The organism is Coprococcus eutactus (genome assembly GCF_001404675.1).
GTDB classification, from domain to species: Bacteria; Bacillota; Clostridia; order Lachnospirales; family Lachnospiraceae; genus Coprococcus; species Coprococcus aceti.
Genome location: NZ_CYXU01000009.1, coordinates 1 through 54,909 on the forward strand (window position 1 = coordinate 1; position 54,909 = coordinate 54,909).

Genomic DNA, 54,909 nt, shown 5'->3' on the forward strand with positions numbered 1-54,909 from the left:
AATGGATGCCACCTGTACAATACAGGATAGCATCCATGTGTTCAGCCTAGTTCATAAATATGTGTCCAGGATTCTGGGTACATATCACACTTCGTAAGTATTTGAATGACGTGTTTTTTAAAGAAGTATTTTCCAAGCAGGAACGTGAAAAGATAGACAGTGTAAAGCTGGATAACGAAAATAGAGGAAACAGGTTAGACATAGATGGAGCTGGTGAGAGCGATAAAGTATTTTGTCTGAGTGTAGAAGAAGCTGAAAAGTATTTTCAAAATGATTCAGAGAGAAAAGCAAAGGCAACAGAGTATGCAAAATCGAAAGTTGGAGAAGATGATTTGACATATTTTATCGATAAAGAAACAGGAGCTGCACGGTGGTGGTTTCGCTCTCAGGGAACTGACAGTGGAACGGCAGCAACTATAGGTGGTGCAGGGTGGATAAATTACGAGGGCATTTATGTTAACTATCTCTCAGTTGGTGTCCGACCTGCCTTGTGTATGAAGTGCTAATATGCTAATTAGAAAAAAACATATAATCGAGGGAAAAACAAATGATGAAGTATCCGACAATTTCAAGGTTAAGTATAGAAGATAGAAAACAATATAAAGATAGTCAGAAGAAGCAGTCATTATCAAGCTTTGATGATGTTATGCTGTACGTATTGCAGGAATATTATCTGAAAGACAGGCGCTATAGGAATAAATCCAGTCTACAGTCGATGGCATATAATCTGGCACCGCAGTTTGTCAATGAAATAAGTGTCTTTGGTGTAATGTATGATGCTGGATTAGGAAAATTACTTGAAAGTGAAAGAAAACCTGAATATGGGGATATAGAAAATTGCAAGAAGCAGCTTAAGCAGGTTTTTGCTGAACCTCAGGTGGATAATGTACTGAACATAGTCTTAAAAGCACTTGGTGAGGAAAAACTGTTAGCAGAAAATAAGGCATACAATATAAATAAAACGAATGTAAAAACAGGACAGCCAAGACCTATAGCGACAGAGCAAAAAAGCAGGGAAGTACAGCCGGAGAGAGATAGTCTAAATAATAATGGAATACATAGTATTAAGGCGGAACCAAATGATGCGCACAAAGAAGCATATACTCAAGATCAGGTTATCATACCAAAAGAAAAAAATAAAAAGAAAAGCCGGAACAGGATATTGCTAGCTGTGCTAGCTGCGCAGTTGATTATCTGTATTTTGATTGGCGTAGCGATTAGCAGCATGAAACAAAAGAATACAGTTACAGATGATAAAAAAAACGCTTCAACACAACAGGCTTCTTCTACAGAAAAAAAGAGTAAAACAGAAACCAGCAAAACGAGTAAAAAAACAGAGAGCACAACGGCGAAAGAAAAAAGTAGTGAGGCGGCAAATGCAGGAAAAGGTCCAAATGGTCTGGAAATGCCGGATAAAAATAGTGAACCGATTTACATATATTCATGGGATGCTGATCTGGGCACAAAGCTTAACTATGTTAGGGAGAAGTATCCGGAGTACTCTGATCTTATTAAATTTGTAAATCTAGGCGTTGGCGGAATATCCCAGGAGTATTATGATGGGGTGGAAAATGCAGAAAATACTCCGTCAATCATAGCAAGTGATGTTGATATAACATATTATTTTACACAGTCAGGTTCTACTGTTCCACTATCCCAGATAGGACTTACAGAAGATATGTACAAAAATGCTTTCCCGTATACGGTTGAATATGGTTCGGTAAATGGAGAACTTAAAGCTATGAGTTGGCAGAGTACGCCGGGCTGTTTTGTATACCGGACCGATATAGCAGAAAAAGTCCTTGGCACGTCAGATCCGGATGAAGTCCAAAAGTATGTTAAAGACTGGCAGACATTTATGTCCACTGCAGAAAAAATGAAGGCAGCCGGATACAAAATGGTATCGGGTGGAGATGATGTACACAGAGCAATGCTGCAAAGCGCCAGATACAGATGGGTTAATGGACATACTGTATCGTTTGATAATACGGCAACTGAATGTCTTGAATTTTCAAAAACACTTGTTGATAGTGGATATACAAATGACAGCAGTCAGTGGAGTGATGACTGGTATTCAGGAATGACAGGTGATGTATTTGGATATTTTGGAAGTCCTTGGTTTATATATGGAACGTTGAAGGATAACCCGGGATCAGATACATATGGAAAGCGAAATATCTGTCAGGGACCTGAAAGTTATTACTGGGGCGGAACATATCTGACAGTCACAGCAAGCTGTCCGAACAAGAAACTTGCTGCACTTGTATTATATACATTATGCTGTGATACAGATGTTATGTATGAGATGCAATGCGACAATGTAGATTTTGTGAACAATACTGCGGCGATAGACAAAGCAATATCTGATGGTTATGGCAATGCTGACATACTGGCTGGTGCAAATCCACTTAAAGTGTGGAAAGAAAACGCGTTAAAAATAAATGGCGGAGAATCAAATATGTATGACTATACAATATTCAGTATGTTTCAAACAGCTTCATGGGATTACAATCACGGATACACATCCTCGGCAGATGAAGCGATAGAACAGATCAAAAGCGAACTTCGGTCTTCATATAGTGAATTGAAGGTTGATTAGGGTTATTACAAGAAATTGCAATCAATCATGGAATAGGTGGAACTGCCACCGGAACAAAAGATTATATAGGTTGTTGCAAGAAATTGCGATCGATCAGGAAATAGGGATATTTAGCATGAAGGGGAGTATATGATGGATATAAGGTATCCAACACTGTCGGTTCTGAGTTGTGAGGATCAAAGACGGTATACAAACGACAAAAAAAATCACAGCACGACGAGCTTCAAAGAAGTGCTCCTATATGTACTTCGGGAATAATATTTTAAAGATAATATCTATAGAAATAAAATTAGCGTAGTGTCACTTATACAAAAGACAGCCCCACGGTTCGATAAGGAAGCAAATATATGTGGCATGATGTATGATAATGGGTTGGCGGAGTTACTTGAGTGTGATGGTTTTCCAGATGATAAAGATATAGAATCCTGCAAGAGGAAGCTTCTTGAAGTGTTCAGCGAGGTTCAGGTAAATAGCATGGTGGAAGCTGTGCTTGAATCACGGGAAAAAGATAAAGAGTCAAATATAAATGAAATAGATGAAGAACAAGATCAATCGCTTGAGCCAAATGTGAATGAGGGGAAAGAGTCGGCGGCGTCATCCGTTACATCGAAAATTGCGTTGGCAATTGTGTGTATATTAGTAGTTGTTGTAGTTAATATGGTCGTGAGATTAAATATTAAGATGGCAAATGATTTAAAGCAGAATACAGTTAGTGAGTCTGAATATGATGACAACCAAATAGTTGGTTGTATAGTGCACGCTGGCGAATATACTTATATTAATCAAAATGGTGTTGTAATTGAGACTTCGACAAATGAAATATATGATGATGTGCTGTGCATATATGGGGTTCATGTAGAAAGTGTACAAACAGGATATAAACTCAATACCGAAGATGCCACAGTTTTGAATGATATACTTACTGTGTTGCAGTTGATAAATAAGTATGATATGCAGTTTGATCGGGTAAGGTATGAGTTTGGTTTTGTTTTGTATAGGAATGGTATAAGGATAATAATGGGAAATATTGATGGCTTTGAGTTTAAATTGAGACATCTAGGGGCGATACTATCAGAATTAGAAGGCAAGAAAGGCAATTTGGATATGTCGCAGTATAATGAATCAAATTGTAATGTTATATTTAAAGTGAATAAAGAGGAATAGGTTATTGATTGGCTGAGGGGAGAAGTAATATATGGACAAACGATATCCAACGGTGTCAACTTTAAGCGTAGAAGATAGGAAACAATATAAAAAGAAAAATATTGCAACGACCGGAACAGCTTCTATTGGGAAAGAAAACAACAGACATATGCGCTTTATAATATTGGAAGTCGGACTTCTTGTTGTGATTGCCGTACTGGTTATAATAGTGTGCGTAGTGATGAAGAATGGGCGAGAGTCAGTTGACGAATCAACATCAGCAACAGAGCAGATATCAGCAGTTTCTACAACAGAACAAGTCACAACAGAACAAATTGCAACAGAAGATCCACGACAAGAAACGTATGAAATGGCATGTGAGGCTTATAATGCAGAAAATTATGAGACTGCCCAAAGTTTATACATGCAGATAGAGGATTACAAGGATTCAAATAGTTATCTCAATGAGATAGGTTCATATTATTACAATCAGCTTGATCAACTTTATAAAAATGGTGAGTATGATGAATTAGCTGGTGTAATTGAACTGTGTGATGAGAAGTCGGAGTATCCAGATGGATATAAGAAAACACAAAAGAAAAAGGATATGTACATAAGTGAAATTGCAGAGAATGTTGAGAATGAGGCCCTTAACTTGCTATATAGTGAGGGGTATGACTCTTTTGAAAAATATGTGGCTGATTCAGAAAATGGGCTGTTTAATTCGACGGCGGCAAATACAATTATAGAAGCCTATAAACCGGTATATGTGAGTAGTCTCACGCCATATGAGGAAGGTGAATGGCAGCAAGCTGAAAAAATCGCTGATTCAGGGTGGTCTAATAGAGACTTAGAGTTTGAAGATGGTGTATATGATGATGCAGGAAATGGTCATAATAATTGCCTGGTAGGTGGCGGCTGCAGTCTCGCATATCATATTGGTGGGAAATATTCTAGGCTTTCAGGTACTATGTTTGTACAGCAGGATAATCAGGCAACAAGTGACTCGCCGGTGTTTTTACTTATAAGAGATGGTGATGGAAATGACCTGTATAGGGACACTTTGGTTTCAGGATATGATCCTAAATATTTTTCGATAGACGTGACAGGAATAGAAGATATTGTAATATATTTTGATGGATTTAGAGGTGGATTTTTAGATTCTTATTATTATGGTGGTGTAGGAGAAATGTCATTATATAAATAGCAATGGTTTTTATTGCAGGATATGAGAAGAGATTGTGGAAAATAGCGATAGGAAACAACAAGAGAGATGGAAATGGGGGATAAAATTATGAATATTATTTGCTTTCATGCACCTGATGCGGAATGGGGATATATGAGTAATTGGTATTATTCGGATTTTATAGTGGATGGTATTGGATTTAGTTCAATGGAACAGTATATGATGTACAGCAAAGCAATGTGTTTTGGAGATAAGAATATAGCTGTACAGATTCTTAATACAAGGGACGTAGCTGTGATAAAAGATTTGGGACGTAAGGTTTCAGGCTACAATGATCATGTGTGGAATGGTTTGAGACAGATTATTATATATGATGGATTGATGGCGAAATTCACACAGAACATTGCGCTTAGAAAAGCCCTAAAGGCAACAGGAAACGCAATCCTTGCGGAAGCTGCAGCGAGTGATAGTGTATGGGGAATTGGTTTATCTATCAAAGATGAAAGAAGATTTGATATGAGAAATTGGCGTGGACGAAATCTTTTAGGATATGCTCTTATGCTTGTAAGATCAAAGCTGTGATCTGAATAACAGATTAAATAATGGCACGATCGTAACAACTTGGATACAGGCTTCCTATAACGGGAACAGCTTTATATTTACCATCCACATGCATATAAACTTCAGAATAAGTCATAGTCCTGAGACCTAAACGACCTGTTACTATGATATCCTTGTGTCCGTCTCCATTGATGTCATAAACATAGAATTCTGGATCATACATTATTCCTTGGGTTTTGCTTTTGTAATATGTTCCGTATTGAGTTTTGGTGATTCCGTTGAGTAACCACTTGGTATATACTTTCCTTTCAGCTTGTGTCATAGTTGCGGTAGCTGCCTTGCTTTGAGTTATGGATGCAAACAGCAATACACAAGTCATAAGTAAAATACCTAATGCTTTTTTGATTTTGTTCATCTTCATGGCTATTCTCCTTTGTATTATCTTAGTGCTTTTTATTTTAGCATTCCATCTTAGCGATGCATTTTTAATTGACTAATCTGCAGATTTTAATGCTTATAGTTACATTTGAAGACTGCCGAGCTTGAAGTCGGGAAGAAGTCACCAGAGCAGCAGATTTCAATCTTACTTTGTTAAGTAATTAAGTTCTGTGTATAATTGAATATATTAAAAAGTGGCACCTGATTCTATAAGCCACAATACAAAAGAGGAGAGGCATATAGTGCAACGATAGTGAAATTCTTGCCTTAATAAGACAAAAACTAACTACAAAAAAACGAGAAAAAGGAGAGAGCAAGTGGACAAAACCAATGAAAATTCAACAGAGACTTCAAATGAAACTTCAAGCAGAACTTCAACTGAAAAAACGAATGATACATCAGAAGAGATGTTAGATGCTGATGACAGAGTTTGCCAGTTTGATGAAAAAGCTTACAAGGAGAAGCAGCCAATAACATCCAGAAGTTACAAGATAAAAGCAGCAGCTATCATAGTACTGCTTTTGGCTGCATTTGTGGTAAAAGACTTTATTATATTCAAGAGAGTATCCAGTTTTAACGCTGAAGCAACCGGACATGTGCAGTTCCTGCCGTGGTGGATTAGGGATCAATGGCAGATGCTAGTCATCGGCATGGTATTTATTTTGATCCCGTGGGAACTCATGTATAAATTTTATCTTTATATTTGTAAAGAGAGAAATCCGAATCTTAGGCAATCAAGAGTGTTTTTAGTTACCATACTTGTGGTTGCCTCGCTGATTGCCATTTTTTGTTATATCCCTTATACGAAGATTAGTCGGGCAGGCTTGTACATATTTTGCGTGATTGCGTTGAGTCTTGCAGTATGTTATATATGCAGGCAATTCTTTGAGAGTGGTATTGTATGGTTGATCCTATCGGTAATTTATCTTGCCGTTATTACATACATATATGCAAACCGGATTTGTGCAAAAGCAGATATGTTATTTGAAACTTCATTATCTTCTGCCTGGCAGATGACTGGATATGCCATATGGGTTCTAATGGTGCTGTTCGGTGCAGCTGTGGAAGTGCTTATTATATATGCATTATATAATAGCGAGTTGATAGTAGAATGGCTGATTTATATAATCATTAGTGTGATGCTGGGGATAGCTTATGGCTATGTTGTACTTCCTGTATTGGTTAGATTCGAGAACGGATTGCGCAGAAATGTATCAGGTGATTATTCGTTTGTGGGCGAACCGTTGAATTCGTCAGTTGTTATATGGATGATTGCATTGCTGGCATTTATTATCGTTCTGCTGGCATGTGCTTCGAAGATAGTTGAACGTTATTCACATAAAAGAATGTGGATGCTGATATGGATAGATGTAAGTGTTTTGGGACTTCTGATATTTGGAATATGTGCAAAGGCAGGAATTGTGGACAACAGTTTCAGCAGTCATTCATTATTTGACATGGGTAGTATGATAGCAGTGTTTATAGCTGTCAGACTATTGATCATTCCCATTAAGCCACAGCCGGATCTGAAGTGCAGGTTCATAAATACTGATCAGGAGATAATCGATAGTGGGTATGATAGAAAAGTATTGGAGATTCAGATACTCAGCCTTCAGGAACAGCTTAATGCTTTAGTGAAAATGACAAGGCTGACAGATATAAAAGTAGACATGGCACACAAAGCACTGGTGATTCGTGACGGTAAAGATGAGGGTGAAGAGGAACTTCACGACTTTCTTGATTTTGTAGAAAAAGCTGATAAGCTTATGGATGAGAAAAAGGAAAAGGGAGAACCGGTAAACTATAGTGAACTTTATAGTAGACTTATAAAGATCAGAAATGAGGAGTATGAGCAGATCCACAAGATTATGGAGGCGAAATATAATGATGAATGTATGGATCTTGATGATTTTGATGATTTGGACCATACAGATGATGATAGTGATGAGGATGAAAACTAGGAAGACGAACATACACTTCAGGATACAGCACTTGCAGCTTTGACTCAGATAAATGAGAAAAAGTATGATACAGAACTTATGGATAAGGAGGTGTTAATCTATGATTGATAATAAAGTGAATGAGTACAAACAGTACAGCGAAAACGATATAAGAGAGAACTATAGAAAACTTACCAGGTTACTTATTTTCAAAGGACTTACCATAACTACCATGGAATCCGCCACATCAGGGCAGATAGCTTCCCTCATCACCGACACGGAAGGCTCATCGACAGTGCTGAAAGGGGCATTTGTCACCTACTGCAATGAGGCGAAGATCATGCAGGGAGTTCCGGCGGAGATCATAGACAAGTACACAGTCTACTCAAAGGAAACTGCAGGTGCCATGGCGAAGGCGTGCAGGAAGGCATATAATGCGAATATAGGGATCGGCGTGACTGGAACAATGGGCAATGTTGATCCGGCGAATCCGAACGCTTCAGTTCCGGGGCAGGTATACTTTGCCATAGACATAGATGGCGATGTGGAAGCATATTATGTGGAGCTTCCACCTCAGCCGACAAGGCTTGCGTACAAGCTGGCTGTGGCGGAGGAGATTTATGAGGAGCTTGTGAAAAGATTGGTATAATACTGAATTATTTGAAGGTATTATTTCAGAATGCCATAGTAAGTTTTGCGAATAAGGATGATGTTCTCACTTGCCTGATCCATCTTGGATATCTGGCTTATCAGAGGAAGAGTAATTCTGCATTTGTGCCAAATGAGGAGATAAGGCAGGAACTTATAAGGTCGCAGTGTATACGGTGACCTTATTTAACCTTATTAAGCCTTTTTAAACCTTTTAAAAAAGGATGATTTACAGGTAGAAAAACTGATATATGGAGGCGGAGAAAGATGAAAAAATACGATCAGAAGATTCTAAAAACGGCAATACCGGCATTTGTGATATCAGCTATATGTTATGCGGCCATGTGGGGAATAATGACGAGAACGGAGAATACATTTTTGGCTGGATACATAGGCGGCGGAGGTGCAGTCAGCCAGATAAGGAACATTCTTATATGTATTCTTGTAGGGGCGATACTTTTTGTTTTGCCGCTTGAGAAGATATGTGATAAGACATATGGCGCAGTGCGTTATTGTGGATCGCTTTTTACAGATAAAAAGAAATTTAGAGATGCGGCGGCATTGTTTGTGCTTACGCTTCTGTATGCCGCCATCTGCTGGGCAAGTGTGACGTTTTCAATACATACCGACAGTGGACTCGATGATGGAGGACATTGGGGATTATTCGGCTCGGGAAGTGACGAAATATATGCTGTGGTGATAACGATACTAGCTTTTGTGGTTATGGTAAAGGGCGTTGACCTTGTAAAGAAAAGTTGGAGTGGAGTTTTGTTCTGGTTTCTTATCGAACTTGCAAATGTTGTGAGTGTAAAACTTGTGATGGCCAAAGATGATCTCACATTTGCTATTGTATGCGCAGAAACGATTATGTTTATTCTATACATGGCTGTTCAGCACAGGTTGAATATTGTGACTTGTCTGTTATCACTGCTTTGTGGAGCTATACTTATATTTGCCGGATGTGATGATGTATTTACCAGTAAGAATAAGATTTCAGGTTCTTCGATCATGGATGAACTGGATCAGGCTGGAAGTATGCCAGACAGAATTTTTGGAGCAAGATATAATATTACGATAATTGAACATCAGGCTGGGATTGGTTTGTGTATATTGTGGTTCATATTGCTTGTTATTTTGTCAATTGCTGTCATTCTGTCTGCAGCAAAGCTTATGAAGGTATCTGCCAGACGTGGAACGTTTGTGATTGGAATATATATGATAGAAGCATTTCTGATCATATATGCTATATTGGCGGAACTGGGATTTATCAAGCCGGCAGTGACACTTTTGCTGCATATGAACGAGGTGGTTCCGGTTATGATATTGGGATTTAGAATGTTTTTCATAGAAGATGGCAGCCACAATGAAAAATCCTGCTTCAATGTGTAAATGTCAATGAAAAAGTTTACCAGTTGCATCATTGATTATTACGGAACAAGGAGTATATATGAATAAGCAGATAGTTAATTATAAAAATGATGAAGAAATGCAGAGTATAATAAAAGCAAAACAAAGAAATATCAAAATAATACAAATCCCCATGTATTTGTCGTTAGTGGGAATACTCCTTCCGTTTGTGGGGGTAATATTTGATATATATGGTCCAATTATTGATACTGTTTTTAGAGTGGTGCCTGTAGTATGCATATTTATTGGCTTCTTACTTGCTATACTGTGTAATAAAAAAATGAAAGACCTCAGGGTGTTTATAGGACAGAATATTGTGCTCGGGGTTCTCGAGGAGAGAATTCAGGTTATTGATTATTCGCCAAGTGGTTATGTGGATGAATCTTTTTTAAAAAAATGCAGTATTCTTCCAACTTATAATAGAGCAACAGGTTCAGATTATATTCATGGAATATACAGAAATGTAGAATTTACATACAGTGATCTTGAATTGAAAACAGAAAGTCAGGATTATACTGCAAATGAAAACAACCTGAAAACTACTATTACAGAGTTTTCAGGACAGTTTATGACAATGGCGTTGAGTAAAAGCGTGAATGGATTTGTACAGATAATGGGCAAGAGTAATTCTGGGAAAATGAGGCAAAATAGAAAGGCCGTATACATAGATGAAAAAAACAATATATCAAGCTACTTGAAAACGGGAGATCGCGTATTTGATGACCGGTTTGAGGTTAATGCATCGGGGGATGACCTTGCGTATTCTATTTTGACCCCTCAGTTTATTTCAGGCTTGAAGAAAATGGGAAAACGTACAAGAGTTCAACTTTCTGGAAATATGGGCGTGATTGCCTGCTACAACGAGAAAAATTCATTTGAATTAATTGGAGAAATTAAAGATAATAGCGATATCGAATTATACAGGAAAAAGTTTAGAAAAGAATTATCAGATATTTTAGCAATCCTTGATATAATGATTGATTGTTGCCAAGGGATGATTCGGAATTTAATGTATTATAGAAAACTAGTAAAAGAATCTGTTACACTTATATTTGAAAACAGTCCGAGAGAGTTGAAGGAGAAGCAATTTTTTAATACATATGTCCATATTGGGAAAACAAAATGCAATACCGGATTGGGGTTGGATATGCTTCAGTAATAGTATATCATCCCGCTTGACGTATTTGAGGAAAGTTACTATTCTAAAAGTGAAAAGGAAAAGAAGGAGAATAGACGCTTTATGGAGAGTGAATGCAATATAGAGAATAAGATCAGAATGAATTATCGGAATCTCACACAACTTCTTATCTCCCGTCACCTCACCATCACCACCATGGAATCCGCCACATCAGGGCAGATAGCTTCCCTCATCACCGATACGGAAGGTTCCTCTGCAGTGCTGAAAGGTGCATTTATCACCTACTGCAATGAGGCGAAGATCATGCAGGGGGTTCCCGCAGAGATCATAGACAAGTATACAGTCTATTCAAAGGAAACTGCAGGTTCAATGGCGCAGGCGTGTAGAAAGGCGTATAATGCGAATATAGGGATCGGCGTGACTGGAACCATGGGAAATGTGGATCCGGCAAATCCAGACGCTTCGATTCCGGGACAGGTATACTTTGCCATAGATATAGATGGTGATGTGGAAGAGTATTATGTGGAGCTCCCGCCTCAGCAGACAAGACTTGCATATAAGCTGGCGGTGGCGGAGGAGATATATGAGGAGCTTATTAAGAGGCTGGACTGATAGAACGATTGTCAAAGGATGTATAAATGTTATATCTCATATCCGACATCCACGGAGATGTCATGTCATTCAGAAAAATGTTGAAAAAGATAAGCTTTGATCCAGCCGTGGACCACATGATAGTCATGGGAGACATATTTGACTGGAACGATGAGGGAATTTCTCTTCTTGAGTTTATGTCGGACTATCTTGTGGATGGTTCGATGCAGCTCATAAAGGGTAATCATGAACTGTTTGCCCAGATGTACATAGAGGGAAGCATGTCAGAGAGACAGTGGATCATATTCGGCGGTGGTGGAACAGTCAGAGCTATCAAGAGGCTCAATGTGGATGGTCAGATGAAGCTGCATGGGTATCTTGCACATCTGCCACATTATACTGAGATCAAGTCTCCGAAGTACGGAGATTGTGTTGTTACTCATTCAGGTATTCATTGCGGCTCATACATCAGAAATGCTGACAGGACCATCAATATCACTGAGTCTATTATGAATGCAGCGAGAAGAGATGAGTACAGATTTCTCATCTCACCTGATATCCACAATGTTCCGTTTTCGGATAAGAAGGCATTTGACAGGTATGTGTTCTGCGGACATGTGACGACGAACAGGCTCAATGAAGACCATTCTTACAACGTTTACAAGACGCCTTACTATATGGATCTCGACTGTGGAAATGGTGAGAGATATAGGGGCGGAAAGCTGGCGTGCTACTGTGTGGAGGAGGACAGAGTGGTTTATATTTGATATAACGTGTTATTTATATGAATTAGGAATATAATACATACAACGAGATTATAAAGCAAAAAATACAGAATAAATTTGTATAACGTGGAATAAAACTTGAAAACTGACGTATTATATAATAATATATATTATATAATTGGGAGGTGAGAAGTCCATGTTATGCTTTTTTTCTTTTAAAAATTTTAAGTCATACAGAACTGAAACTGAGTTTGATTTTCAGGCGGCAGCTATTCCTGAGTTTGAAGAAAGTTTATTAAAAGCGGACAAGTCCGATGTGGCACTTCTTCCGGTAAGTGCTATATATGGACCAAATGGTGGAGGAAAAACCAATCTGCTTCAGGCGCTTGCCTGTCTGATATCTATGGTTGTGAGGCCTGTCGCTGAACTTGAGAAAAACAGACAGAGACTCATATTACAGTATGGAGTCTCATGCGTGCCATTTTTGTTTGATAATGACTCCAAGACTGAACCGACAGAGTTTCAGATATATTTTAGACAGAGTGAGAGGGAGTATAGATATTATATTGCAGTGCTTGATGGATCAATAATTTCAGAAAGCTTATATTGGCGTAATATAGGAGGGAAACGTACCGGTACAGTTTTCGAAAGGGAGAAAGAAAAGATAAAACTTGGAACAAGCATAAGCAAGAGCGGAATAAACAAGATGGTTAATCCAAGAATGCCGTATTTGTCATTCTTGGCAATCAACTATAATCTGGACGTTATAACTGAAGTTATGACCTGGTTTGAGTCATGTATCGTTCAAAGTTATGCGATACCAGAGGTGGACAATCGTGTATTGCTGGTGGATGAGGAAAAGACAAAGAGAAGGATAATCACAGTTTTAAACGATCTTGATATAGACATATGTGACTATAGGTATAATGCAGAGGAGCGCCAGTTATATACAGGAAGAATGGTGGATGGGGAATACTATGAATTACCATTTGCTGTCGAATCTGATGGAACAAAGAAACTTCTTGCAGCACTTCCGATTCTTTTGCTGGCGTTACAGGAAGGACGGCTTGTGGTAGTGGATGAGCTGGATGCAAAGCTTCATCCTAAACTGCTTAAATATATAATCAAATTATTCAAGAATCCTGATTATAATAAGATGGGGGCTCAGTTGATATTCACATCTCATGATTTGACGACAATGAAGAATACAGTGTTCAGACGTGATGAGATATGGTTTGCTGCGCTAGATGACAAGCATGAAAGCGAAATTTATTCATTGTATGACGTACGTGATGAAGATGACAGGCATGTGAACAGTACCGCTGCATATGATAAGCAGTATATGGAAGGTCGGTATGGTGCGGATCCATATTTACAGAATATGCTTGGGGGTGAATGGTATTGAGCTTAAAACCTCTAAAGAAGTCTGATTTGGGAAAGGACTGGGTTAGTGGCAGAAGAAGTAAAAAGGTAAAATTGCAACCAGAATATCATTTGATTGTCACGGAAGGAACAGATACTGAACCTGCATATTTTGATGAAATACGAAGAATAATAAATGAAAGTTACAGAGACCGTATTCAGCTTGATATAGAGGGAAAGGGTGACAATACGATCAGCTTATTTGAGAAAGCTAAAAGGAAGGCTTTTGAAAGTCCGAATGATTATAGACATGTATGGGTTGTGTATGACACAGACGATTTTCCTGCGGAACATATCAATAAAACCATGACACTGTGTGAACAGAATACCAATAGTGAGATATGTTTTCATGCAATTTGGTCTAATCAGTGTATAGAGCTATGGTTCCTTTTACACTTTGGATATTATCAGGCAGACATACATCGGTCTGAGTATTGGCCTAAGCTGACGGAGTGGCTTACGAATATAGGAAAAGGGGAGTACACGAAGAATAGATCAGATATGTATTCAGTGTTAAGACCTTATATTGACGTAGCAATAAATAATGCAAAAAGATTAGATAAAACAAATGCGGGAAGAACTCCAGCTGATTCATCACCTGGAACAAAGGTTTATGAACTGGTGGAGTATTTGAAACCCTATTTATAAATTTTCTAAAATTAGGGGTTGATTTTTGAAAGAATATGGAGTATTTTATATTCAACAATTAGATGATACGAAATGGACAAAGGTGTTCTCAAGAAGGAGGACACCTTTCTCTTTTTTTGAGGATACGTTAAGGATTCATTTTAATCAGGAAAAGGAGTAGTAATTATGATGAACAAAATTTCAGCCGTATTTGGCTCACACGTATTCTCAGATCAGGTCATGAGAGAGAGACTTCCAAAAGCAGTTTACAAGTCACTCAAGGCGACTATTGACAAGGGAGAGCCTCTTGATACATCAATCGCAGACTCAGTTGCAGCTGCCATGAAGGAATGGGCAATGGAGCTTGGTGCAACACATTATACACATTGGTTCCAGCCACTTACAGAGACAACAGCAGAAAAGCACGACTCATTTGTAAGCACAGTCGGTGATGGAGGTGTTATCCTTCAGTTCACAGGCAAGGAGCTCATCAAGTCAGAGCCGGATGCATCATCATTCCCTTCAGGCGGTCTTCGTGAGACATGTGCTGCGAGAGGATATACAGCATGGGATTGTACATCACCAGCATTTGTAAAGACAACAGATGAGGGAACATGCATCCTCTGCATCCCGGCAGCATTCACATCATACACAGGAGAGTCACTTGATTACAAGACACCTCTTCTCCGTTCAATGGATGCCATCAGCAAGGAGGCTCTCAAGGCTCTTGCAATGTTCGGCAACACAACAGCCAAGAAAGTTACTTCATCAGTTGGTCCTGAGCAGGAATACTTCCTGATCGACAAGAAGAAATTTGCAAAGAGAACAGATCTTAAGCTCTGCGGACGTACACTTTTCGGAGCAATGCCTCCGAAGGGACAGGAGCTTGACGATCAGTATTTCGCAGCGATCAAGGATAAGATCGCATCATACATGACAGAGCTGAACGAGGAGCTGTGGAAGTACGGCATCCTTGCAAAGACACAGCACAACGAGGTTGCTCCTGCACAGCATGAGCTTGCTCCAATCTTCTCAACAACCAACATCGCTACAGATCAGAACCATCTGGTTATGGCAACCATGAAGAAGATCGCTGCAAAGCATGACCTTGAGTGTGTACTTCATGAGAAACCATTTGCCGGTGTAAATGGTTCAGGTAAGCACAACAACTGGTCGATCTCAACAGACGAGGGTGAGAACCTTATCGATCCAGGCAAGCATCCTGAGACAAATCTCCAGTTCCAGTTCTTCCTTGCAGCAGTTCTGGCAGCCGTAGACAACAACGCTGAGCTCCTGAGACTTTCAGCATCATCAGCAGGAAACGATCACAGACTTGGCGCAAATGAGGCACCTCCAGCAATCATCTCAGCATTCCTTGGAGAGCAGCTCCAGTCGATCGTTGAGCAGATCATCGAGAAGGGTGAGGCTACAGAGTCACCAAAGGGCAAGACATATGTATCAGGTGCATCAACACTTCCTACATTTACAATGGATGCCACAGATAGAAACAGAACATCACCATTTGCATTTACAGGCAACAAGTTCGAGTTCAGAATGGTTGGTTCAACACAGTCCATCGCATTTCCAATGATGGTATTAAATACAATAGTTGCAGATCAGATTAAGAAGATGACAGATGAGCTTGAGGGCGCTGACGATTTCGAGACAGCCTGCAAAGCACTCATCAGAAGAGAACTCACAGCACATCAGAGAATCATCTTCAACGGCAACGGATACTCAGACGAGTGGGTTGAGGAGGCAGCAAAGCGTGGTCTTCCAAATATCAAGTGCATGGTTGATGCTGTTCCTTATCTTGCAGCAGATAAGAGCGTTAAGATCTTCGAGAGTCTTGGAGTTATGGATAAGGCAGAGCTTGAGGCGAGAGCTGATGTAATGCTTGAGAACTACGCAAAGAAGATCAACATCGAGGCACTCACCATGATAGAGATGTCCAATGAGGAGATCATCCCTGCAGTTATGGAATATCAGGCAGAGCTTGCAAAGGGTGCTGCTGAGATCAAGGCTCTTGGAATTGCCCCTACAGTTCAGGTATCACTTCTGAACACCATCTCAGAGAAACTCACAGAGCTCAAGAGCGCCACAGTAGCCCTTGAGGAGCTGGTTGCAAAGGCAGCAGATTACGAGGGAGATACAGAGGCTTGGGCTAAGTACTTCCACAACACAGTATTTGCAGCATTTGACACAGTGAGAAAGCCTGCTGATGAACTTGAGAAGGAACTTCCAAAGACAGCTTGGCCATTCCCAACATACGAGCAGCTGTTATTCGAGCAGTAAAACCTTTAAGTTTGTTAAATCCTTCATAATTGCATATAAATAGCTTGGAGGCATCCTGTCTGCGCATGTCGCAGGCGGGGTGCTTTTGCGCGTTAAAATCCCGTCAAGCGCGCACATGCGAGAGCTTGCTCGCGGCATGTAGCGCATTTGACGGGATGACGCGACATGAACACGAAGGCCGATAGGCCGGAGTGTGAATGCCGCGTAGAATTGCGGGAGCACGAAGTGCGAAGCAATTCGGTATTAACGCGCAATGCGTGTGGAGAAGTGCGAAGCGGAGGCGCAGGCACCTCCGTCCCCACTTGCCCCCCTCCACAAATTCTGCTATTATATACAGATGTGTTGTGATGTATTTTTGCACCGGCCACGGCATAAACAGGATCATGTGTGTGGCGGATGCTGAAAGAATAGGAGCATAATTTGAAGAATTTATATATAGCAGAGAAGCCCAGCGTGGCGAGGCAGTTTGCCGACGTGCTGGGGGTGAAGGGCAATGCGGGAAATGGTTACCTGGAGTCGGATACAGCGGTTGTCACATGGTGTGTCGGACATCTGGTCACCATGAGCTACCCGGAGGTCTACGATCCGAATCTTAAGAAGTGGAGCCTTTCAACTATTCCATTTATTCCAACTGAATACAAATATGAAGTTCTTCCTGACACAAAGAAACAGTTCAATATCGTTGCGGGATTGCTTACCCGCGATGACGTAGGCTGTATCTATGTGGCAACGGATTCAGGACGAGAGGGAGAATACATATACAGGCTTGTGGATTCCATGGCTCACGTAACCGGCAAGGAGAAACGCCGTGTGTGGATCGATTCACAGACCGAGGAGGAGATCCTCAGGGGAATCCGTGAGGCGAAGCCGCTCTCAGAGTACGACAGTCTCAGCGACTCAGCGTACCTTAGGGCCCAGGAGGACTACCTTATGGGTATCAACTTTTCAAGGGCGCTGTCGCTGAAGTTTTCAAATGTAGTCCAGAGGTATCTCGGCATGGACAGATGTGTCATAGCCGTGGGCCGTGTCATGACCTGTGTCCTCGGTATAATAGTGAAGAGAGAGCGTGAGATCAGGGAGTTTGTAAAGACTCCGTTCTACAGACTCGTTGCAAATGTGGGCGAGGAAGGACAGACATTTGATGCAGAATGGAAGGCAGTGAAGGGCACAAAGTATTTCGAGTCGCCTCTTCTGTATAAGGAGAATGGATTTAAAGAGAGACCCGCAGCGGAGCAGCTTCTGGCGGAGCTGAAGGCAGGGGAGCCCGAGGCTGTGGCCCAGGCTGTGGAGCACAAGAAAGAGAAGAAACAGCCTCCGATGCTGTACAATCTGGCAGAGCTTCAGAATGACTGTTCATCATTTTTCAAGATCAGTCCGTCCGATACCCTCAAGATAGTCCAGGAGCTCTACGAGAAGAAGCTGGTAACCTATCCGAGAACAGATGCCAGAGTGCTGTCAACGGCCGTGGCAAAGGAGATAGGACGGAACATATCGGGACTTAAGAATTTCCAGCCTGTGGCAGAATTTGCACAGGGGGCCATGGAGAGCGGCACATATAAGGGAATCGCAAAGACGAAATATGTGAACGATAAGCAGATCACCGACCACTACGCCATCATACCTACCGGACAGGGCTTTGGAGCACTTAGAAGTCTGGCACCTACAGCTCTCAAGGTATATGAGATCATATGCAGGAGATTCCTCAGCATATTTTACCCTGCTGCAGAGTACCAGAAGGTTGCAATGACACTCTCCAAGAATGGAGAGAAGTTGTTTGCCAACTTCAAATATCTGATAAACGATGGTTACCTCAAGGTGGCTGCCAACAGCTTTTCCAAGAAGAAGGATGATGTGAAGTACAGCCCTGAATTCATAGCAAGGCTTGCGAAAATAAAGAAAGGTGACAAGCTGAGCGTCCAGGGAATCGACATAAAGGAGGGCGAGACATCCCCACCTAAGAGATACAACTCAGGATCACTGATCCTGACCATGGAGAATGCAGGACAGTTCATAGAGGATGAGGCGCTCAGAGAGCAGATCAAGGGAGCTGGAATCGGAACAAGTGCCACAAGAGACGGGATCATCACCAAGCTGGAGAAGAACAAATATATATCGCTGAACAAGAAGACACAGATAGTGACCCCGACATTCCTTGGGGAGATAATATACGATATAGTATATTATTCCATCAACGGTCTGCTGAGAGCGGACCTGACGGCGAGCTGGGAAAAGGGGCTTGAGGGTGTCGCTGAAGGTCAGATATCCAAGCAGGAATACACGGATAAGATGACTACATTTGTCACCAAATACACAAACCTTGTGAAGCAGATACAGAACCAGAATGGAATAACAGGGGTATTCGACAAAACGAAGGTGTTCTACGCCAAGGGCGGAGGTGCCCAGAAGAAGGAGACAAGAGCCACAGCCAGAACAGGCGCAAAGGCGGAGAAGAATGCGGATACACAGTGATTGCACATACTGATTCAAAGGTGTATAACATAGTATGTATCAGTTATATGTGATAGAAAAGGAGACTATTATTATGGAAGATATACAGTCAGTTGTAACAATAAAGGAGCTCTACAGCCTAGATCAGACCATGGCAAAGCCTCTTCTTGAGAAGCTTATCTATCCATGGGAGGCGCTTCCACTTATCAAGGATTTCGTACTTGAGCTTGGAAAGAGCCTGGACAAGGATGAGTACAATGAGGTGGATGAGCATGTGTGGATCCACAAGAGCTGTAAGGTGTATGGAACAGCAACCATTCTTGGACCAACAATCATAGGTGCAGGCACAGAGGTTCGCCCGGGTGCGTTCATCAGAGGAAGCGTACTGGTCGGAGAGAATTGTGTGATAGGTAATTCAACAGAGCTCAAGAATGTCATCATATTCAACAACGTTCAGGTTCCTCATTACAACTATGTGGGAGATTCAGTCCTCGGCTTCAAGTCACATATGGGTGCCGGAAGCATCACGTCCAATGTGAAGTCTGACAAGACTCTGGTTCACGTTAAGGGAAATGTGGACGGACAGAGCTTTGACATTGCAACAGGACTTAAGAAGTTTGGTGCAATGCTCGGAGATAATGTTGAGGTTGGCTGCAACAGCGTCCTCAATCCTGGAACCGTAATAGGAAGATTCAGCAACATCTATCCTGTATCAAGAGTCAGGGGATATGTGCCGGGAGGCAGTATTTTCAAGGATAAGGATAACATAGTTGCAAAGCAGTAACGACTGTATAAACGGTGGGATAAATAAAGGACATATGACCGTATATAATACAAGATATATACGGTCATATGTCCTTTTGTTTTTGCAGAAAGCACCGTGACAGCTAGTTGATCACGGCATCCTTCAGGGCATTTCGTATGGAATCTATGATAAGTCTGGTAGTGTATGTGCTGTCTCCGGAAGGTGTTATATCGTCCACGGAAGATATGTAGTGAAGCTGAGTATTGATATCCTCGAGTGCCGTTTCAAGAAGTGGGTACATGGTGGTCACAGTCTCATCCACCTGTTTGAATGACACATCTGTGATGTAGTCCTCATCCACAGTGACCATGACGGACAGAGTGTTTTCTCCCAGAACAAGGGAAGATGAGTATGTCCCCGGTGTGTAATGTATCTCGTCGAGCTTAGGAGACGGATCAGTCTGGGCTGAGGTTGCGATGCTCCTGGCTGAACCACTGGTGTCATCCGAATCTTTGCCGCGGAACATGGTGATAAGTATAATGACAAATACGATCACAAGTGCCAGCAGTATGGCGGTGTATATGAGTTCTTTTGATTTTAATACGATAAGTTTAGTTGATGACATTATTTGCTCTCCCTGTTTTTTATATATTTTATTCACAAGAGAGCGATTTTATGAGAAAATTATTAGCAGATGAAAAAACAGCATAGATAACAGTATATTGAGGTGTAAGGAGAATACAGATGGCAATACAGTTTGTACTGGGACCCGCCGGTTCAGGAAAAACAGAATATGTGATAAAGAAGCTGATAGAGGAGTCGATGGCTCACGGAGACCTGAATTATTTGTACGTGGTTCCAGAGCAGTTCTCCATGGAGGCGCAGAGAGATATAGTGACCATGCATCCGAGGCATGGAACAATGAACATAGATGCCATAGGCTTCAACAGGCTTGCGTACCGGGTATTCGATGAGCTGTCAGTGAATCCGGGAAGGGTTCTGGAGGACTTTGGAAAGAGCATGCTCATCAAGAAGATACTTATAGAGTCACAGGACGAGCTCCTTGTTTATGGAAGCTATATCAACAAGATGGGTTTTATAGATGAGATGAAATCCATGATGTCTGAGCTGTTCCAGTATGCGGTTGACAGGGATTCGATCGACGCAGTCATGGACAAGCTGGATAAGGACAGTCTGGTATACAGAAAAATGCATGACATCAGGCTTATATACGAGAGATTTGAGGAGTATAACAGGGATGACAGCTATATAGTTGCGGAGCAGCTCATAGAGCTGCTAGCTGAGTGCGTGGACAGGTCGGATATGCTGGCGCACAGCCATCTGTATCTTGACGGATTCACAGGATTTACACCGGTACAGATGGATCTTATCAGGAAGCTCATGACACGCGTTGAGAGCATGACATTTGTATTTACGATAGATGCGTTCCAGATAGGCTTCACAAAGCCGAAGGAGTACGAGCTGTTCAGACTCACCAAGGAGACCGTGCAGGCGCTTGTGAGAATGGCGGGCGATGAGCAGGTGGACATACTGGATAATGTCGTTATGTGTCAGGATCGCAGACCGTACAGATTCGAGAAAAGCATGGAGCTTGCCGGACTTGAGGCCAATCTGTTCAGATACCCCCATGGCAGAGTCACGGGCGATGACGGAGACATACATGTGGTCGCTGTGGACAGGGCGGCAGACGAGGCTGAGTATATAGCGGGAAGAATACGAGAGCTTGTCAGGGACAAGGGATACCGTTATAAGGATATAGCTGTGGTTGCGGGTGATCTGCAGGATGTGGCAAGGTATTACCGTCAGGCGATGGAGGAATACGATATCCCTGTGTTCATAGATGCAAATATATCTCTTAAGGGAGATCCGTGCTCAGACACCATAAGGGCTTTCCTCGGTGTGATGACGGAGAACTTCTCATTTGACAGCGTGTTCAGACTGTTAAAGTCAGGAATGACCGGTGTGGATCAGGACGACATTGAGAGGATGGAGAACTATGTGCTTCTCAGGAATCTCAGGGGTTACAGGAGCTGGACGAAGGAGATAACCGATGACAGGAATCCTGACTATGCGGCAGACATGGAGTCTATAAGAGCCCAGATCATGGAGCTTTTCCCGGACAAATGTATCGATGTGTGGAAGCCGGCAAGCCCTGGCTCCAAGAACACAGTGAGAACATATACGGAATCTCTTTACAGCTTCCTTGCGCAGCTTGATGTGTGCGGTAAGCTTGAGGCTCATAAGAAAGTGCTGTATGAGCAGGAGAGATGGGATGAGGGAGATGCATACGGAAGGATATTTGACAAGGTTGTTGCCCTGTTTGAGAAGATGGAGGCTATAATCGGCGATGAGAAGCTTACCGTAAAAGAATATGCGGGAATCCTGGATGCAGGCATAGCGGATATGGAGATCGGTATAGTGCCTCCGACTATAGACCGCGTGGTGGTCGGCGATATGACGAGATCAAGGCTCAACCATATAAAGGTGCTGTTCATGGCGGGAGTGAACGAAGGCATAATTCCGAAACCGGCCAAGAAGGGCAGGATACTCTCCGGTGCAGACCGCCAGAGTCTTGAGGACTACGGTATAGAGCTGGCTCCATCAGATAAGACAAATGCGTATATAGAACAGTTCTATATATACACCACGCTCACCAAGGCATCGGATATGATCTATGTGCTGTGCCGAAAGATCGGAGAGGATCTCAAGTCCATGAAGCCGTCATACCTGATAGACAGGATAAAGAATATATTCCCGGATATACGGACGGAGGAGTATGATGTGGACGGTCAGATGCCGGAGACTGCGGCGGGAGCGCTCAGATACATCATCAGACATTCTGATGACGTTGAAGCCGGGGAGACGCTGGACGCTGTCAGAAAACTGCTTTCGAAGATGGGATATGGCAGACAGCTCAGATCGATTAACTTCGGGCAGAATTATGTTAACTCGTCAAAAAATCTGTCTCCAGATACTGTACGCCTTATATATGGAGAGAATCTGGTGGAGAGTGTGTCCAAGCTTGAGCGGTATGCTGAGTGCCAGTTCAAGTATTTCCTGACATACGGACTTTCGCTCAGAGAGAGGGAGACATACAGGATAGGCGCTGCAAATGTTGGTAATATACTTCACAGCACCATGGAGAAGATATTCTCATTTGTCAGGATGTTCAGGGACAACGACTGGGTACATCTGGACGAGGCGGAGCTGGAACAGAAGGCGGTGGAATTTGCAAATGAATCTGCGGAGGATGAAGCCGGGCTGTACTTTGAGGATTCTTCAAGAGCGGCATACATGAAAAAGCTTCTGGCGGATGTTGCGTCGAGGACAGCCAGGACGCTCCGCACATTTATCAGATGTGGGGAGATGGATCCGGAGAATTTTGAGCGGCGGTTCAACACATCGGAAAATGCAGACAACATAGACAGATATATATTCAATCTTCCAAATGGACTCACGATGAGCCTTAAGGGAGTTATAGACAGAATAGATGAATTTACGGATGACAGGGATGCTTATTTCAAGATCATAGATTACAAGTCATCTGATAAGAAGCTGGATATAGACAAGGTGCTCGGAGGACTCCAGATGCAGCTCGTGACATACGGCGCCATAGCCTGCGAGCTTGAAAAGCGCAGGATGGCACAGCTTGGAAGACCTGGTGGTATACATGTGGGCGGACTTCTGTATTATACCTTTGACAATCCGGCATGTGACGTGACGGCAATGGGAGATAAGATCAGATACACCGATGACGGCATGGGATTTGCGGCCGATGACGAGGTGTTCGGGGGAGTGCTTGTGGACACCTTCGAGAAGAAGATACTTGAGGAGTCCAGATATTCAGGCCTGTACAATGGAGATAACAGGGCGCTGAAGGTCATGGACAACAGCTCAGCGACACTCAAGAACGGACAGAGACTTGAGGAGACTCTTATAACAGATCTCATGGAGGCGAACCGCAGGAACATAGAGAGGCTTGCCGGCAGTATAGCTGAGGGAAGCATCGAGATAAATCCGGTCAATGAGGGCAAGGCAAATGCGTGCAAATACTGTGATTTTAAGGGCATATGTGCATTTGACAGCAAGTATTCAGGCAATTCATACTCCAGGATCTATAGGGGCGAGGCGGAAAATTACAGCCGCAAAGCTGAGGATATAAAGAATATCAAGACTGAATACAAGAAGGTCAGGGGTGATATGGAGAAGGCCGTTAAGTCATGTGACAGCGCCCGGAAAAAGTATGAGGATGCAAAGAAGAAGGTAGATGACCGCGGCGATAAGGCAACACAGAAGATGAGGGATACTCTCGAGAGCACCGGCAGGAAGCTTGCGGAGGAGAGGGTGCATCTTGAGGAGCTGAGGGAACTGTCTGAACAGATAGTGAAGAGAGCTGCTGAGTTCGATATAGAGATAAGTGAGGAATGATGACATGGGAAAAGATATGAAGACTGACAATGGAATAAAGTGGACAGACCAGCAGGCGCATGTCATCGACACAAGGCATGGCAATCTTCTTGTATCTGCAGCAGCGGGGTCAGGTAAGACGGCGGTGCTCGTGGAGCGTATCATAGAGATGGTGGCCGGAAGAAATTCGCGTGGTGACAGAATAGAGGGAAGCGAGCCGGTATCTGTGGATGAGCTTCTTGTCGTTACATTTACAAATGCGGCAGCGGCCCAGATGAAGGAGAAGATAGGACAGGCACTGCAGAAAAAGATAGATGAGATGATGGCGAAGGGCGAATATGACGAGCATCTTATAAAGCAGATGACATTGATCAACCATGCTGACATCTGCACCATAGACAGCTTTTGCCTTAGGATAGTGAAGGAATACTTTGCGAGGGTGGAGCTCGACTGTGCATTTGGCATAGCGGACGACACGGAGATGAAGATCATAAAGCACGACGTGATGGATCAGGTCATGGAGATGTGCTATGAGGATGAATCGGTCGTGCCCGGTTTCGACAGGCTGATAATGACGTTTGCGAGAAATGAGAGTGACAGTGCCGTGCCGGATATCGTTGAGAGGATAATAAAGGTTATATCCAGCTATCCGGAGCCGAAGAAATGGCTTGCGCAGGCGGCGGATGCCATGAAATTTGCCGTGGATACATCATCCACTGAGGAGGAGAAGAGAAGAGAAGTCATGGGGCTTCCGATGGTCAGAACATTTGCGGACAGGGTGTACATGATGCTCAGAACTGCGGATGATATGGTCAGGGAGTGCCAGAAATATGCAACGGAGGCGTATGGCCTTGAGGCGTACGGACTCCGTGTGGATAAGGATGTTGAGCTGATAACACACATGCTCAGAAGCTGTGGCGGGGAAGACGACCTGCATGTTGACCTGTTTGAACTCAGAGATATATACAGATCGTCATTGAGACCGGAGGGACTCAAGATGGAGAAGGATGCCCAGGGCCGGAGTATATGCTATGCATTTGACAGATTTGTGAACCCGGGCGGTGGAGCTGACCCGGAGAAGAAGGAATTTGTCAAATCAAGGCGGGATGTGTATAAGTCGATCATAGACGACATAGTTTCGGTCGTCCTGGATGTGGATGACATTCTGAGGCAGGCAGCCATGACTGAGCCAGTGATATCATCACTTTTGAAGCTCACTGAGCTTTATATGGATGAGCTGATGAAGGTCAAGATGGACAAGAATATGTTCGAGTTCCACGACATAGAGGAGTTCGCATTCAGGATACTTTGCGATGGAATAGAGGATGACAGGGCTGTCCCTTCAGAGATTGGAAAGGAAGTCTCAAGGCGGTACAGGGAGATACTTATAGATGAGTATCAGGACAGTAACTTTCTGCAGGAATACATTCTGGCAAGTGTGTCGGGACACGGTGAGGATATCCACAACACATTCATGGTCGGTGATGTTAAGCAGAGCATATACAGATTCAGAATGGCGAGACCGGATCTGTTCATAGAGAAGTATGACAGCTACCGCAGGCTGGGTGATGCTGACATAGCGGACCCGGACATAGATGGCAACAGCATACTGCTGACCAGAAACTTCCGAAGTGAGATAAATGTGTTAAAGACGGTGAACTCAATATTTGCCCAGCTCATGAGGCGAGAGATAGGAGACATAGAGTACGATGAGGGCGCAAAGCTCAATTCCAGATTTGCCATAAGTGACGGAGAAGGGATGGCGGAGCCGGATGACGTGGATCATGGCCCTGTATCAGAGTTCATACTCATAGACAACAATATGAGAGAAGCGGATGTATCTGAGGAGTATGGCAATCCTGAGGTTGAGGCGAATTATATCGCCGGTAAGATACGTGATATTGTGGACGGAAGTGAACCTCTGTATGTTGGAAGTGGTGCTGACAGGAGACCTGTCAGATATAAGGATATCGTCATACTGCTTAGAAGTGTGTCCACAGCATCCACCATATTTGACAGGGTATTTCAGGAGAAGGGCATACCTCTGTATATTGAGAGTGAGAGTGGCTACTTTGATGCTGCTGAGATACGGACACTGGTCAGCATGCTCTCCATAGTTGATAACAGCTACGTGGATTACGACCTGGCTGCTGTCTTAAGGTCGCCACTGGTAGGCCTTGATGAGGAGGAGCTTGCGGTTATAGTGGGTGAATACCGCAGCAGATACGAGAAGAACGGCACGGACTGGAACGCCAGACTTTATGACAAGGTCATAGATTATATGGACACCCATGTGGGCGAGAAAAAACACGCTGTGGACAGACTGTGGGAATTCCTCCGCATGCTTGACTATCTCAAGAAGAATAAAAATTATATGTCCATAAGCGACATAATAAGATACGTGCTGGACACCACCGGATTTTACTGGTTTGTCGGTGCCAGACCGATGGGAAGAAGACGCCAGGCGAATATCGACATGCTCATCAAGAAGGCGGATGATTTCGAGGAGAACAGCAAGGGCGTGTTCAACTTCATCCGATATGTTGATGAGCTCAAGACAAATGATCTGGATTTTGCAGAGGCTGATGTGGTCAGTGAGAATGAGGACGTCGTCCGAGTCATGACCATGCACAAGAGCAAGGGACTGGAGTTCCCTGTTGTATTTGTGTCTGGGCTCGGCAAGGAGTTTAATCTGATGGACACCAGATCAAATGTGCTTGTCCACCAGGATCATTATCTGGCGTGCGACCAGGTCGACCTCAGAACAAGAGCAAGAAGAATGACATTTTTCAAGCGGATAATGAGTAAGAATATCGTTGCGGAGACCTATGCCGAGGAGATGAGAGTCCTGTATGTGGCGTTAACCAGGGCAAAGGAAAAGTTGTACATGACCGGGTGCGTGAAGGATGCAGACAAATTCAAGGCAGCCTGTGATATGTATATAATCGGAGACAGGATGAATTATGCATCTATCATGAAAGCAAATGGCTATGCCGCCTGGATATATACCGCGCTCAGGTATGTGGGAGAGTGCGATCATGTGAAGAGCATCGAGGTGGAGGCCGACAGCTTTATGTCTCCTGAGACTGATCAGGATGAAGCAGAAAATATGACAGTGGAAGCCTCTGAAGTGAAGCTCGACAAAGAACTGTATGACCATGTGAAGAACGGACTGGAATTCAGGTATGGCTACAGACATTCGGGGCTTAAGAGCAAGATGTCCATAACCGAGATAAAAAGACTTCAGGCGCACGGTGAGGATGCCATTACACCGGATATCCTAACCAGCAGGGAGTACAGTGCCAGAAGTGAGGTCCCAATCCCAGCATTCATGAGTGAGGAGAGGATAGTCCATGGAAATGAGATAGGAAACATTTATCACAAGATCATGGAGCTTGCAGACTTCTCAGGGAAAACTGTTGCGGATGCGGAGAAGGATGTCGACAGAGTGTTTGAGCTTGGGTTATTTGATGAGCTGTACAGAGAGCGGATAAGACCAAAGAAGATATATAAGATGATACACAGTGAGATAGGACAGCGCATGGCGGCTGCGGGCAAGTCGGACAGACTGTACCGTGAGAGACAGTTCTACATGATGATGGAGCCCGGAGAAATAATGAGCTCACTTAAGGACTGCGGAGACGAGACGATAGTTGTACAGGGAATCATAGATGCCTACTTCGAGGAAGATGGCGGCATAGTTCTTCTGGATTACAAGACAGACAGCGTGAAGGATGCGTCGGAGCTGGTTAAGAGATACCATGTCCAGCTCGACAAATACGCCGATGTGCTTGAACAGCTCACCGGCATGAAGGTTAAGGAGAAGGTCATATATTCATTCTGTCTTGATACAACGGTAAACTTGTAAACCGTACGCTGAATTGATATAATAAGACCGGGTATGCAAAAACGATATAGTGATGAAAGGACATGCGCATGATAATAGCAGAGAATCTTAAGAAGGTGTATGGCGGAGACATTGTATCAGTTGATGATCTCAGTTTCCATATACACAAGGGTGAGATTGTAGGATTTGTTGGACAGAATGGTGCGGGTAAGACAACTACCATCAAGATGCTGACAGGTATACTTATGCCGACGGAGGGCAGAGTAAAGATAAATGGTTTCGACATGAGAGAAAAGCCGATGGAGGCCAAGCAGTCCATGGGTTATATAGCCGACAATCCTGATATATTTCTCAGACTTACGGGACTTGAGTATGTCAATTTCATCGCTGATATATATGGAGTATCGACCACCGAGAGAAAGCAGAGGATAGAGCAGATGGCTGAACGCTTTGGTATGGAGGACAGCCTGAACAGACAGATGGTCAGCTATTCCCACGGTATGCGCCAGAAGATGATGGTCATAGCTGCGCTTGTGCACAATCCACCTGTATGGATACTCGACGAGCCTATGACGGGACTTGATCCGAATGCGGCATATGAGCTCAAGAAGATGATGCGTGAACATGCCGACGCAGGAAACTGTGTATTCTTTTCAACACATGTTCTCGAGGTTGCAGAGAAGCTCTGCGACAAGATAATCATGATAAGAAAGGGAAAGGATATATACCAGGGAACTCTGGATGAGCTTGAGACACAGCACAGGAACAAATCTCTTGAAGAGATATTTGTGGAGATGACGCATGAAGAATTTTAGGATATTGCTCAGTATGATAAGCAGGAATAATGATATGGAGATGCCGGAGCACGGGGACAAGGCAAAGGCATATAAGGTCATGGGAATCATCGCCATGTGCTGTATCATGATCCCGTGCTGTATCGTTGTGGGATTTATAGTTTACATAATGACTGCCGCACTCATGGAGGCGGGAGGCTGTACAGAGGGACTCAACCTCGTTATCCAGCTCATGTCGGTGTTCGGCGTTATATTCAGTATAATGGTCTTATTCAATCTGCTTTATTTTTCATCTGATCTTGATCATTTACTGCCGCTGCCTGTGAAACCGGCAGAGCTTGTGGCCGCCAAGTTTACACACGCATATTTTGCCGAGAGCGTCATGGAGTTTATGGTTCTCTTCTGTGGATTTATCGGTTACTTTGTAGCCGCAGAGATAAAGCCGGTATCCGTGATAACCTCATTACTTGGAGTATTTTTACTTCCGGTTCTGCCGCTGGTGTACTGTGGTATATTTGCACTGATAGTCATGGCGTTTTTCAGCAAACTCAAACTGCTCAGAAATGTGGACTTCATGGTGGGACTTGCGGTTGTAGTGTTTGCAGGCCTTTTCATATGGTCATTTGCACAGATGGACTCTGTGAATATAAATAATTACATAGACAGCCTTAAAAATGGTGACAATATATTCATAAAGGTAATGAACAATATATTTTTCACGGTTCCGCTGTTCCTGAAGGCATTGGGCAGTAACAACATCGTGTATATGTTGCTCTTTGTGCTTGTGAACGCTGGCTGTGTGGCACTTCTGTTTTTCCTTGGAAATCTGCTGTACCTCAGGGGCGTATACCTTGTGTCATCCACCGGAAGGTCAGGACGCCGCCAGAAGGAAGTTGTCGGGCTGCAGGACTTTGCCATAAAGACACCGTTCAGATCATATATGGCAAAGGAGATAAAGACACTGGTGAGGACTCCGGCATACAGGAAGTATTGCGTTGTGGTCAACCTGATATGGCCGATACTCGTTGTGGCATTGTTCAATATACCTGCAACTGCGGATTCGATCAGGGCATTCAGAGACACATTTGGAAGAGGGCTTTTCCTGGCTGACATGGTCATGCTGGTTGCGGTCATCGCCCTGGCATTCTTTGCAACAGCGATGAACAGTATCGCATCCACGGCGTTCACCAGAGAGGGAAGCCATATATCATTTATAAAGCACATCCCGATGACATATGATCTCCAGATCCGCGCAAAGGTCTGGGTTAGCATGCTGTTCAGCGGAGTGACGATCGCGGTTACCACGGTTATCCTCTGTATATATATGGAGTGTAGTGTTATAGACAGTGTGTATTATGTTGTGCTGGGAATCCTCGGCTCGGGCATTTGCACATACACAGGTGTGCTTCTCGATTCAACACATCCGAAGCTTGACTGGGAGGATGAATACGGTGCGCTCAGAGGCAATCTGAATGCGTTCTTTAATATGGCTATTGCAATTGTTATAGCAATTGTTTTGTGTGTGGCAGGATATCTTGTTTTCAAGTTTACAATGATCCCGTCATATGCAGTATATATTATTTTCTTTATAATAATGGGAGCTATACTCGTTATCCTGCGCAGTATTACTATGCGCAGGAGTGCGTGGAATATAGACACTGATGTGTACAGTTATTAACAGGAGGCAATGAAAATGGCACAGAAAAATGCGTGGAACAAATACAAGAAGGATGAGATAAAGGAGCTGGAGAGCCTGTGTAAGGACTACAGGGAATTCCTTGACAATGGCAAGACAGAGAGAGAATGCGTTAAAGAGATCGTCAGACAGGCAGAGGATCACGGCTACAGAGATCTGAAGAAGATCATTAAGAACAAGGAGAGCCTTGCAGCTGGAGATAAAGTGTATGCCGTGTGGATGAACAAGACGGTCGCCATGTTCAATATAGGAAAGAAGAAGCTTGAGAAGGGCATGAACATACTCGGTGCACACATTGATTCCCCTCGAATGGATGTGAAGCAGAATCCGCTTTATGAGAAGGGCGGATTTGCATATCTCGACACTCACTATTACGGCGGAATCAAGAAGTATCAGTGGGTAACACTCCCACTTGCCATACACGGTGTTGTTGCAAAGACAAATGGTGACGTTATGACAGTGAACATAGGAGAGGACAAGAATGATCCGGTATTCTGTGTTACAGATCTTCTCATACATCTCTCTCAGGAGCAGCTCAAGAAGAGAGCGGATTCAGTGATAGAGGGAGAGCAGCTTGACATACTGTTTGCAAGCAGACCGCTTGAGGGCAAGGAGAAGGAGGCTGTAAAGGAAGCTGTACTTGCGCTCCTTGAGAAGAAGTACGATATGAAGGAGGAGGATTTCCTATCAGCAGAGCTCGAGATCGTTCCTGCAGGAAAGGCAAGGAACTGCGGTATAGACGAGAGTATGATCATGGCATATGGCCAGGACGACAGAGTGTGTGCATACACATCCCTTGTCGCCATGCTTGAGGCTGACGATCCGGAGAAGACGACCTGCTGTCTGCTCACTGACAAGGAGGAGATAGGAAGTGTTGGAGCAACAGGAATGCAGTCACACTTCTTTGAGAATACTGTAGCTGAGATCATGAACGCCATGGGTGGCTTCTCAGAGATCTCACTCAGAAGATGTCTTGCATCGTCAAGGATGCTGTCATCGGATGTATCTGCGGGCTTTGATCCTACATTTGAGTCAGCATTTGACAAGAAGAATGCGGCTATCTTCGGTGAGGGAATGGTATTTAACAAGTTCACAGGATCAAGAGGAAAGTCAGGATCAAATGACGCAAATGCAGAATACATGGCGGCTATAAGAAAGATCATGGATGATGCGGAGATCACATACCAGACAGCCGAGCTCGGCAAGGTAGATGTCGGTGGCGGCGGAACCATCGCATATATACTTTCACTGTATGGTATGGAGGTAATAGACTGTGGCGTGGCTGTACTCAACATGCATGCACCATGGGAAGTGACATCCAAGGCAGATATATATGAGACCAAGAAAGGATATGTTGCATTCCTCAAAGAGGCGTAGGAGCGGACATATCTTCGGAGGAAAAAATGAGAGATCATCAAAAGAAACTTATCATATACGTGATAATACTTGCCGTGGCGACAGTGATGTGGCCACGGCTTAGTGTGTTTGCAGATGAGGATTTTACATCAAATTATAACCAGAGGACATTCTCCGATACCGATGGGTTTGACAGTGGAGAGGCAAATTGTGTGTGTCAGTCTGTGAGTGGATACATATGGATAGGTACGGACAACGGACTTTACAGGTATGACGGAAGTGAATTTACACTGTTCTCACTGGACGGTGACGAGGATGCCACGAAATATTCGATCAACTGCATTTATCTCACAAGTGATGAGAAGCTGTATGTTGGAACGGACAACTATGGACTCTACATGTATGATAACGGAACCTTTCAGAGAGTTTCCGAGATGTACAATCTGGGTGTGTCGACCATCAACGCCATGTACGAGGACGATAACAAGAATCTGTGGATAGCGGCCTCGTCGGGAATATTTCGTCTGTCATCTGACGGTGCGGAAGCTCTGGCTGATGATGTCGTGTCAGGACTCAGCGTGGGAAATATATCAGGACATGGGGACTATGTGTATGCAATAGCCAATAATGATATTTTGATAACCGTTGATCCTGAAAGACATGTCTCCATAACCAACAAGTCAGAGTACAGGGTCGACGATATAAACTCACTGTATGTTGACGAGAATGGCAACAGATATTATGGATCCGCCGGATACAGCATTCTTAAGATAGGAACAGACGGCAAGAATGAGATCATCAACACGGGCAACCTTCACGGAATCAACAAGATATATTCGGATGGCGACAACATCTGGGCGCTTGCCGATGACGGTGTTGGATATATCTCATCAAAGGGTAATGTGACAGCCATCGGGGGACTGAGCTTTAACGAGTCGATGAGCGATATGATCATAGACTTTGAGGGCAATTACTGGTTTACGTCATACAGAAAAGGTATTCTTCAGTTGGAGAGGAGCAAGTTCCAGAATGTCACCATGAAGTACGGCATAGACAGCTCCATCGTGAACTGTGTGACGAGCTACAATGGCAACACGTTTATAGGAACTGATGAAGGTCTGTATATCGTAGATTCAAATGGCAAGCTTGTGATGAGTGCGGAAAATGAGCTCGTATCAAAGCTCAGCGGTATAAGTATACGAGATCTGTATGTGGATTCGGACGATCATCTGTGGATAGCTACATATAAGATATATGGTGTAATAAAGGTGAGCCGAAACTGGCAGTACAAGAGCTACAGCCGTGGAGAGTCATCACTCATAAGCAATGCCGTGAACTGTATAACTGAGATAAAGCCGGGAACGGTGGCGGTTGGAACAGAGAACGGTATATCTGTGATAGAGGGCGATGATGTCGTAAAGAGCATATCGAGACTGGATGGACTTGATAACCCTGACATAATCAGCCTGTACGCAGACGAGACCGGCGAGCTGTATGCCGGTTCCAACGGCGCTGGCGTGTTTATAGTTGACACGGATTATACTGTCGGCAAGATGAAGCTGGATGATACCCAGAAGATGAGCGTTGTGTCAAGTATGGTCCGCGGAAGCAGCGGTTTGTGGATAGGAACGGACAATGGTCTGTATTATCAGGAGGGAACCGTCAGACAGGTCACCACCGTGGATAACACCAACGGTATATACGATCTCATAATGGACGATCAGGGATACCTGTGGATGTTTGGTTCCAGAGGTTTATACAGATATTATGAGAAGGATATACTGAGCAATGCCTCACCTGAATATATAAGCTTTACGAAGAACGACGGAATAATATCCAACATAACAGAGAAATCAACCAACTATGTGTCAAAGACAGGCGTTGTGTATGTGTGCTGCGATGAAGGGCTGTGCAGGATAAATCTCAATTCAGAGTATGTGAACGAGGTAGCTCCTAGGGTTCGTATTGCCTCCATAGAGGTGGATGGAACTGAGCATCAGTTCTCAGATCTTGACGGACAGATAGATGTGCCGAAGAACACCAACAGAATAACTATCAAGTTCTCAGTCCTTAGTTATGTAAACCGTGCTGACATATCAGTGGAGTATTACCTTGAGGGCTTTGAGAGCGAGAAGAGAACGCTCACGGGAACTGACAAGATGGAGGTCGAGTACACCAATCTTGAGGGAGGTACTTACCGTTTTATGTTAACTGCAAAAAATGCGGACGGCGTGGAGTGTGAACAGCCGCTTACATTTGTCATAGACAAGGAACTTGGTTTTTTCGAGACGAATCTGGCAAAGATGCTCCTTGTGATATTTATAGTTCTTCTTATCTTAGTGGGAATAGCTGTTGCGAGAAGTATCTTCAAGCTTCTCAGAAGACAGAACGAGCAGGTGGAAGAGCTCAGCAAGAAGAGTGAGGAGGCGGAGAAGTCAAATCAGGCAAAGAATGATTATGTAAACTATCTTAATCATGAGATAAGGACTCCACTCAATAACATAATCGCCATCTCAGAGCTTGCCATGAGAAACTGTCAGGATACCCAGAGTGATGAGTATGCACAGTACGGTGCCATGTATGCTGCGGGAAGAGAGATACTCGATATGTCCGATGGAATATCGAAGCTTTCAAACCTCAAGGACGACATCATAGAGCCGGAGTACAAGCAGTATTTTGCCTCGGATCTCATAGATGAGCTCTCCGACGAATTCAAGTCCATGGTGAACAGTGATCTCATCGATCTCAAGGTCAGCATTGAGGACAAGATACCGAACGGACTCATAGGAGATATGACGGCGGTGAGAGAGATTCTTGAGAACATATTTGCATGGTCCGCAAATACTACAAAAGAGGGCTATATAAGCATAGACATTGACTGGCGTATAGCCAGAAGAGCTGACGAGGATGTAGATGAGGCGGAGGCCGAGGATTACACAGTCAGTGAATTCTCGGAGCTCATAGAGGAACCGGAGACTGAGATATCCCGAATATTTGACAGGGATCACGATGAGATATATCTGGACTTCAAGATATCGGATACAGGACTTGGAGTTAAGGAAGAGAGACTTGGAACATTGTTTGAGCTGGATGACTCCTATGAGAGATCAGATATAGGAATGTTCAGAGTCAGTCTTGGCCTTGCCATAGCCAAGGAGCTTGTGCGTATGCTGGATGGAAGCATCAGCGCAGAGAGCATATATGGCGCAGGAACGACCATACGCTTCAGCATCAAGCAGTCAGTGTTTGATTATAGTTATGTCAACTACAATGAGAGAAAGCGCAAGGAGATGGCGAGAAGAAATGCCAATTCACATCTGTGGCTGCCGGATGCCCGCATACTTATAGTGGACGACTCAGAGCTTGCATTACAGGTGGAGAAGACCATATTTGATACATATGGTCTGGCGTGCGACACAGCCACATCGGGATTTGATGCACTTGATAAGGTCATGGTGGAGAATTACGATATGGTATTTATCGACACCGTTATGCCTGTCATGGATGGACTGGATACCGTCAGGGAGATGAGAAATCTTGACGGTGAGGAGTACAAGAAGATGCCTATCATTGCGCTGTCCGCCAACACGGTCGAGACATCCAGAGAGGAGATACTCACATCGGGCTTCAACGATGTCATAGTTAAGCCGATAGAGCTCGATCAGGCAGAATCCATGCTGAGGACTTATATATCGGAGGACAAGATAAAGGAGAGAGACACAGAGCTTTCCCAGTCCGATGATGACATCAACTATATGGAGGATGCAGTCCTGCTTGGAAGATTTGTGTCCGTGGAAGATTCCGTCAAAGCCATGGGTGGAAGCTTCAGAACCTTTAACACATTTGTCAGAAATTACAGGGATGAGTACCGGGAAGAGGTACAGCAGCTCAGAAAATATATAGACGACGATGTGAGAAAGTACAAAAATATAATCCATGACATCAAGAGCAGCAGTGCAAATATCGGGGCTTACGGAATCGAGCGCAAGGCGGCCAACCTGGAGTCTGCGATAAATATCGGAAACCAGCAGTATGCCCGCGATAATACCCGCGATTTTATAGCTATGATGAACGACTTCTTCAAGCAGATAGACAAGTACATGTCAAAGATAAATCATGTGGAGGAGCCTGCTGAGAAGGAAGTCCGGGATGGAATAAACAAGAGCAAGCTCAAGGAGCTCAGGGCATTCTTGAGAGCGGGGGACCGCGAACCTGTGGAGGACCTTATACGTGATATTGACAGGTACTCCTACGGAGATATAGACACAGAGTTCTTCACTGCACTTAAGGAGTATGTGGGAACCGGAGATTACCAGACCTCCAGCGAGATGATAGACCAGTATCTCAACAGTATCTAACATTATATAAAGTGCGCAGGCAAAATAAGCCTGCGCTGCAATATAAATAAACAAGAAAAGAGGAAATGAAAAATGAGAGTAGCAATTATCATGGGATCAACAAGTGATCTGCCAAAGGTTGAGCCGGCAGTATCAATTCTTAAGAATTACGGTGTGGAGGTCGATGTGAGATGCCTTTCAGCACACAGAGCACACGCAGGACTTTCAGAATTCATCGAGGAAGCTAACAATAACGGAACAGAGGTCATAATCGCAGCTGCAGGAATGGCGGCAGCACTCCCTGGAGTTGTGGCATCACAGACAGTTCTCCCTGTTATTGGAGTACCTCTCTCAGGCGCAACTCTTGATGGAATGGATGCACTTCTTTCTATCGTTCAGATGCCTTCAGGAATCCCTGTTGCAACAGTTGCGATAAACGGAAGCAAGAATGCTGCATATCTTGCCCTTCAGATAATCGGTGTCAACAACGAGGCAGTCAGATTAAAGCTTCAGGATGAGCGTAGAGACATGGAAAAGGCTGCCATGAAAGCTAACGAAGAAGTAATAGAAAAGTTTAAGTACTAACTTTACAATTAAAAAGTGGAATGTTAGTATGTTGGATGGATGGTATTCGAAAGAAGCTGTACCTGAATCATGCTTCCACAGGAAGCGCATACACGGATACTGACAACAGATTTAAGCAGGTGATTGTATGAGGATTGGATTTATTGGAGCTGGAAAAGTCGGATTCACATTTGGCAGGTATATCGCAGAGAAGAGAGAGCTTGTCAGAGAGAAAACGGATGGAGCATTGTGCCTGGAGGTTGGTGGATATTTTAGCGCCAGCAGACAGAGTGCGGAGCTTGCAGCAGAGTTTACCGAGACCTGTGTGTACGACAGCCTGGAGCAGCTGTGTGAGTATAGTGAAATTATTTTTCTCACCGTTCCTGACGGACAGATAGGAGAGGTGTGGAAGAGTATAAAGGATCTTGACATTCGTGGCAGGATCATTTGTCACGCCAGTGGGGCGATGACATCAGATATTTTCTCAGGTATAACAGAGGCGGGAGCCTTTGGTTATTCGATTCATCCTATGTATGCAATAAGTTCAAAGTACGAATCCTATAAAGAACTGGACAATTCATTTTTTACAGTTGAGGGAGATGACAGACATGTCGATAAGGTATGTTCTGTCATAAGAGCCCTCGGCAATAGCTGTGTGCGCATTGATGGTACCGACAAGGTGAAGTATCACGGCGCTGCGGTGTTTGCAAGCAATCTGGTAACAGGGCTGCTGGCGGTTTCACAGGAGCTTCTGACACAGTGCGGCTTCTCGGCGGAGGAGGCACAGAGGGCTATAGTGCCTTTGTTCCTCGGCAATGCGAAAGCTGCGGCTGACAGGGGAACGGTTGACAGCCTGACAGGGCCTGTTGAGAGATGCGATACAGAAACTGTGAGAAAGCATCTGAATGCATTGAGCGGAGATGAACGGAGCGCATATGCTGCGGTGTCCAGATGCCTTGTGCCGGTGGCAGAGAGAAAGCACCCGGACAGAGATTATAGCGGTTTGATACATCTACTGAACGGAATAGGAGAATTTAATTATGAAGAACACGACGGCAACACTCAGGCAGATGAAGGGAACGGACAAGAAGATATCCATGATCACAGCGTATGATTACACCATGGCGAAGATCGTGGATGAGTCAGGAGTCAACACTATTCTTGTTGGAGATTCCCTGGGCAACACTATCCTCGGATATGAGGACACGATCTCTGTAACTGTTGATGATATGATACATCACAGTGCAGCGGTGGCAAGGGGCGCAAAGAATGCTCTTGTTATCACAGATATGCCATTTATGTCCTATCAGACAAGCGTGTATGACGCGGTTGTCAATGCCGGAAGGATCATGAAGGAAGGACGTGCCGGAGCGGTGAAGCTTGAGGGCGGTCAGGACATGTGTCCGCAGATAAGCGCCATAGTCAAGGCGAGCATACCTGTATGTGCACATCTTGGACTCACACCACAGTCCATCAACGCATTTGGCGGATTCAAGGTGCAGGGCAAGACAGAGGCTGCAGCCAAGAAGCTCATAGAGGATGCAAAGGCTGTTGAGGAGGCAGGCGCATTCATGCTCGTAATGGAGTGCGTACCGGAGAAGCTTGCGAAGATAGTCACAGAGACAGTAAGCATCCCTACCATAGGAATAGGCGCAGGCCGTTACTGCGATGGACAGGTGCTTGTAAATCAGGATATGTTTGGCATGTATTCAGACTTTGTTCCAAAGTTCGTAAAGCAGTTTGCAAATGTGGGCGATGTTATGAGAGGTGCGGTTAAGGCTTATATCGATGAGATAAATGCCGGAACATTCCCGGGCCCTGAGCACACATACAAGATAGACGATGAAGTAATAGAGAAGTTATACTAAAGGAGAAAACGATCATGGTAATTTTAAAGAAGATAGATGAGGTAAGAGCGCAGGTTAAAGAGTGGAAGAAGCAGGGACTTACAGTTGGTCTTGTTCCTACAATGGGTTATCTTCACGAGGGACATCAGAGTCTTATCAAGAAGTCAGTGGAGCAGAACGACAGAACAGTTGTAAGCGTATTTGTAAATCCTATACAGTTTGGACCAAACGAGGATCTTGAGAGCTATCCAAGAGATCTTGAGGCTGATGCAAAGCTCTGTGAGAGCACAGGTGCAGACATCATATTCAATCCGGAGCCTGAGGAGATGTACGCAGACGGCTTCGTGTCATTCATCAACATGACAGGACTTCCAAATGCACTCTGCGGACTTACACGTCCAATACATTTCAAGGGTGTATGTACAGTTGTAGGAAAGCTCTTCAATATAGTTACACCTGACAGAGCATACTTTGGACAGAAGGATGCCCAGCAGCTTGCCATCATCATGAGAATGGTCAAGGATCTGAACTTTGATATAGAGATAGTCGGCTGTCCGATCATAAGAGAGGAGGACGGACTGGCAAAGAGCTCAAGAAACATCTACCTCACACCAGAGGAGAGAAAGGCTGCAGTAGTTCTCAGCAAGGCCGTAAAGCTTGGTCAGGACATGATAGCTGACGGAGAGAGAGACGCAGCGAAGATCGTTGGTGAGATGAAGAAGCTCATCTCTGCTGAACCGCTTGCAACTATCGACTATGTAGAGATGGTCAACATGGATACCATGCAGTCCATAGAGAAGGCAGAAGGACATGTACTCTGTGCAATGGCAGTCAAGTTCGGCAAGGCGAGACTGATTGACAACTTTATAGCTGAGTTATAGAATACAGCCTTTGAAGAAAGGATAAAATACACAGTATGTTAAAAGGAAAGACAGTAGTTCTCGGAGTCACAGGAAGCATTGCGGCATATAAGATAGCCAATCTGGCAAGTATGCTGGTGAAAAAGCATGCGGATGTGCATGTCATCATGACGGAGAACGCAACAAACTTTATCAATCCGATCACATTTGAGACGCTCACAGGCAACAAATGCCTGGTCGATACATTTGACAGGAATTTCCAGTTCAACGTGGAGCACGTAGCACTGGCAAAGAGGGCGGATGTGTTCATGGTGGCACCTGCGTCGGCCAATATAATCGGCAAGATAGCGGGGGGAATAGCAGACGATATGCTCAGCACAACGATCATGCCGGCAAAATGTCCTAAGATCATAGCACCGGCCATGAATACCGGAATGATAGAGAATCCTATAGTACAGGACAATATAAAGAAGCTTGAGTCATATGGATATGAGATAGTGGAATCCGCAACTGGATACCTTGCATGTGGAGACACAGGCAAGGGCAAGCTCCCTGATGCGGAGGTTCTTCAGGATTATATCCTTAAGGCCATAGCGAAAGAAAAGGATATGGCCGGGGTGAGACTTCTGGTTACGGCAGGCCCTACCCGTGAGGCCATAGACCCGGTCAGATATATAACGAATCACTCCACAGGCAAGATGGGATATGCCATTGCCAGACAGGCCATGCTCAGAGGGGCGGACGTCACCCTGGTCACAGGCAAGGTGGAGATAGAACCGCCGAGATTTGTCAATGTGGTTGACATAACATCGGCTCAGGATATGTACGAGGCTGTCATGGACAGAAGTACAGAGCAGGACGTGATCATCAAGGCTGCTGCGGTGGCTGATTACAGGCCTGCAGAGGTGGCAGAACACAAGATCAAGAAGGCTGATGGAGACATGAGCATCAAGCTTTCGAGAACGAAGGATATTCTGCTTGCACTTGGAAATCAGAGAATTGAAAAGGGGATACAGAATCAGATCATCTGCGGATTCTCCATGGAGACGAGGGATCTCATAGAGAATTCAAGGAAGAAGATAGATTCAAAGCATATAGATCTTATTGCGGCAAATAATTTAAAGGTCGCAGGGGCGGGATTTGGTGTTGACACCAATGTTCTCACTCTCATTACAAGGGACAGTATCAGTGAACTTCCGATGATGTCAAAGGAAGAGTGTGCAGACATGCTTCTTGACAGAATAATGGAGATGCGTAAAGTTGCAGACCTGTCCTGACAGGAGTAATATTTTGAAGCAGATAGATAGAAAAAAACTCAGGGCTGTGTGCTCTGTGTTGTTTGTGCTTTATATAATCTGTATCGTTTACTTTCTTATTTTCAGCGATATGTTTGGCAGAGGGGGATATGATGAACGCAGATACAATCTTCACCCTCTGCAGGAAATACAGCGATTTATCACATACGGTGATCAGATGTCGCCAATGAGTGTATTTCTGAATCTCTATGGCAATATAATCGCATTTATACCGTTTGGTATGCTGCTCAGATGGGCGAGAAATAAGAACACGACATTTGTACAGGCTCTGCTGTACTCTCTGGGATTTACACTTGCCATAGAGACGGTGCAGTACATAACCAAACTGGGTGTGTTCGACATCGATGACATCATCATGAATACGCTTGGTGGAGTCATAGGATATTGTATATATTACGTTACAGCAAAACTTATCAGGAGATATCATGCAAAGAAGTAAGGAATTCAAAGTTTCGACACCGGGTCTGCCGACGGACACCATAATTGGATACTTTCTGGGCGGATTTGGCGGAGTGTTTGTGGTCATATCCATCATAAAATCCATACTTACCCAGGGAAAGGTACAGAGGGTGTACGGAGTCCTCATGGTCAGCGCGATGCTGATGGCATTTACAGGCCTGGTATTCTCGGCCATAGGCTACAGGGCGGACAACGGAGGTATAACAAACAAGAAGATGGCGATCATACTTAATGTTATAGTTCTTGGAGCGTCTGTTATATTTTTATTGATGGGATTATAGAAAGGGCATGCGATGAATTATTATAAGAATCTTACAGAAGAATATGATGATATAGAAGAGCGCTATGAGCTTATCATGGAACGTGTGAGACAGATAATCCATGAATCACTGGTAAAGGAGCCGTACAGAGATTATTTCAGTCATGTTGCCGGATTTATAGCTAGAATAGGAGATGTTCTGGAACTGGTAAAAAATGACGCACTGCCAGACAGGAGCCTTGATCAGCTTCAGGCGATGAACCATGGGCTGTACAATGATATACTGGGAGACAACTACAATAGAAGCTATGCAAATTACAGATATATCATGGGTGAGTTTTCAAAGGATTACACCCGTGACAAAGAGGAGATAAAGCGCATCGCCCAGCTTCTGGGATTTGTGTACAACGAGATAAGAGGAATGACAGTGTACGCGTTTGAGGGCAGAGTGGTTGACATAACTTTGTTTGCGGAGCTGTTTGTCCAGATATATTTCATGTTTCAGGATGATTTTTCCGTGAAGGATCTGGAATCCGCTGTGTATTATTTTGAGAACGATTATGCCGAGTTTTGGATCACGTACAGGATAAGAGAGCAGCTTGACCCTGATCTCACATTTGCGACGGATATCATTATGAACAGCGATTTGGGCGATGTCACGTATCTGTACAGATATGGAGAGTATGTTGGAAAAAATGAGATCGACACGGCGATTTTCATGAGTACCCTGCCGGATTCAGAGATAGAGGCCATGGCAAAAACATTCACCGAGGGATACAGACTGGGATTCGAGGCTGCCGGAATAGATCTCTCGAAGAAGAAAACTGTAAATATCCGATATTTCCTTGGACAGGAGAGGATGATAAGAGCCGCGATACTGCAGTTTGAGCAGATGGGTCTGAGGCCGATATGCTACCGATATGCGGCAAACAGGATCAACAGGAGACTTATACACAGGATAGGTTATTCGTCAAGCGTTCCTAACAGACAGCTCGAGTACGATCACAGGATGGATGAGGCACTCTTCATGGACAAGAAGCTCATGGAGAGAAAGCTGGAGGTGCTCAGACAGGCATACAAGAATATGGCCTATGAGGCTTCAGTATATGCGGGCCCTGCGGTGGTCGAGGTGTTCGGCGAGAACCCATTTGAGCCGGAGAACAGTGAACTGAATCCTGTGCTCGACAAGAAACAGCAGGAGGCTGCGATCTCATACCGCACAATGAGTTCACAGATCGTAAATGAATATATAGCCCAGGATCAGTGCAGCTTCACTATAATAGCATACCCTGTGCCGGAGATCGGAGATAGATACAGAGATATATTCAGGGATACTGTCAGGATCAACACACTGGACAATGATCTGTTCAGGGCAATCCATCAGAGTATGATAGATGAGCTTGATAAGGCTGAACACGTGAGGGTTGTCGGTCAGGGAGCAAATGTGACTGATATGACCGTTATGATGCACGAGATGACAGATCCATCGAAGGAGACCAACTTTGAGAACTGCGTAGCCGATGTGAATATACCTGTTGGAGAGGTGTTCACTTCACCGAAGCTCACCGGAACCCACGGAATATTAAACGTAAGTGAAGTATTCCTGGACGGCCTGAAATATGTGAATCTCAAGCTTACATTTGAGGATGGAAAAATAGCGGACTATACATGTGACAACTATCCGGATACGGAGAAGAACAAGGCGTATATAAAGGAGAATCTTCTGGGCGGAAGGGATACACTTCCTATAGGAGAGTTTGCAATAGGAACAAATACGACAGCATACGTCATGGCAAACAAATATGACATAGTGTATAAACTGCCTATCCTCATAGTTGAGAAGATGGGGCCGCATTTTGCTGTGGGAGATACATGCTATAGCTGGAGTGAGGAAAATGTGCTCCACAATCCTGATGGCAAGGAGATCGTGGCAAAGGACAATGAGTGTTCTATTCTGAGAAAAACAGATGTGTCAAAGGCGTATTTCAACTGCCATACAGACATAACAATACCTTACGATGAGATAGGAGGAATATATTCCGTTCATCCGGATGGAACTGAAGTTCCGATCATCGAGAAGGGCAGATTTGTCCTGCCGGGAACAGAGAAGCTCAATGAAGCGCTGGATCAGGCAAAGTAGACCTATAGGACAAAAAGAGACAGATATCTACTTCAGTCGAAATAAATATCTGTCTCTCTTTATGTATATATCTTTGTTCTGATACTGAAGATTACTTCAGTATGGACATTCTCTTGTATCTCTTGTTTGAGTAAAGTGCCGTGTCTGCCTGTGAGAGTAGATCCTCGATGGTCTGTTCTCCATCGCAGACAAATTCAGTAACACCAACGCTCATCTCTATGAAGTATGGCTTGCCACAGGTTGCGTTCAGCTCGGCTGAGAAATCCTTGATCTTGCGCTGCACTTCGGTGACGTAATCGGAGTCGTCTATAAATGCAAAGCATACGAACTCATCGCCGCCTATTCTACCGATGACATCATGTGGACCAAAACTCTGGGACAGGATGTTCGCGATGTTCTTGAGGGCGAAGTCACCGTCCTTGTGTCCAAATTTGTCATTTACAACTTTCAGTGAATCCATATCAGCGAAGAGAAGTATGGCCTTCATTCCACAGTTTGACGGAATGTTGATATAGTATTCAACCCGCTCCATAAATCCACGTCTGTTATATATACCCGTCAGCTCATCTGATGTCGACAGGTGGTTCAGAAGCTCGTTCTTCTCGTGGATCTCGTTCAGAGACATCCTGAGCTGTTCCTGCGTGATGTTCTGCTCACGGAGCAGCGACATATATTTCAGTGCTGCACCGAGCTGCAGGCTGGTGGAATATATGGAACTGAAGTGAGCCACATCTGTGTTGCATATGAACACTCCGTGTTGATCCTCGTTTGTAAATATAGGAACTATGACGGATGTAAAACGCTTGTCATAGTATGTATATTCGTTGTCAAAAATCTCTATAGAAGGAACCCTTCTAGACTCTCCGAAAAGCACCTGACAATTGTTCGGGTTGAAGAAAGCCTGAAGGAAGACTGACTTTGGAACGATCCAGCTTCCCGTGTCTGTGATGCGCACAGGATCGTCGTAGGTGTAGATGTAAGCTCCTTCGTAATTCAGCCCCTGAAGCTTGTGGAGGATGGATGTGTATGTCTTGCCAAGATCCTCGCCGTATGTCAGGGTGTCACGGGTTATGTATATTGATGACCAGCCCATCATCTTGTTCTCGTATATCGTGTTGTAAAGCTGATTCGAGATGAAGAGTGATATGGTGTTGGTTATGGTCGTGTTAAGTCTGTTGAACTGGAGACTCTTGGCGGCAGACAATTTACAGCTTGAGAAGATGGAAGCCAGTTCACGGAACATGTATGCTGTTTTCTGGACAGAATAAAAATCGGTCAGGTCAGATTCGAGAATACATTTGAGTTCATCGATGATCTTGTTCTGTGGGTACTCCGTATCTATGTCGCTCTTGATCACGGATACTATATCAATGAGTATCCTGTTGTAGGCGGACATGACCTTGGATGCGTAGAATGAATCTGCAATCTCACCGAAGAGACGGCCATCAAGAATATCGATGATGTCTGGTATATCCAGATCCAGCAAATGTCTGCCATCCTTCATCAGGTCACTCTCTGTGCACAGGTGACAGCAGCAGGACACTCTGTTTATAAGTCGGGAATCCAAAGCCTCGGATTTCATGTTGCCGGTCTGGGCAAGTCTCACCGCCGCATACACTGCACGGAAACCGAGCTCACAGGAATTGATATTGACTGTTGTGAGTGGTGGATCCATGTTGACTGAAGATGGTGAATCGTCAAAACCGATGACCGACATGGTTTCTCCTATGCGTATTCCTCTGGCCTTGAGCTCTGCGTAACCGCCTATTGCCATGTGATCATTTGCAAATACGATGGCATCGGCATCCGGGTTGACATCCAGAAGCTGTGCAGTCTCCTCCTGACAGTATTCTGCGAAGTCGCCGTGTATTATCATGCGGTCCTCAACGCTGAGTCCGTTCTCAGAGAGAACCTCTCTGTATATCTTGAGTCTGAGATTGCTGTCGGTGTTGTCATCCTTGCCGGCAACAAAGCATATATGCTTTCTCTTGTGTTCTTTTATGAGATGTTCTATGGCATCCCTCATTCCTCTTGAATTGTCTGTTCTGATGCATGGATATCCCGGAAGCTTCTCCTCCAGTGTGAGGATAGGTATTCCATCAAAATGGGAAAGGAAAGAATTCATGTCCTTCTCCGATAACAGAGATGATATAGCTCCGACGGAGATGATAAGTGCGTCCAGACACTCAGGATGTGCATAGTAGAAAATCGAATTATACTGGTAATCATACAGTTGATTGGCAGGATCATAAAAGGAGGCATTCAGAAACATGCCCGGAAATACGATGAGATTGCAGTCAAGTTCCTTTGCTGCGTATTCAGCTCCTTTGCAAACCTCTGTTGCGTAATCGTTATCAATATGACATGTAAAAATACCGATGTTCAATCTGTTGTTGGTCATGCGGGTGCTCCTTTAGTAACTGCTTTTGCTGTAGTATAATCGACTGTTATATATTGCGGATAGATATAATCACAATATATTGTGATTATATCACACGTTCACCACATTATCAATTTGTAATCATCTCAATCTTTACAAAGTATTCGATATAATCTATAATTTATTGGAATATTTGAAAAGGTGCCGGTGCGCCTTGTACAAAACAGATAACAGGAGGATAAGAAATTGGATTACAAGAATGCCGGAGTAGATATTGAAGCTGGATACAAGTCTGTGGAGCTTATGAAGAAGCATATCAAGACAACCATGAGACCCGAGGTACTTGGCGGAATTGGTGGATTCGCAGGAGCTTTCAGTCTCGCTAAGATCAAGGATATGGAAGAGCCTATACTTCTGTCAGGAACAGATGGATGCGGAACAAAGGTTCAGCTCGCTTATATTATGGATAAGCATGACACCATCGGAATCGACGCAGTGGCAATGTGTGTGAATGATATCGCATGCTCTGGTGGAGAGCCACTTTTCTTCCTTGACTATATAGCATGTGGCAAGAACTATCCTGAGAAGATTGCAACTATAGTAAGCGGCGTTGCAGAGGGATGCAACCAGTCAGGAGCTGCCCTCGTAGGTGGTGAGACAGCAGAACATCCGGGACTTATGCCTGAGGATGAGTACGACCTTGCAGGATTTGCAGTAGGTGTTGTTGAGAAGAAGGATCTTATTACAGGAGAGAGCATTAAGCCTGGAGATACACTTATAGGTATCGCTTCAAGTGGAGTGCACAGCAACGGTTTCTCACTTGTAAGAAAGGTTTTCGAGATGACAAAGGAATCTCTTGATACATATTACGACGAGCTTGGCAAGACACTCGGTGAGGCACTTATTGAGCCTACAAGAATCTATGTAAAGGCTCTCAAGTCAGTGAAGGATGCAGGCATTACGATCAAGGGATGCAGTCACATCACAGGTGGTGGATTCTATGAGAATATCCCAAGAATGCTTCCAGACGGAGTTCGTGCTCAGGTTAAGAAGGATTCATATGAGGTACCGGCTATATTCAAGCTTCTCGCAAAGAAAGGCGATATAGATGAGCATATGATGTACAACACATACAACATGGGAGTTGGTATGTGTCTTGCTATAGACCCTGCAGACGCAGATAAGACTATTGCAGCTATAGAAGCTGCCGGCGACAAGGCATTTGTTCTCGGTACAGTTGTAGCTGGTGAAAAGGGAGTAGACTTATGCTAAAGGTTGCAGTTCTGGTATCAGGCGGCGGAACCAATCTTCAGGCCATCATAGATGCCATAGATAATAAAGTCATAACAGATACGGAGATAGTTGCGGTCATAAGCAACAATAAGAATGCATTTGCTCTTGAGAGGGCGAAGAAGGTGGGAATAGCAGCGGAGGTCGTAAGCCCTAAGGATTACGCGGACAGAGCTCGATTCAACGAAGCACTTCTCGCAAAGCTTCAGGAGACCGGAGCGGATCTTATAGTTCTCGCAGGATATCTTGTGGTCATACCTGAGATAGTGATAGATGCATATCCGAATAAGATAGTCAACATACACCCATCACTCATACCGGCATTCTGCGGAACAGGCTACTATGGACTTAAAGTTCATGAGGCAGCCCTTGCAAGAGGTGTCAAGGTAGTGGGAGCTACGGTCCATTTTGTAGATAAAGGCACTGACACAGGTCCGATCATCATGCAGAAGGCAGTTGAAGTACAGAATGGTGATACACCGAAAGCTCTGCAGCAGCGTGTGATGGAACAGGCTGAGTGGAAGCTTCTGCCTGCGGTTATAGACAAGATCGCCCATGGCAAAGTACATGTTGAAGATGGAATTGCAGTTGTAGAAGATTAGGAGGAATATCCATGAAAGTATTGGTAGTAGGAAGCGGCGGAAGAGAGCATGCTATAGTTACAAGTATTTCAAAGAGTGATAAAGTATCCAAGATATATTGTGCACCTGGCAACGCAGGTATCGCAGCACTTGCAGAGTGCGTTGATATAGGTGTGATGGATTTTGACAAGCTGGTTGCATTTGCAAAGGATAAGGCAGTCGATCTGGTTGTTGTTGCGCCGGATGATCCGCTTGTTGCAGGTGCGGTCGATGCATTTGAGGCAGCCGGTATCAGAGCATTCGGACCTCGTGCAAATGCAGCGATCATAGAGGGCTCAAAGGCGTTCTCCAAGGATCTCATGAAGAAGTATGGCATACCTACAGCGGCTTATGAGAACTTTACAGATGCCGATTCAGCGCTCAAGTACCTTGAGACAGCCACATTCCCTATAGTTTTAAAGGCTGACGGACTTGCACTCGGAAAGGGTGTTCTCATATGTAATGACCTTGAGGAGGCAAAGGCAGGCGTCAAGGAGATCATGCTTGACAAGCACTTTGGTTCAGCCGGAAATACCATGGTAATAGAGGAGTTCATGACAGGACGTGAGGTATCAGTCCTTTGCTTCTGTGATGGAACAACGATCAAGCCTATGACTTCAGCACAGGATCACAAGAGAGCAAAGGATGGAGATCAGGGACTCAACACAGGCGGAATGGGAACATTCTCCCCAAGTCCATTCTATACAAAAGAGATAGACGAGTATTGCATGGAGAACATCTACAAGCCAACCATGGCTGCCATGAAAGCTGAGGGCAGAGAGTTCAAGGGAGTTCTGTTCTGCGGACTCATGATGACTCCAAATGGTGTTAAGGTTCTCGAGTACAATGCAAGATTTGGTGACCCTGAGGCTCAGGTAGTTCTTCCACGTATGAAGAATGATATTATTGATGTCATGGAGGCATGTATCGACGGAACACTTGACAAGGTCGATCTTCAGTTTGAGGACAATGCGGCAGTGTGCGTAGTTCTTGCATCAGACGGATACCCTGTATCATATGAGAAGGGCTATCCTATACATGGACTTGAGAAGTTTGACGGTAAGGATGACTACTTTGTATTCCATGCCGGCACAAAGTTTGACGGTGATCAGATCGTGACAAATGGCGGCCGTGTACTCGGTGTTACAGCAAAGGGCAAGGATCTTTTCGAGGCTCGTGCGAATGCATATGCTGCGACAGAGTGGATCACATTTGACAACAAGTACATGAGACATGATATAGGTAAGGCTATAGACGAGCAGTAATCTATAGATATATATTTACGGAAGAGGTTTTGAGAGAATTTGTCTCAAAACCTCTTTTGTATTCCTGTAATATATATGTTATAATGAAGCACGCTGATGCGTGCGTAGGTCATCGCGCTTACGCACGACGACATATGCTATAATGAAGCGCATAAAATCCTAGATTATTTAGATTTGAGGTGGACTGAATGAAATTACCGTACAGCAAAGAATCTGACATAGTTATAAAAGAGGCAAACAGGGTGGCGAGGAAGCTTGGACAGAATTTTGTCGGAAGCGAGCATTTTATCGTTGCACTGGCATCTGTAGCAGATACAACAGCGTACAGTATTCTGAACGAGAATGGTCTGGATATAGTTAAGATCATAGATGCGTTGAAGTATACATTGGAACCCGGTGGAGTAGTCACAGGGGAGAGAGACAAATATACGATGAGCGCAAGAAGGATTCTCGATGACTCACAGTATGAGGCGAGAAGACTCAATTCCCAGGAGGTGGGAACAGAGCATATCCTTCTGGCACTTATAAAGGAGACAGACTGTGTAGCTGTAAAGCTTATGGCATCAGAGAATGTAAATATCCAGAAGGTGTACACAGACATACTTCTGGCCTGTGGAAGCGATGCGAATACGGCAAAGAGAGAATATGCAGCACTGAAAAAGTCGAGAAATAAGAGCAAGACATCCACACCTACACTGGATCAGTATTCCAGAGATCTGACACAGGAAGCACGGATGGGCAATATGGATCCGGTCATCGGACGTACAAAAGAGATAGAGAGAGTCATGCAGATACTCAGCAGACGAATGAAGAACAATCCATGTATGGTCGGAGAGCCGGGTGTTGGAAAGACTGCTGTTGTGGAGGGCATAGCATATCTCATAGCCCACGATGAAGTGCCGGATACTGTAAAGGGTAAAAGGCTCCTTTCGCTTGACCTTTCAAGCATGGTTGCCGGATCCAAGTACAGAGGAGAGTTTGAGGACAGGATAAAGAAGGTCATCGGAGAGGTCATATCGGATGGCAATATCATATTGTTTGTGGATGAACTTCACACACTCATAGGGGCAGGCGGTGCCGAGGGTGCAATAGATGCGTCCAATATACTGAAGCCGTCCCTGTCACGCGGCGAGATCCAGATGATAGGTGCTACGACTCTGAACGAATATCGGAAGTATATAGAGAAGGATGCGGCCCTTGAGAGAAGATTCCAGCCGGTGTACGTGGATGAGCCTACAAGGGATGAGGCAGTGGAGATACTCAAGGGACTCAGACCATGCTATGAGCAGCATCACAATGTCGATATAAGCGATGATGCGGTTGAAGCTGCGGTGGATCTGTCCATCAGATATATAACAGACAGATTCCTGCCGGACAAAGCCATAGATCTTATGGATGAGGCATGCTCCAGAAAGAGGCTCGGATTCTCATCGGACAGACATAATTATGAGAAGAAAAAGGCTGTGGAGGCTGAGCTTACAACGCTCAACGACGATCTGGAGAAGGCACTCATGGCTGGCAATATAGAGGCGGCGGCAGAGGTGAGCGCGAGACAGAAGGAGCTTGCAAAGAAGAATGCAAGAAAGCAGTCTTCCAGCCAGAGAAATATCACAGTTCAGGAGAACGATATTGCGGATGTTGTGTCCGTGTGGACCAAGATCCCTGTTAGCAAGCTCACGGAGAAGGAGTCAAAGAAGCTTGAACGCCTTGAGAGTGAACTTCACAAGAGGGTAGTTGGCCAGGAGGAGGCTGTTACAGCCGTATCACGTGCTATCAAGAGAAGCAGAGTCGGACTTAAGGATCCGAAGAGACCGATGGGATCATTTCTGTTCCTCGGACCTACAGGTGTCGGTAAGACAGAGCTTTCCAAGGCTCTTGCAGATATAGTATTTGGAAGTGAGGATGCCCTGATAAGAGTTGACATGTCGGAGTACATGGAGAAGCACAGCGTGTCCAAGATGATAGGTTCACCTCCGGGTTATGTAGGCTTTGAGGAGGGCGGACAGCTCAGTGAGAAGGTCAGGACCAATCCGTATTCTGTTGTGCTGTTTGACGAGATAGAGAAGGCTCACAGCGATGTGTTCAACATTCTCCTTCAGGTACTTGATGACGGACACATAACGGATTCCCAGGGAAGAAAGGTGGATTTCAAGAACACCATCATAATCATGACCTCCAATACAGGGGCACAGGGTATAGTTGACCCTAAGCAGCTTGGATTTGTCACGGTAAGCGATGAGACAAAGGAACATGAGAAGATGAAGAGCAATGTAATGGATGAGCTCAAGAGAACCTTCAAGCCGGAGTTCCTGAACAGAATAGACGACATAATCGTGTTCCATGCCCTGAGCGAGGCAAATGTAAAGGATATAACCGGACTTATGTTAAAGGAACTTAAGAACCGTGTCCAGACACAGATGGATATTGAGCTTAAGTTCACCGACCATGCAAAGAAATATATCTTTGGAAAAGGCTATGACAAGAAGTATGGAGCAAGACCACTCAAAAGGGCTATCCAGACATATGTGGAGGATGTGCTTGCGGAGGCGATGCTCAGAGGTGATGTCAAAAAAGGTGATACAGTCACAGTGTCAACGAAGAAAAAGAAGGAAACCGACGGAAAAACCACTGAGAAAATATCACTTACAGCGAAACAAAAGACAGAGGAATGATGTCGGATTAGATATTTGTGATGTGAGCATGATATACAGTAGTGCCAAGTGCGGAAAATTAAGCAGTAGAAATTAATATGAAATATTGGTGAAAATGCATAATTTTGTAGAAAAAAAGAATGCATTACTGTATAATGAAAATCACTAACGGATAGTATACAGAGATTATTGATATATATCAGGATATTATTGCGATAGAGTTCAGATCATACAAAAACAACAGGAGGATAAGATCAATGTCAGTAGTAAATGAATTGATAAATGCACAGGGGGAGTCATTGGAATTCGGTAATTATGAGCTTGGAGCAAAGACCAAGAAGGACGGTTTTGAGTTCCAGGGAGATATCTACAAGATAAAGACTTTCAACGAGATCACAAAGCTTGAGAAGAACGGAATGTTCGTATATGAGTCAGTACCGGGAACAGCAGTACATGGTTTCAAGGCTGATGAGAACGATGTTACATTTGTAGTTGAGGGACCAGAGAATGCGTCCATCACACTTGAGCTTGAGCCTGAGACAGAGTACAAGGTTCACGTAGACGATGTATATGTTGGCAAGAACAAGACCAACCTCGGTGGCAAGATGAGCATAAGCGTAGATCTTGAAGAGGGCAGACCAGTCAAGGTTGATGTTAAGAGAGCATTTGACTAATATAGCATACACAGGAGATATTTATGGCAAAAGGAAAACAGGTGTTTTTTTGCCAGGAATGTGGATTCGAATCGACAAAATGGATGGGGCAGTGTCCCGGCTGTAAAGCGTGGAATTCATTTTGCGAGGAGAAAGTGACAGTAGGCGCCAAGAGCCAGTCCGGTAGAAGGGCTGTCGTGGCGCCTACAAGCATTTTGGAGGTGGAGACCACCGACGAGACGCGTTTTACCACAGGAATAGGCGAATTAAACAGAGTATTAGGCGGCGGGATAGTGAGCGGATCCCTTGTGCTGGTGGGAGGAGATCCGGGTATAGGTAAATCCACCATATTGCTGCAGATGTGCAGGAATATGTCAGAGATGGGACAGAAGATACTTTATGTGTCAGGTGAGGAGTCCCTTTCACAGATAAAGATGAGGGCAGAGCGTATCGGAAATTTTACAAAGGATATGCTGCTTCTCTGTGTCAACAATCTCGAGGATGTGGAGGAGTATGTCAAGAAGGACACTCCAAAGGTCATTGTTATAGATTCCATACAGACCATAGTTACGGATGACGTGGAGTCTGCACCGGGAAGTGTATCCCAGGTAAAGGAAGTTACAGCCAGACTCATGAGGATGGCGAAGCAGACAGGGATCGCCATATTCATAGTAGGACATGTTACCAAAGAGGGAACCGTGGCAGGCCCAAGAACCCTTGAACATATGGTAGATACAGTTCTCTATTTCGAGGGCGAGCGTAATGCCGGATTTAGAGTCCTTCGTGCAGTAAAGAACAGATTTGGCTCGACAAATGAGATCGGTGTATTTGAGATGAAGGGAACCGGACTTGCAGAGGTGAAGAATCCGTCACAGCTTATGCTGGATGGAAGACCTGATGACACATCCGGGTCTGTAGTAGTATGTACAATGGAAGGAACAAGACCGATATTGCTTGAGATCCAGGCTCTGGTGTGCCAGTCAAGCTTCAATCTGCCAAGAAGAACAAGTGTGGGACTCGACTACAACAGGGTAAATCTCTTGCTTGCTGTTCTTGAGAAGAGAGGCGGCATAGTTATGGCGGGCTGTGATGCATATGTGAATATAGCCGGAGGTATGCGCCTTGATGATCCGTCGGCAGATCTGGGAATAGTATTTGCTCTTGTATCAAGCTTCAAGAACCGTGCCATACCTTCTGATATGGTCATGTTTGGAGAGATGGGACTTTCAGGCGAAGTGCGTGGAGTGTCAGGTGCTGAGCAGAGAGTACGCGAGGCCGCAAAGATGGGATTTAAGACCTGTATCATACCGAGATCCAATCTGGACAATGTGAAGAAGATGAAAGACCTTGGAGACATGAAGGTGGTAGGTGTCGCAAATATACAGCAGGCACTGGAGTATATATAGAAGAAAATATTCAATCATATAAAGCACGATAATAGCGGTGAGCATGGCCACAGTATCATTTGGTATTGTGGCCAAAATTATTTCGTGTAAAATTCAATAAAAGTGCTTGACTTTGCCAAATGATGGTGGTATCTTATAAAAGCTGTCGCGTGAGACGGTGTCAGAAACATCTATAAAGCATCAGGTTTTGAGATTTATTCGTTATATAATCACCCGGTTATGATACGAAATCAGTTCATAAGAGCTGACGAAATGACTTGAAAAAAGATGAAAAAAGTTGTTGACATTGAGAGATGAATGTGATAGTATTTAGAAGTTGTCGCTGAGAGGCGAAAACATAAAGAACCTTGAAAAATTAACAACATGACAACCCTGAAATTCCAAAAAAGAATTTCAAGAACGTCGGATCAGAGATGATATCAAAGATCCAACAAACCAATAACAGTAAAGATGGTTAGGAAAAATACAAGCTAGTATGATTTCTGACATAGGATTTACAAACTTTTTAATGAGAGTTTGATCCTGGCTCAGGATGAACGCTGGCGGCGTGCTTAACACATGCAAGTCGAACGATTGAAGCTGGAGCTTGCTCCGGCCGATTTAGTGGCGGACGGGTGAGTAACGCGTGGGTAACCTGCCTCATACAGGGGGATAGCAGTTGGAAACGACTGGTAAAACCGCATAAGCGCACGGTGTCGCATGACACAGTGTGAAAACACTCCGGTGGTATGAGATGGACTCGCGTCTGATTAGCTAGTTGGTGAGGTAACGGCCCACCAAGGCGACGATCAGTAGCCGGCCTGAGAGGGTGAACGGCCACATTGGGAC

Annotated in this window: 39 protein-coding genes, 1 rRNA gene and 1 pseudogene; 38 read left to right on the forward strand and 3 right to left on the reverse strand. The window is 44.2% G+C overall.

What is annotated here, in order from left to right:
* The first annotated feature begins 59 nt into the window (after positions 1-59).
* From ARA78_RS12665 to ARA78_RS12685, 5 genes are all read left to right on the forward strand, one after another.
* Complete coding sequence (locus ARA78_RS12665) at positions 60-506, forward strand: DUF6273 domain-containing protein (RefSeq protein WP_055280642.1); 447 nt, start codon at positions 60-62, stop codon at positions 504-506.
* Between the two features lie 140 nt (positions 507-646).
* Positions 647-2,599, forward strand: coding sequence for an ABC transporter substrate-binding protein (locus tag ARA78_RS12670; protein WP_172674934.1), 1,953 nt, complete (start codon positions 647-649; stop codon positions 2,597-2,599).
* Between the two features lie 354 nt (positions 2,600-2,953).
* Entirely contained in the window at positions 2,954-3,763 is an 810-nt protein-coding gene (locus ARA78_RS12675) for a cell division protein FtsQ/DivIB (RefSeq protein ID WP_055280644.1), read from the forward strand.
* Between the two features lie 31 nt (positions 3,764-3,794).
* A complete protein-coding gene (locus tag ARA78_RS12680) occupies positions 3,795-4,949 on the forward strand; it encodes a hypothetical protein (protein WP_055280645.1) in 1,155 nt (384 codons plus the stop codon).
* Between the two features lie 87 nt (positions 4,950-5,036).
* Complete coding sequence (locus ARA78_RS12685) at positions 5,037-5,510, forward strand: NADAR family protein (RefSeq protein ID WP_055280663.1); 474 nt, start codon at positions 5,037-5,039, stop codon at positions 5,508-5,510.
* A 13-nt stretch (positions 5,511-5,523) separates the two neighbouring features.
* Here the strand turns inward: ARA78_RS12685 and ARA78_RS12690 are convergent, their stop codons facing one another.
* Positions 5,524-5,910: a hypothetical protein gene (locus ARA78_RS12690; protein WP_055280646.1), complete on the reverse strand. Its 387-nt coding sequence runs from the start codon at positions 5,908-5,910 to the stop codon at positions 5,524-5,526.
* Positions 5,911-6,244: 334 nt separating this feature from the next.
* On the opposite strand from ARA78_RS12690, the gene ARA78_RS12695 reads away from it, so the two are divergent.
* From ARA78_RS12695 to ARA78_RS12745, 12 genes and pseudogenes are all read left to right on the forward strand, one after another.
* Positions 6,245-7,888 carry a hypothetical protein gene (locus ARA78_RS12695; RefSeq protein ID WP_055280647.1) on the forward strand — a complete coding sequence of 548 codons (1,644 nt, stop codon included), beginning with the start codon at positions 6,245-6,247 and terminating at the stop codon, positions 7,886-7,888.
* 100 nt (positions 7,889-7,988) lie between these two features.
* The gene (locus ARA78_RS12700; RefSeq protein WP_242849725.1) at positions 7,989-8,516 is read left to right on the forward strand and encodes a CinA family protein; all 528 of its coding nucleotides are present in this window, start codon (positions 7,989-7,991) and stop codon (positions 8,514-8,516) included.
* A 23-nt stretch (positions 8,517-8,539) separates the two neighbouring features.
* Positions 8,540-8,674, forward strand: a pseudogene (locus ARA78_RS13955) (AAA family ATPase); the annotation flags it as partial.
* Positions 8,675-8,782: 108 nt separating this feature from the next.
* Positions 8,783-9,904 (forward strand): hypothetical protein, encoded by a 1,122-nt coding sequence (locus tag ARA78_RS12705; protein ID WP_055280648.1) that lies wholly within the window; start codon positions 8,783-8,785, stop codon positions 9,902-9,904.
* Positions 9,905-9,962: 58 nt separating this feature from the next.
* Entirely contained in the window at positions 9,963-11,081 is a 1,119-nt protein-coding gene (locus tag ARA78_RS12710) for a DUF3137 domain-containing protein (RefSeq protein ID WP_055280649.1), read from the forward strand.
* A gap of 81 nt (positions 11,082-11,162) precedes the next feature.
* On the forward strand, positions 11,163-11,672 hold the full coding sequence (locus ARA78_RS12715; protein WP_055280650.1) for a CinA family protein: 510 nt from the start codon (positions 11,163-11,165) through the stop codon (positions 11,670-11,672).
* 26 nt (positions 11,673-11,698) lie between these two features.
* The gene (locus tag ARA78_RS12720) at positions 11,699-12,418 is read left to right on the forward strand and encodes a metallophosphoesterase (protein WP_055280651.1); all 720 of its coding nucleotides are present in this window, start codon (positions 11,699-11,701) and stop codon (positions 12,416-12,418) included.
* A 154-nt stretch (positions 12,419-12,572) separates the two neighbouring features.
* Positions 12,573-13,781 (forward strand): AAA family ATPase, encoded by a 1,209-nt coding sequence (locus ARA78_RS12725; RefSeq protein WP_055280652.1) that lies wholly within the window; start codon positions 12,573-12,575, stop codon positions 13,779-13,781.
* A complete protein-coding gene (locus ARA78_RS12730) occupies positions 13,772-14,446 on the forward strand; it encodes an RloB family protein (protein WP_330376010.1) in 675 nt (224 codons plus the stop codon). The genes ARA78_RS12725 and ARA78_RS12730 overlap by 10 nt, the downstream gene beginning before the upstream one ends.
* A gap of 165 nt (positions 14,447-14,611) precedes the next feature.
* Complete coding sequence (locus ARA78_RS12735) at positions 14,612-16,720, forward strand: glutamine synthetase III (protein WP_055280653.1); 2,109 nt, start codon at positions 14,612-14,614, stop codon at positions 16,718-16,720.
* Between the two features lie 420 nt (positions 16,721-17,140).
* Entirely contained in the window at positions 17,141-19,189 is a 2,049-nt protein-coding gene (locus tag ARA78_RS12740) for a DNA topoisomerase (RefSeq protein ID WP_055280654.1), read from the forward strand.
* A 73-nt stretch (positions 19,190-19,262) separates the two neighbouring features.
* Complete coding sequence (locus ARA78_RS12745) at positions 19,263-19,952, forward strand: UDP-N-acetylglucosamine pyrophosphorylase (RefSeq protein ID WP_055280655.1); 690 nt, start codon at positions 19,263-19,265, stop codon at positions 19,950-19,952.
* Positions 19,953-20,055: 103 nt separating this feature from the next.
* On the opposite strand, the gene ARA78_RS12750 is transcribed toward ARA78_RS12745, so the two are convergent.
* Positions 20,056-20,538: a hypothetical protein gene (locus tag ARA78_RS12750; RefSeq protein ID WP_055146811.1), complete on the reverse strand. Its 483-nt coding sequence runs from the start codon at positions 20,536-20,538 to the stop codon at positions 20,056-20,058.
* Between the two features lie 119 nt (positions 20,539-20,657).
* Here ARA78_RS12750 and ARA78_RS12755 point away from each other — a divergent pair, with 119 nt between their 5' ends.
* The 14 genes from ARA78_RS12755 (at position 20,658) to ARA78_RS12820 (ending at position 43,816) form a co-directional block, all read left to right on the forward strand.
* Positions 20,658-24,362: a PD-(D/E)XK nuclease family protein gene (locus tag ARA78_RS12755; protein ID WP_055280656.1), complete on the forward strand. Its 3,705-nt coding sequence runs from the start codon at positions 20,658-20,660 to the stop codon at positions 24,360-24,362.
* Positions 24,363-24,366: 4 nt separating this feature from the next.
* Entirely contained in the window at positions 24,367-28,209 is a 3,843-nt protein-coding gene (addA, locus tag ARA78_RS12760; protein ID WP_055280657.1) for a helicase-exonuclease AddAB subunit AddA, read from the forward strand.
* A gap of 62 nt (positions 28,210-28,271) precedes the next feature.
* Positions 28,272-29,003: an ABC transporter ATP-binding protein gene (locus tag ARA78_RS12765; protein ID WP_330375672.1), complete on the forward strand. Its 732-nt coding sequence runs from the start codon at positions 28,272-28,274 to the stop codon at positions 29,001-29,003.
* Positions 28,990-30,660 (forward strand): hypothetical protein, encoded by a 1,671-nt coding sequence (locus tag ARA78_RS12770; protein ID WP_022216894.1) that lies wholly within the window; start codon positions 28,990-28,992, stop codon positions 30,658-30,660. The genes ARA78_RS12765 and ARA78_RS12770 overlap by 14 nt, the downstream gene beginning before the upstream one ends.
* Before the next feature lie 15 nt (positions 30,661-30,675).
* The gene (locus ARA78_RS12775) at positions 30,676-32,055 is read left to right on the forward strand and encodes an aminopeptidase (protein ID WP_022216893.1); all 1,380 of its coding nucleotides are present in this window, start codon (positions 30,676-30,678) and stop codon (positions 32,053-32,055) included.
* Positions 32,056-32,081: 26 nt separating this feature from the next.
* Positions 32,082-36,392, forward strand: coding sequence for a hybrid sensor histidine kinase/response regulator (locus ARA78_RS12780; protein ID WP_055280658.1), 4,311 nt, complete (start codon positions 32,082-32,084; stop codon positions 36,390-36,392).
* Positions 36,393-36,464: 72 nt separating this feature from the next.
* Positions 36,465-36,956: a 5-(carboxyamino)imidazole ribonucleotide mutase gene (gene purE, locus ARA78_RS12785; protein ID WP_015535082.1), complete on the forward strand. Its 492-nt coding sequence runs from the start codon at positions 36,465-36,467 to the stop codon at positions 36,954-36,956.
* 127 nt (positions 36,957-37,083) lie between these two features.
* Positions 37,084-38,049, forward strand: coding sequence for a Rossmann-like and DUF2520 domain-containing protein (locus ARA78_RS12790; RefSeq protein ID WP_055280659.1), 966 nt, complete (start codon positions 37,084-37,086; stop codon positions 38,047-38,049).
* Positions 37,976-38,803: a 3-methyl-2-oxobutanoate hydroxymethyltransferase gene (gene panB, locus ARA78_RS12795; RefSeq protein ID WP_015535079.1), complete on the forward strand. Its 828-nt coding sequence runs from the start codon at positions 37,976-37,978 to the stop codon at positions 38,801-38,803. Before ARA78_RS12790 ends, panB begins: the two co-directional genes overlap by 74 nt.
* 14 nt (positions 38,804-38,817) lie before the next feature.
* A complete protein-coding gene (gene panC, locus ARA78_RS12800) occupies positions 38,818-39,663 on the forward strand; it encodes a pantoate--beta-alanine ligase (RefSeq protein WP_055280660.1) in 846 nt (281 codons plus the stop codon).
* 35 nt (positions 39,664-39,698) lie between these two features.
* A complete protein-coding gene (gene coaBC, locus ARA78_RS12805; RefSeq protein WP_055280661.1) occupies positions 39,699-40,919 on the forward strand; it encodes a bifunctional phosphopantothenoylcysteine decarboxylase/phosphopantothenate--cysteine ligase CoaBC in 1,221 nt (406 codons plus the stop codon).
* A gap of 13 nt (positions 40,920-40,932) precedes the next feature.
* On the forward strand, positions 40,933-41,397 hold the full coding sequence (locus ARA78_RS12810; protein WP_022216887.1) for a VanZ family protein: 465 nt from the start codon (positions 40,933-40,935) through the stop codon (positions 41,395-41,397).
* Positions 41,384-41,698, forward strand: coding sequence for a hypothetical protein (locus ARA78_RS12815; RefSeq protein WP_015535076.1), 315 nt, complete (start codon positions 41,384-41,386; stop codon positions 41,696-41,698). The genes ARA78_RS12810 and ARA78_RS12815 overlap by 14 nt, the downstream gene beginning before the upstream one ends.
* A gap of 12 nt (positions 41,699-41,710) precedes the next feature.
* A complete protein-coding gene (locus tag ARA78_RS12820; protein WP_055273409.1) occupies positions 41,711-43,816 on the forward strand; it encodes an aminopeptidase in 2,106 nt (701 codons plus the stop codon).
* A 91-nt stretch (positions 43,817-43,907) separates the two neighbouring features.
* On the opposite strand, the gene ARA78_RS12825 is transcribed toward ARA78_RS12820, so the two are convergent.
* Positions 43,908-46,217, reverse strand: a complete 2,310-nt coding sequence (locus ARA78_RS12825; RefSeq protein WP_055273411.1) for a diguanylate cyclase — start codon at positions 46,215-46,217, stop codon at positions 43,908-43,910.
* A gap of 225 nt (positions 46,218-46,442) precedes the next feature.
* Here ARA78_RS12825 and purM point away from each other — a divergent pair, with 225 nt between their 5' ends.
* The 7 genes from purM to ARA78_RS12860 form a co-directional block, all read left to right on the forward strand.
* Positions 46,443-47,468: a phosphoribosylformylglycinamidine cyclo-ligase gene (gene purM, locus ARA78_RS12830; protein ID WP_022216884.1), complete on the forward strand. Its 1,026-nt coding sequence runs from the start codon at positions 46,443-46,445 to the stop codon at positions 47,466-47,468.
* Positions 47,462-48,088 (forward strand): phosphoribosylglycinamide formyltransferase, encoded by a 627-nt coding sequence (gene purN, locus ARA78_RS12835; protein WP_055280662.1) that lies wholly within the window; start codon positions 47,462-47,464, stop codon positions 48,086-48,088. The genes purM and purN overlap by 7 nt, the downstream gene beginning before the upstream one ends.
* A gap of 11 nt (positions 48,089-48,099) precedes the next feature.
* The gene (purD, locus tag ARA78_RS12840) at positions 48,100-49,371 is read left to right on the forward strand and encodes a phosphoribosylamine--glycine ligase (RefSeq protein WP_022216882.1); all 1,272 of its coding nucleotides are present in this window, start codon (positions 48,100-48,102) and stop codon (positions 49,369-49,371) included.
* Positions 49,372-49,559: 188 nt separating this feature from the next.
* Entirely contained in the window at positions 49,560-52,043 is a 2,484-nt protein-coding gene (locus ARA78_RS12845) for an ATP-dependent Clp protease ATP-binding subunit (RefSeq protein WP_055273417.1), read from the forward strand.
* 236 nt (positions 52,044-52,279) lie between these two features.
* Positions 52,280-52,696, forward strand: coding sequence for a hypothetical protein (locus tag ARA78_RS12850; RefSeq protein ID WP_022216880.1), 417 nt, complete (start codon positions 52,280-52,282; stop codon positions 52,694-52,696).
* Between the two features lie 23 nt (positions 52,697-52,719).
* Positions 52,720-54,081, forward strand: a complete 1,362-nt coding sequence (gene radA / locus ARA78_RS12855; RefSeq protein ID WP_022216879.1) for a DNA repair protein RadA — start codon at positions 52,720-52,722, stop codon at positions 54,079-54,081.
* A gap of 504 nt (positions 54,082-54,585) precedes the next feature.
* A 16S ribosomal RNA gene (locus ARA78_RS12860) occupies positions 54,586-54,909 on the forward strand; the annotation flags it as partial.

Bases quoted from the DNA above. Each gene is read 5' to 3' on its own strand.
- ARA78_RS12665 (WP_055280642.1), top strand. From the start codon at position 60: ATGTGTCCAGGATTCTGGGTACATATCACACTTCGTAAGTATTTGAAT.
- ARA78_RS12670 (WP_172674934.1), top strand. From the start codon at position 647: ATGCTGTACGTATTGCAGGAATATTATCTGAAAGACAGGCGCTATAGG.
- ARA78_RS12675 (WP_055280644.1), top strand. From the start codon at position 2,954: ATGATGTATGATAATGGGTTGGCGGAGTTACTTGAGTGTGATGGTTTT.
- ARA78_RS12680 (WP_055280645.1), top strand. From the start codon at position 3,795: ATGGACAAACGATATCCAACGGTGTCAACTTTAAGCGTAGAAGATAGG.
- ARA78_RS12685 (WP_055280663.1), top strand. From the start codon at position 5,037: ATGAATATTATTTGCTTTCATGCACCTGATGCGGAATGGGGATATATG.
- ARA78_RS12690 (WP_055280646.1), bottom strand. From the start codon at position 5,910: ATGAAGATGAACAAAATCAAAAAAGCATTAGGTATTTTACTTATGACT.
- ARA78_RS12700 (WP_242849725.1), top strand. From the start codon at position 7,989: ATGATTGATAATAAAGTGAATGAGTACAAACAGTACAGCGAAAACGAT.
- ARA78_RS12705 (WP_055280648.1), top strand. From the start codon at position 8,783: ATGAAAAAATACGATCAGAAGATTCTAAAAACGGCAATACCGGCATTT.
- ARA78_RS12710 (WP_055280649.1), top strand. From the start codon at position 9,963: ATGAATAAGCAGATAGTTAATTATAAAAATGATGAAGAAATGCAGAGT.
- ARA78_RS12715 (WP_055280650.1), top strand. From the start codon at position 11,163: ATGGAGAGTGAATGCAATATAGAGAATAAGATCAGAATGAATTATCGG.
- ARA78_RS12720 (WP_055280651.1), top strand. From the start codon at position 11,699: ATGTTATATCTCATATCCGACATCCACGGAGATGTCATGTCATTCAGA.
- ARA78_RS12725 (WP_055280652.1), top strand. From the start codon at position 12,573: ATGTTATGCTTTTTTTCTTTTAAAAATTTTAAGTCATACAGAACTGAA.
- ARA78_RS12730 (WP_330376010.1), top strand. From the start codon at position 13,772: ATGGTATTGAGCTTAAAACCTCTAAAGAAGTCTGATTTGGGAAAGGAC.
- ARA78_RS12735 (WP_055280653.1), top strand. From the start codon at position 14,612: ATGATGAACAAAATTTCAGCCGTATTTGGCTCACACGTATTCTCAGAT.
- ARA78_RS12745 (WP_055280655.1), top strand. From the start codon at position 19,263: ATGGAAGATATACAGTCAGTTGTAACAATAAAGGAGCTCTACAGCCTA.
- ARA78_RS12750 (WP_055146811.1), bottom strand. From the start codon at position 20,538: ATGTCATCAACTAAACTTATCGTATTAAAATCAAAAGAACTCATATAC.
- ARA78_RS12755 (WP_055280656.1), top strand. From the start codon at position 20,658: ATGGCAATACAGTTTGTACTGGGACCCGCCGGTTCAGGAAAAACAGAA.
- addA (WP_055280657.1), top strand. From the start codon at position 24,367: ATGGGAAAAGATATGAAGACTGACAATGGAATAAAGTGGACAGACCAG.
- ARA78_RS12765 (WP_330375672.1), top strand. From the start codon at position 28,272: ATGCGCATGATAATAGCAGAGAATCTTAAGAAGGTGTATGGCGGAGAC.
- ARA78_RS12770 (WP_022216894.1), top strand. From the start codon at position 28,990: ATGAAGAATTTTAGGATATTGCTCAGTATGATAAGCAGGAATAATGAT.
- ARA78_RS12775 (WP_022216893.1), top strand. From the start codon at position 30,676: ATGGCACAGAAAAATGCGTGGAACAAATACAAGAAGGATGAGATAAAG.
- ARA78_RS12780 (WP_055280658.1), top strand. From the start codon at position 32,082: ATGAGAGATCATCAAAAGAAACTTATCATATACGTGATAATACTTGCC.
- purE (WP_015535082.1), top strand. From the start codon at position 36,465: ATGAGAGTAGCAATTATCATGGGATCAACAAGTGATCTGCCAAAGGTT.
- ARA78_RS12790 (WP_055280659.1), top strand. From the start codon at position 37,084: ATGAGGATTGGATTTATTGGAGCTGGAAAAGTCGGATTCACATTTGGC.
- panB (WP_015535079.1), top strand. From the start codon at position 37,976: ATGAAGAACACGACGGCAACACTCAGGCAGATGAAGGGAACGGACAAG.
- panC (WP_055280660.1), top strand. From the start codon at position 38,818: ATGGTAATTTTAAAGAAGATAGATGAGGTAAGAGCGCAGGTTAAAGAG.
- coaBC (WP_055280661.1), top strand. From the start codon at position 39,699: ATGTTAAAAGGAAAGACAGTAGTTCTCGGAGTCACAGGAAGCATTGCG.
- ARA78_RS12815 (WP_015535076.1), top strand. From the start codon at position 41,384: ATGCAAAGAAGTAAGGAATTCAAAGTTTCGACACCGGGTCTGCCGACG.
- ARA78_RS12820 (WP_055273409.1), top strand. From the start codon at position 41,711: ATGAATTATTATAAGAATCTTACAGAAGAATATGATGATATAGAAGAG.
- ARA78_RS12825 (WP_055273411.1), bottom strand. From the start codon at position 46,217: ATGACCAACAACAGATTGAACATCGGTATTTTTACATGTCATATTGAT.
- purN (WP_055280662.1), top strand. From the start codon at position 47,462: ATGCTAAAGGTTGCAGTTCTGGTATCAGGCGGCGGAACCAATCTTCAG.
- purD (WP_022216882.1), top strand. From the start codon at position 48,100: ATGAAAGTATTGGTAGTAGGAAGCGGCGGAAGAGAGCATGCTATAGTT.
- ARA78_RS12845 (WP_055273417.1), top strand. From the start codon at position 49,560: ATGAAATTACCGTACAGCAAAGAATCTGACATAGTTATAAAAGAGGCA.
- ARA78_RS12850 (WP_022216880.1), top strand. From the start codon at position 52,280: ATGTCAGTAGTAAATGAATTGATAAATGCACAGGGGGAGTCATTGGAA.
- radA (WP_022216879.1), top strand. From the start codon at position 52,720: ATGGCAAAAGGAAAACAGGTGTTTTTTTGCCAGGAATGTGGATTCGAA.